This window comes from Alphaproteobacteria bacterium GM7ARS4 (genome assembly GCA_014332745.1).
GTDB lineage: Bacteria > Pseudomonadota > Alphaproteobacteria > GM7ARS4 > GM7ARS4 > GM7ARS4.
In genome coordinates this window covers 1-40,784 of the sequence record JACONL010000004.1, presented here as the reverse complement: position 1 = coordinate 40,784, position 40,784 = coordinate 1, and the positions used below count along the sequence as shown (strand labels likewise).

Genomic DNA, 40,784 nt, shown 5'->3' with positions numbered 1-40,784 from the left:
GGGATAAAGAGCGGGGAACGTGTCACATATTCCCGTCGTCATTTCCTCAAATGGGGCGTCACAACAAGCCTCGCCTTAGGGGCCTGTCCCTTCATCCATGGCTGTCACCGCCCATCTTCCTCCCCTCATATCGCCATTGTTGGCGCTGGCTTTGGCGGCGCCACCGTGGCGCGCTATGTCAAAACCTACCACCCCGACATACGTATCACCCTCATCGAGCAATCTCCTGTTCTTCACACATGCCCTTTCAGCAACTATGTCCTCGCTGGCTTCAAACGCATGGACGACATCACATGGACATGGGACGGATTAAAAAACATTGGCTGTGACACCATCCGTGGGAAGGTCATCGCCCTCGATGCCCATCGCAAGACACTCACCATCGAACATCATGGCACGCTGAGGTGGGATAGGCTTGTTCTCTCTCCCGGTATCGATATGCAATGGGACGCCATCGACGGCTATGGTCCAGAGACAGCCAACCTTATGCCTCATGCGTGGAAAGCAGGCGAACAGACTCTCTTGCTCAAAAAACAGATAGACTCTATGGAGGATGGCGGCACCATGATTATCACCGCGCCAGAGATGCCCTATCGTTGCCCGCCAGCCCCCTATGAACGCGCATCCGTCCTCGCATGGTATCTCAAACGCCATAAGCCACGTAGCAAAATCATCATCCTCGATGGGAAAAAGAGTTTTACGAAAAAAGCTCTCTTCGAAGAGGGATGGAAGGCACTCTATCCCGCCATGATAGAGTGGGTCCCTGCCGACCAAGGAGGGCATGTCGTCGCTGTCTCGCCACAAGATCGCGCTGTCATCACCGCCGACGGACGCCTATGGCATGGCGATGTCATCAATGTCATACCACCGCAAACAGCAGGAACACTCGCCCTCGAGGCGGGACTCGCCCCCCATGATGAATGGTGTCAAATCCACCCCGTCACCTTCGAATCACAAGAAGCGAAAAACATTCACATCATAGGTGATAGCACGGTGGCCGGCGCTATGCCAAAATCCGCCTTCGCCGCCAATAGTCAAGGAAAAGCTGTCGCCCTCGCCCTGTCCGCCCTCCTTGACGACAACACGCCATCTTACCCGTTACTCATGAACACATGCTATAGCCTCCTTGCGCCAGACTATGGCATATCTGTCGCCGCCAGCTATCGGCCAAGCGCCACATCCATTGTCGCCATTCATGGAGGAAGCGGCACAAGCCCCCTACAGGCATCACAAGCGTTTAGAAAAAAAGAGGCAGACTATGCCCATGCTTGGTATCAACAGATGCTCTCGGAGATTTATGGGTAACACAAGACAGACCACGCCTCTCATCGCTGAACGTCACCCATGTCATGGGGTAAAACACAACGGACGCGCCCCGATACGTCATGGAATGTCCCATGCAGGCTCTGTCCAGCTGTCAGTAATGACGTAAGACGCGCCATAACGGCATGAGGCTCAACGGCACAACGCATGCTTGCACCACACCTCGTGCGGTTTTGGGTGCGCATCGCGCCCGGGTCAAAGACGTTGATGTTTAACCCGTCACGCATATGCTCCAATGCCCAACCATACGCCATACGCTCTAAAGCGGCTTTACTCAGAGCCAGAAGCCCCCAATAAGGAAGGGACATCGCCTCACGGCATGTCATGAAGAGGGCATGGGCATCCTTCGATGCCACAAGCAAAGGGGTCAGTGCCTTGATAAAGTGCCAATAGGCTGTCACATTGATGGCGATGGTCTCCTGCCAATCCGACGGCGATGCTTGGTCCAAAGGCATCAAGGGCGGGTGATAGGCGGCATTGGCAATGAACAGGTGAAGACGCCCAAAACGCTTCGCCATCGTCTCGACCATCATCGCCATGCCGCCAGCATCACGTATGTCGAGAACGACAATGCTACTGCGACCATCAGTGGCGCAAATGGTATCATGGACCTCTTCCAACGCCTTTTTGTCACGGCCCAACAACAGGACATGCATGGCATGGGAGGCAAGATAGAGCGCAATTTCTCTTCCTAAACCGCGCGATGCGCCCACAACAAGAGCAATCCTTCCCTCACCAGTGTCATGTGGACGTACCGCACCCATAAGCCTCAAGGCGTGGAAGGCGTATCCATAAGGGGAAGAACACTCTTCGCATGGCCTACATCAACAAGGGGAATGGGATAATGTCCCGTGAAGCATGCGTCACAAAATCCCTTGCCTTTTGGGGATGACGAAGACGCAGCACAAGCCGTCTCTTTCCCCTCATGGATGGCGCGATAGAGACGCTCAAGGGACAAAAAGGCGATACTATCCACACCCACCTCTCGAGCAATAGCCTCATCATCCAGCTCTGATGCGAGCAGCTCTTCTGAGGACGGGGTATCGATGCCATAAAAACATGGATGGCGCACATGGGGACTGGCAATCCGTAGATGGACTTCACGCGCGCCAGCTCGCCGCACCATCGCAACAATTTTCCTCGATGTCGTCCCGCGCACCAAACTATCATCGATTAAAACGACAACCTTGTCCTTGAGAACAGCACTATGGGCATTGTGCTTGAGACGAACACCAAAATGACGGATATTCTCCATAGGCTCAATAAAGGTGCGGCCAACATAGTGGTTACGGATAATACCCATATCAAATGGCACACCCGATTCTTGTGCATAGCCAATGGCACATGCCAGCCCTGAGTCGGGAATGGGAACGACAACATCCGCCGCCGTCACTTTGTTCTCGCGTGCCATCTCACAACCAACACGCTTACGTATGGCATAGATACTCCTCCCCTCAACGACAGAGTCAGGACGAGAAAAATAAATATACTCAAAGAGGCAAAAGCGCTTCGCCACCGAAGGAAAGGGACGATATGAACGCACACCCTCCTTATCGATGATAACCATTTCGCCAGCCTCAACATCACGCCATAAATCACCCCCCAGAATATCGAACGCACAACTCTCAGACGCCAACATCCATGATGACTCTAATGTGCCTATGGAGAGGGGACGCACACCAAAAGGATCACGCACCCCTATCAACATAGAAGGCGTCATGACAACAAGAGCATACGCCCCATGCACTTGCGACAAACTCTCCACAAGCTTATCCTGCACAGAGGACGCCCCGCTCATCGCCATCAAATGCAAGATGATTTCCGTATCCGATGTTGTTTGAAAGGTCGCACCCTTTTTAGCAAGGGAACGCCTCAGAGAATGGGCATCGGTCAAATTACCATTATGGGCCACCACCACGCCACCCGATGCTAATTGCGCATAGAGAGGCTGGATATTCTGCATATCGGATGCGCCCGCCGTCGAATAGCGGTTGTGGCCTACCGCCATCGTCCCCTTTAGACGGTCGATAACATGTTGACTGCTAAAAATATCGCCAACATAACCAAGCGCCTTATGGGTGTGGAAACTGTCGACGCCATACAGACAGCTGACGATACCGCTCGCCTCTTGTCCTCGATGCTGAAGGGCATGCAACCCCAAAGCCGTGACGGCAGACGCCTCCTTATGGTCGAAAACGCCAAAAACCCCACATTTCTCCTTCATCTCCTGTGGTGATGTGCGCGCCATGCTCTATACCTCTCCTATCATCGCAAAAAAAACGCGACCCCATCCCCTCGCACCCCCATCCTGTCATCGATTATCTGGGTTCCTCTTCCCCCGCACGCAACACCTTACTCGCCCCCTCCTCTATGTCTTTCATATCGAGCCCCTGACGCAATAATGTGAGCTTGATCATATTTGCCCCATACATAATGAGGGGACGCGTCTTTGCCGACAAAATAATCTCTGGCTCGTTCCTCCCCGGAATGCCAGGGACAATCGTCAACAATAGATAGGCAACACAGACAACACCAAAACCACGCGCCAAACCAAAGACAAAACCCATCATCCTATTGGTAAAGCCCAACGTATCACCACTGAGCACATGCTCGACAACACGACTCAGTAAGCGCACAATGACAAGGATGAAAATAAACACAACAGGAACAAGGACAAAATATCCCACAAGCACAGGCTCTATCCCGACAATAGGCACCAAAGCAGGGACCGCAAAATACGTGGCAATAAACGCCATGACCCAAGATAATAATTTAGAGATCTCTCGCAAAAAACCATACAAGTAGCCCCAAATCGCCGAAATGAGGACAAACATGATGATTAAAAAATCAACAAAATAGGAGGATAGCATGTGCATCGTTCTGTCTCGTTCTCTCTCTCACATCGCTTCAAGCCACGTATCCGTTCATCACCACACGATACCTTATCAAAGAACCCCTCACCGATACCCTCTTCCCAGCGCATACCTGCCAACACCACCCCTCCCATGAGCAACCTCCCCTCACCCCCCTTAAGACCCTCCCCTTAAAACTCATGGGTGTTGCTCACCTTGACACCCCCTCTCACGTTTGTCAGCCCCTCCTTGTGTCGCAAGGTAGTCCGTTCCCCAGAAAACACAGAGGGACTCTAGCACATTTCTCACATGAGATAAAGAATAAATCGTGAGGCTTTGTCCTGTCACGCTTTCACGCTCTTGACGACTCTCTCGATGGGGACTTTGCGCCGTATAGACTTCCCGAAAGCCAAGATGTTGCGCCTCCTTCACACAGGAATCCAAGTGAGGGACAAAACGTATCTCACCAGATAAACCGATTTCACCACAAAAAACAGCATGGACGGGAAGAACGTCATCCATAAGGGCAGAAAAGAGTGATACAGCAACCGCCAAATCAGCGCCAGCATCACGCACTTTCATTCCACCCACCACATTCACATAGACATCATAAGAAGCAAAAGAGACGCCACAACGGGCCTCTAACACAGCCAACACCATAGACAGACGAGCGCTGTCATACCCCAAGGCGCTGCGACGAGGCAAACCAAAGGATGTCTTAGACACCAACGCCTGCATCTCCAACAGAAAACAGCGACGCCCTTCTTGTGTCGCAAAGACAGCGCTTCCACTATGTGCTTCGCGGTGGTCTGATAGAAAAAATGATGACGGATTGGGTAATTCTTGTAAACCTTTCTCGTCCATCTCGAAGAGGCCGACTTCGTTTGTCGCGCCATAACGATTTTTTATGGCGCGCAAGAGACGAAGACGCTCCCCCATGTCATGCTCGAAGTAAAGCACCGTATCCACCATATGCTCCAACAATTTAGGCCCTGCTAATGTCCCTTCCTTCGTGATATGCCCCACAAGAAGCAAAATGATGTTCGTGCGACGGGCAAATTCTATCAATGTCGCTGTGCTGGCCCGTATTTGCGCAACACTCCCCGCCACTGACTCCAGAGCGCCAACAGCAACGGCTTGAATGGAATCGATGATGACGACACGAACGCCTTCATAGGCGTAGAGACTCTGCACAATGTCCTCAACTTCGTGATGATAGGCAAAACGCACATGCTCTGATGGCGTCAAGCCCATACGCCGAGCCCTCTGTGCCACTTGCTCTTCCGTCTCTTCGCCAGAGATATAGGCAACATGGTGCTCTTGTTGCGACAAGGCGTACGCCAGCTGCAACATGAGCGTCGACTTGCCGATACCGGGCGCACCGCCCAATAAGAGAGCGCTCCCCACAACCAAGCCACCTCCACACACCCTATCGAATTCTTTTATCAACGTTTCATAGCGAAAGACGCGACGCCCATCCACAGGGGAGGCGACAGACGCACTCTTTACGTTGGACCCGCCATCAAGGACAGAAAGCACATCGCTGGCTGACGTCTTTGCCTTTTTTGCTAAGGCATGCATATCGACCCCGAAGGGATTGACACCCCTCTGCCCGCCCTCAGTGTCCTTCTCGATCGTATTCCAGCGACCGCAATGGCGACATTGCCCCTGCCACGATAGATGTAACGTACCACATGACGAGCAACGATAGGATGCCTCCTTGCGTGTCAAAGCGACATCCTCACATCACGATGTCAAGGCATCGGCCTGAGTCTGAATGGGGCCATCAGCAAGACCATTGACGAATTGATGGATATAGTCGCTTCCAGAATTGTCAATGTCGCTGATCTTGCCAAACCATTCTATCTTCCCGTTATAGAGCATGGCGACAGTGTCGGCTATGGCGCGCACACTGGACATATCGTGGGTGATCGTCAGTGTCGTGGCCCCGATCTTCTTCGTGCATTCTCGAATCAAATTATTGATGACGGCACTGGAAATAGGGTCTAATCCCGTTGTTGGTTCATCAAAGTAGAGAATCTCAGGACGATTAAAGATCGCGCGCGCCAAGGCCACACGTTTCTGCATCCCTCCCGATATTTCCGATGGCGTAAGATTGGCAACCCGTTCATCGCCTTGGCTGGCCAATCCCACAAGATTGAGATTCTCCAATGCCTTTTCATAAATCTCCCGTCTGGACAATGTCCTCTGTTGCAGAGCTTGAAACCCCACATTTTCCCACACCTTAAAACTATCAAACAATGCGCCGCCCTGAAAGAGCATACCGACCTTGCTATAGTCACGAGTGATGCCCGATGCAAGACCCAACGTCTCTCGCCCATTGATACGAATAGAGCCACTCTCAGGACGAACGATACCCAGCAAGCATTTAAGCAAGACCGACTTTCCCACCCCTGACGGCCCTATGACGACCAACGATTGCTTCTCCTGAATCGATAGGGATACGCCATCAAGCACTTTCTTCATGCCAAAGGCTTTCTTAAGATTGGTGATTTTTATCTTTTCCATATCGACATCCTCGCTCTAACGGGAGAAGAAGAGCCCTGTCAGCACGTAATTGGAAAACAAAATGAGGATGGACGAGCTGACCACAGACAAGGTTGTCGCCCGTCCCACACCCTGCGCGCCACCTCCCGAGTAATAGCCATTATAACACCCCATGACCGTGATGATGAAGCCAAAGGCAGACGCCTTCACCAAACCGAGCGTCACATCGGACGGCTCGAGGAATTGCCATGTATGCACCAAATAGAGGGAGGGATTGAAATCCAGAGAGATGGTGCTGACGATATACCCCCCCAACACACCAATGGTATCCGCCAGCAACACCATGATAGGCATCGAAATGACACCAGCAATGATACGCGGGGCGACCAGATATTTGAAAGGATTGACCGACAACGTGATGAGAGCATCAATCTGTTCTGTGACCTTCATCGTGCCAATCTCGGCAGCAATAGATGCCCCCACACGACCCGCCACCATCAAACCCGCTAACACAGGCCCTAACTCACGCGTCACAGCAAGCACAACGATATTGGGCGTCGCGCTCTCAGCGGAAAAACGCGAAAAACCAGAGTAACTTTGCAACGCTAACACCATGCCCGTGAAAATAGCCGTCAAGCCAACAACAGGAAGAGAATAATACCCAATGATAAGAATTTGGCGAAAGAGCATCTTCACGTAAAAGGGAGGCGTCACACAGTGCCACAGAGAGACCGCCACAAACGCCGCCAAACGCCCTATTGCCGCTAAGGCATCAAAGAAAACACGACCAACAATGGGAAAAAATGTATGCATACAATAAAAATGCTTTTGATACGTCTGACAAGAACATCAAGATAATGGACGAGGTGTAGCACATGGCACGCCCTCATGTCAAACATGAAGTGAGGAACTCTCCACTATTCTCGATAGAGGTTGTAAAAACGCGTGGTGCTTTCGTCAAAGACCATATCGATATTGCCAACACTTCCGTTCCGTTGCTTGGCGACAATGAGGCGCGCCATATTATGGATGTTTTCCATTTTCTTCTGCCAGTCACTATGTTCGGGCGTCCCCGCCTTTGGTTCATTTCTTCGTTCATAATAGGCTTCCCGATAAATGAAGATGACAACATCGGCATCTTGCTCGATAGAGCCAGATTCCCTTAAGTCAGACAATTGGGGGATTTTATCATCGCGTCCTTCTACCTTGCGAGAAAGTTGAGAGACGGCAATGACGGGCACATCCAATTCCTTCGCCAACGCCTTCAAATCACGGCTGACTTCCGAGATTTCTTGCACACGATTTTCATGCTGTCTTTTGCTACTGCCTTGCACAAGCTGCATATAGTCAACGACAATGAGCGCTAAGCCTTTAAGGCGTTTCAAACGCCTTGCACGGCGTCTGAGCACGGCAACGGAGAGTCCGGGCGTATCATCGATATAGAGGGGAACATTGTCGATATACTGCGCTGCTTCGCGAATGCTGAGGTATTTCTCTTCATCAATAAGCCCATTGCGCATGGCACTGGCGGGAACACCGCTTTTCTCAGAGAGAACACGTAACGCCATCTGGTCAGAAGACATCTCTAGAGAGAAAAATGCCACAGGATAATGCTCTTTGCCCTTCGTCGCATCGCCAGAGGCAATAGCCCATGCGATATTCATCGCTAAAGCGCTCTTCCCCATAGACGGCCTCCCTGCCACGACAATAAGGTCGGATTTTTGCAACCCTCCTAACATCTTATCCACGCCAACAAAGCCAGTGGCAAGACCGCTGACACCATCCTTATGACGATAGGCATCCTTTGTGTCTTTTAAGGCGCGCGCCAGCACGCTACTGAAAGGCTGAAACAGACGCTTTTCCTCCACCTCCGACAAGGTGTAGAGGCGCTGTTCGGCATCCTCAGCGATGGAGGGCGCCGGACGCTCAAGAATCGACGCCTGAGCATCACTCGCCATATCTTGGGCAAGGGCTATCAGAACACGACGCTGATACAAGTCGAGAATCACATCCCCATAATGACTCACATTGGCCGTCAAGACAGCAGACTCCACCAAATCCACAAGATAGGCATCGCCACGCCCATCAGCAAACAACCTCTCCATAGGAAGATGGTGCTGTAATAATGTCACATCAACCGCACGCTGTTCCTCACCGATAAGACGAGCAAGGACATCATAGACCGACCCGTGAAGACCCGTCTCGCCATCAGCAAAATGAAAACCTCTGAGGTCATCGCCAACACGCTCATAAGCAGCATTATTCACCAGCAACGTCCCTAAGAGCGCGCGCTCTATATCATAATTGTGCGGCCATGTGAATTGCTCACCGCCAACGGACGCTGTCTCTAAAATCTTAGCCGATGTTTTATCCATCCCCATCCTCCTTGCTATACCTTATCACGTCTCCCCCCCTTCCTTATAGACTATGTAGCATGAAGACACGCCTTTGCCTAAGGCGAAAACGCACACCATCCCTTGCAATCTGTGGATAACCCCCTCAAGAAGAACGTGGACAAGGACACAACGTCCACACAATATCAAGGCATAAAGGGAAAAAAAGAAGAGGATAGATCTGTGGATAAAAAACTTCTCATCGCAAGCCACAGGCCATAACAGCACAGCAATGTCACACCAAACGGGCGGTGCATCATGCCCCCCCTCATGACCCGCCAGAGCCATAGCGCCATGATCATCGTCAACATCACGCTATCAAAGGACATACGTGGTTCGGGTGGAAAGGACGACAGCATGGAAGCAATCCCTAAAATGCCTAAGAGATTAAAAAAACAACTCCCCATAACGTTGCCGATAATCATGGCATGCGCGTCATGGGGAGCGTCACCAGCCTTGTGCTTGAGCGCGGCGATGGTGGCAAAGAGTTCAGGAAGCGATGTCCCTAAGGCGAGGAGCGTGAGTCCGATAAAGGCTTGAGACAAACCGAAGACCAGAGCAATTTCCACCGCCCCATAGACCAGCAATTCCGCACCAAGGGCAAGGCTCACAATACCTACCATGCTCAAGAGACTCGCTCGTACCAGAGAAGGCGCGCCATCGCTAGTGTCAGGCTGGCATGGCCGCGTATCATCAAGGACATGCCCCCCAGAAGAAGTGTGAGACGTGTGAGAAAGATGGGACGCATGGGAAGGGCGCTCAGACATAAGAGACCAGAGATACCATGCCATCGTCGCCAACATCATCGCCCCTGTCACCCACCCTATGCCTAACCATATCACCATCGGCACAAGGAGAAGGGTTGCCACCCCTAGAACAGCGCTCTGCTGAACCAAGGCGTGATGACGCAAAGAAAAGGCGGATGTCGACATGAGAAGCCCACATCCCAAAATAAGACCCACGTTGGCGATATTACTTCCCACCACATTGCCTAAAGCGAGGGCGGAGGCATCATGCATATGCGCATGGAGCGTGGCAAAAAATTCAGGAGCAGATGTGCCAAAACTAATGACAAACACGCCCATGACAAAAGTCGACCATCCCAATATACGTCCCAAGAGGACGCCGCCGCGCACTAGCCACTCCCCACCCCATAACAGCAACGCCCAGCCCACTACCAAAGCGACACCGATCAACACGATGTCCTCTTATCCATGGTCGCGTTCGGTGGGAGCGTCCTTTTCCTTGTCTTCTTGTGGGATGTCTGTAGCGCCATGCAGGGACGCCCGCCCTTGTGGGGCTGTCGAAGCAGAACGCCTCTCCTTGCCTTGCTCGCCTGTCTTTGACGATGAAACAGGCGTCGCGTCTCTCGTCTTTGCCGTTTTTTTATGCCCCTTTTGCGCTGTGGAGTCTCGCGCCTTCTTCTCTTGTAACGTCGCCGCATCCATCGAACGCGCCACATTGAGCGTTATGTCAACCCACACATCAGGATGTAACATCAGGCGACATGGGTGCATGCCAAGATCCTTTATCTTCGAACGCAACAGGACATGTGAGCCCGTCAAGGACACATTCTTTTGCTCTTTTAAAGCTGTGAGAACATCACGCACAGAGACAGAGCCATACAGGTGACCGCTCTCACTGGCCTTACAGATTATGGGAAGTGTCACGTTGCCAATATGCTCGGCCAGCTGTCGCGCCTCATCTTTAACCTTGTCGTTGCGTTTGCGCATCTCCTCCTTGCGCGCCTCGAAATAGGCGATCGTCTCCTTATTGGCGCGCAGTGCCTTCTTTTGTGGGAGAAGAAAATTGAGCGCATACCCGCGTTTCACCTCGACATGCTCGCCTATCGCCCCCAAGCGCGCCATAGGTTCTAATAAAATCACCTTCATGTCTCGACTCACTCCGCCACATAAGGCAGAAGACCCAGAAAACGCGCCCTCTTCACCGCCTTGACAAGCGCGCGCTGATTCTTGCGCGATAACGACGTCACAGACGCCGGCATAATCCTTCCCCTCTCCGACAAAAAGAGCTTCAACATCCTCACATCAACGGCCGCCGTCTCGTGACAAGCAAAAGACATCGACGCCACCTTCTTACTATGGGGTGATACCGCCATTATGATGCCTCCCTCTCACGCTCTCTCTCCCGATGTGATTGCGCATCGAGAAACGCCTTCATAGGTGAAGGAAGCGTAATGTGCTTTTTGACAGACAATGTCAGGCAACGTATAATGTCCTCATCGAGACGCATCGCCTTCTCCATCTCTTGCACGGCACGAGGCTCACCCTCAATATGAAAGAGGTGGAAATGCCCGCTCTTGTTCTTACGCATAGGATAGGCAAGGGGAACAAGCCCCCACGACTCCTGATTCTTGATTTTTGCCCCCTTCTTCGTCAGCACCTTCACATATTTTTTCACCACATCCTCCACAGCCCGCGTCGTCAAATCTTGACGAAGAATAAAAATGCTCTCATACAACATCAATGACCATCCTCTCTCACAACCATAGACACGCCTACCGCCCCATCACACGTCATACCCCCAAACACTCTATAGCATAGTCCAGACATGTTCACAAAATCCTTTTTCCCCTATTCCTTATCCCCCTCTCCTCTCACTCATGTGCTATAGAACACGACATCCATAGAACCCTCCTTCAGTCACATCCGTCCTTTGTTCCCTTTTTGTCGCCCATGCCCTTTTACGTCCAGCGTCGCTTTCTGCCTCTCTTCATATGCCAATTTTTCGGCGCGTTCAATGATAATCTCCTCAAAAGTGGCTTGTCTTTTCTCGTTGTCTATCAATGGCACAACAACGACCCATGGCTTTCTCCCGCCCATACCATCCAACTCGCCACAGCGTTCCTCGTTCTTCCCTTCCTTCTCTTCTCCCACAAGGCGGGAAGTCTTGCCGATACGTACGATAAAGCGCGCATGGCACGCGCCATCAAAGGGCTAGAGATTGTCATCGTCTCCATCACGAGTCTCGCCTTTTATTGGCAGAATACAGCCCTTCTCCTCTTCTGTGTCTTTCTCATGGGAAGCCAATCGACATTCTTTGGCCCCATAAAATATGCTCTTCTTCCCCTTCACCTGAAGGGACGGGAATTGCTCCTTGGCAATGCCTGTATCGAATCATCCACCTTTATCGCTATCCTCATAGGCAGTGTCGGGGGAGGCGTCCTGTCCCTCTTTCCCCATAGCACTTTTCTTATCAGTAGCACCGTCATCTCTTGCGCTCTCATAGGCTGGCTGGCGTCCATGTTTATTCCCCTACAAACACACGCCATACAGCATGGCATGCCTCATGCCTCACCTTATAGGCAAGACCTGTCTTGGCGAGAGACATATCGACTCATTGCCCGCCATCCTCCTCTCCTCTCACTCATTATGGCGATCTCATGGTTTTGGTTCTTCGGCGCCATGTTGCTCTCACAGCTGCCTCTCTTCACAAAACATCATCTCGCTGGCGATGAAAGCCTCGCCACCATGTTCCTCGCTGTCCTGACGGCAGGCATTACGTGTGGGGCGTTCTCAGCGCCTCCTCTCCTCAAACGTTTCCGCCTACCCCATGTGCTTATCGCCTCATGCGCCATCATGGGGGGGGCGTCCCTTGTCTTCTCGTCCCTTGCCTCTTCCATGCCCACCGCCATCCACACGGCTGTCCTTGTCAGCGCCCTGTTCACATCAGCATGGGCTGGCGGCCTTTACTCCGTCCCACTCTATACCGCCCTACAGAAAACGAGTCCTCCCGCCATCCTCTCGCGCTGTATTGCCACCAATAATATCGTCAACGCATGCCTCATTATCGGTTCAGCACTCTGCGCCCTCACCCTTCTTCACCTCAGCGCCACGATCCAAACAATCTTAATCCTCAATAGTATTGTTCCCCTCACACTCGCCCTTTATTATGGACTCCACAGGATAGGAAAGACATCCCACCCCCTCACATCCCTTGACGAACGCCATAACATATGAGAGTCATGAAGCCACCCCTACGGACAACATCATCAGCCATGTTCAAGCACGTTATTCTCCTCTTGTCCTGCATGGTCCTCGCCCACGCATGCACACAAGGCCTCCTCGACCGCACGCCACCCGGCGATACCCTCGCCACTGGCTCGCTCTTACGCCATGCGATTCTCACGGCTGGCGGTGGCGCCATCAATTTCGCTGAAAAGCACATGCAACAGAAAAACAAAAGGAGACGCCAAAAATGCCACGAGTATCAAGTCTTGCAAACTGTTATCAGCGACGAGCCCCTGGTCGCCGAAGAGGCATCACCTTTCTTACGCTTTTTTGGCTTTGGCGGTGATGAAGAAGACACATCAACAGAACAAACAGAAGACGACACAGACAATCATGATAACAACACACAAACGCCCTCTCAAGAGGAACAAGCACAGCAAGGCGATGACGACACGCAGGCAGGCGTGCTTGACGCACAAGAACAACAGGACACAGACATTGTCATAGAGGAAACGGTGAGCGAAGCCGTCTCAAGGCAAGTGGAAACCTATTTGGAAGCCGAACAGGCCATCATTGAGGAGTCCGTTAACTCGTGGAAAGAACTATGGGTCATCAGGGCATGCGGTGTCGTCACGCAAGTCGAGCTACGCTTCATTGCCGATGGGAAAGGGGAGACCCTTGTCCATATTCCCTTCGAAGCGATCGCTCTCTACACACCACCCTAAGCCTGCCACAGGAATATCTGCACATCAGCCACGTTTGTCCCCGTCGCATGCCACGCTAAAGCATCATGGTGTGCCGTCAGGAGGGTATATGTATCATTGTTATCCAAGAAACATCGTGGGTTATCGCCAGCCTGTTGCCACCTGTCATAGCTCGTCTCGTCAATGAGAGCACCCGCCACATCAGTCGGCCCATCACGTCCATCCGTCCCCCCCGATAAAAATGCCCACCGCCCCCTCACGCCATGACGCGCACACGCCTCAGCAAAGGCAACCCCCAATTCTTGATTACGACCGCCAAGCCCCGACCCACGAACACGCACCGTCGTCTCGCCGCCAAAAACCCACGCCCGCTTTTTCTCCCACCCCTTCTGCTGACCGTCACGCATCAGCGCATCAACACATTGTTGCGCCACAAGACGCGCCTCACCAGACACATCAACACGCCACAAGGTTGCGTCAAAACCCAACGACGACGCATGGGCAAGAGCCGCATGGACACTCATGCGATTCGAGCCTATCAATGTGGCTGTGCTGTGGCGCGCTATCACGTCATCGTCCTTCAATGTCTCTGGACGCTTTCCCAAGACGCCTTGCTGAAGGTGATACGTGACACTGGCGGGAATGTCTGCCGTGAGGGCATATTTTTCTAGTATCTGAAGGCTCTCTCGAAAAGAACTAGGGTCTGGCACAGTCATACCGCTGGCAATAGAGGATACATCATCACCAACCACATCAGATAAAATAAGCGCATGGCTACGGGCGGGATAGATGTGACGCGCCAACCATCCTCCCTTAAGGCGAGAGAGATGTTTACGCACGACATTCACCTCATGGATTGTCGCACCACTCTTGAGGAGCGCATTCGTTGTCGCCATCTTATCCTCAAGGGACACCCCTTCCACAGGAAGAGGCACAAGGGCTGACCCGCCGCCACTCACTAAGAACAGCACGACCTCTCCCTCTTGTCCCTGTTGCGCATCTTCATAGAGGGCTTGCGCCGCCGCCATGCCCTCCTGAGTAGGCACGGGATGTCCACCCACATAGACAGACACGCCATAGTCGTCAGCCCAACGGGGATGATGAACGGAAAAGAGCGCCATATTCTCCTGAGTCGTGATCGCGATGGCACGTCCCACACGTAGCGCCGTGGGAATGACATCCAACGCCGCCTTCATCATCAAGAGAGACGCCTTGCCAACGGCATAGATACGCAATTTGTGGATGTCATGCCCTTTCTCACCCTTCTTCGCACCGATGACAAGGCCACCATCCTCACCGATGTGGACATGAGAGGCAACACACCGATACGGGTCTGCCGCCGCCACCGCCGCATGAAAGCATTCCTTTGCCTGTTCTCTGAGGGGCGTCCGCTCCATCCCGCGCGCTTCCCGCACAATCCTGCTATGCCACCCTGTCCGCTGGCTCTTGTCCCTTAAAAAAGGCATCGACATTGGCAAGGACACGCATGCCCATGGCTTGGCGTGTCTCGGTCGAGGCGCTCCCTAAGTGAGGAAGTAAAACGACATTCTCCATCTTCATAAGGTCGCTATGAACTTTCGGTTCACGTTCATACACATCCAATCCCGCCCCAAAAATAATCTGTTCACGTAACGCTTGTACCAAAGCCGCCTCATCGACAATGTCGCCACGCGCTGTATTAATCAAAAATGCCGTAGGTTTCATCTTCGCAAAAGATGACGCATTGATAAGGTGACGCGTCTCAGCTGTCGAAGGACAATGAAGAGAGACATAGTCGGCTTGACGTAACACATCATCGAGCTTGTCACACGATGTCGCATGGACATCCGCCGCCAATGTGTCCTTTCGCACATAGGGGTCATAATAGAGGATCGGCATGCCAAAGCCTAAATGCGCCCGCCGCGCCACAGCTTGAGCGATACGCCCATATCCAATTAAACCCAATGTCTTACCGCTCACCCTCTTCCCCATCATATGGGTCGGACGCCACCCCGTCCATGCCCCCGTCCTGAGATGACGCTCTCCCTCACCGATACGCCGTGCCACCGCTAACAGCAAAATCATCGCAATATCGGCCGTGCAATCCGTTAGCACCTCTGGTGTGTTCGTCACGACAATCTTGGCAGATTTTGCCGCCTCAATATCGATATTGTTAAAGCCAACGCCAAAATTACCAATAATGCGCACACGCCTATGAGGCACACCGATAACATCTTTGTCGATGCTATCCGTCACCGTGGGTAGAAGCGCATCGGCTTCACCCATCGCCTTCATCAACGCCTCCTTCGTCATAGGCACATCGTCATGGTTGAAAGTCGCGTCAAAGGCGTCTCTCAGCTTCTCCTCCACCAACGCCGGCCAACGACGGGTCACAATGACTACAGGCTTTGTCGCCATCCCTTTAACCTCTGCCAGATGTCACGAATTCTCTCACATCCTCACCCATCAAGGCTCTTACGCCAGTATTCACCAGCAACAGCCAACGCACTGCCGGGCTTGACATCGATACCGCTGTCGCGCAACGCCATTTCACATCCCGCCAAAGCTGCTGCGGCTTGCAACTCGTTCAAGTCGCCTAAATGCCCGATACGGAAGACTTTTCCCGCCACCTCGTGCAAGCCCGCCCCTAAAGACATATGGTATTTTCGATAGGCCGCATCGATGACCTTGCGCGCATCCTTGCCATCAGGAACACAGATAGCACTCACCGTGTCGGACTCCCACGTCTCGTCCTGAGCGCAAAGACGCAAACCCCACCCTTCCTTGACAGCGCGCCTCACGCCCTCGGCAATACGCCTATGACGCGCAAAGACATTCTCTAGACCCTCGTCCAACAGCATATCCACAGCAACGCCTAAGGCGCGCAACATGGGAATCTGAGGCGTATAAGGATAATAGCCATCCTTGTTTGTCTTGAGCATATCCTCCCAAGAGAAATAGCAACGCTTCAATGTGGCGTGTTTGTGCGCCTCTAAAGCCTTCGGGCTCACCGCCATGATCGCCATGCCAGCCGGCAACATAAAACCTTTCTGCGAGCCAGAAATGGCACAATCGACACCCCATTCATCCATGCGAAAATCAATGCTCGCAATGGAACTGACGCCATCCACAAAAAGCAACGCAGGGTGTCGCGCCCTCTCCATCGCCTGACGCACAGACGCCACATCACTCGTCACACCCGTCGCCGTCTCATTGTGCGTCACACACACGACCTTATAGGCATGCGCCTTGTCAGCAGAGAGCTCTTCATAGACATCATCTGGCGGCGTCCCCGTCCCCCACGTCCTATCCTTGACATGAACATCCAAGCCCAAACGAGACAACATATCCGCCCACAACATGGAAAATGTGCCAAAACGATAAATCAACACCTTATCACCCTCAGACAACGTGTTCGTGATACATGACTCCCACGCCCCTGTCCCTGAACCAGGGTAGATAAACACATTGCCTTCCTTCATCTTAAAAATCTTCTTGACCTTCTCGTAAAGAGGAATCGTCAACGCAGGGAGGTCAGGACTCCGCTGGTCTTCTGTGGCAATATGCACAGCATTGAGCACATCATCGGGAATATGCGTCGGACCGGGAATAAACATGTGGCGACGTCCATAACTTTTACGTGGCATCAGTCTTCTCCTCTCTTAAGATTCTGTATCAAAACATGGCATAACACGGCATGCCCCCCATCCTCCCCCACCATCCATGTCTTAAAGATTTATGCGAGAAAAAGCAAATAGTATCTTACCGCCCACAAGAGGCTTATGACACGAGGCGCCGCCCACCATAAAAATAGTAAAGACGCATCCCTATCAACCCCAAGAACAAGAGAGAATAGAGGAGAGCAGAGAAAATATCACTACGAGAAAGCCACAGATAATGCACACACGCAAACACGACAACGGCAAACACGATTTTATGGAGGCGACGCCAATTTTTTGCGCCCATCCAACGTATCAAACGCGGCAAGCTGGTGACCGCCATGATACTCAACCCCACCCATCCCATAAAACCCACAAGAATATAAGGACGTTCCGCCAGTTCCTTGCCAAGATTGGCGATGTTAAATTCGATGAGAAGACTCACAAACACCAACACATGCAAACAGACGTAAAAGTAGCACCATAAGCCCAATTGGCGTCGATAGCTCACAAGACGCGGCATACGCAAGTATTTCGAAAAAGGACTCATACAGAGGCATAATAAGAGAAAATTTAATGCCCAAATCCCTGTCTCTAACGACAATGTCTTTGCCGGGTCAGCCCCTAGATTCCCCGTGAAGATATTCATCAACAGAATCACCGCTGGCATGCTACAGCCCCAAAAAACGCCATGCCATAAAAAGCCCTTTGCTCGTGCCGCCATCGTCTTTTCCTCCTCTGAGATTAATCGTTCTGAGATTAATAGTAACGGCCTATGAGGTCCATGCCTGTGTAGAGACTGGCAACCTCCTCGCCATAGCCGTTGAACATCAATGTCTCGATACGCTTCGTATTGAACAAGCCACTGGCGTCAGTAAAACGACGTTCAGAACTCTGAGACCACCGCGGATGGCTACGTTGCGGATTGACATTGCTGTAAAAGCCATATTCCCGAGCCGATTGCTTATTCCACGTCGTCGCAGGCTGGTCTTCCGTGAATGTGATACGAACAATCGATTTTGGGCTCTTAAAACCATATTTCCATGGCACGACAACCTTGATGGGCGCACCATTCTGTGGATAAAGCCGCCGCCCATACATGCCAACGGTGACAAAGGTGAGGGGATGCATGGCTTCATCCAAACGCAACCCTTCCACATAGGGATACTCGATGACACTAAACAGACTCCTCTGCTGAGGCATTTCCTCAGGACGATAGAGCGTTTGCATGGCCACATAGCGCGCCGACGCCATTGGCTCTACCCGTTTAATGAGCTGGTTCATCTCGAAACCAATCCATGGAATCACCATAGACCAGGCCTCCACACATCTGAGACGATAAATACGCTCCTCTAAGGCATGGGGACGGACAATATCATCAAGACTATAGGTGCCTGGGTGATGACACAGCCCATCGATCTGCACAGCCCATGGCTCGAGTGTCATCTGATGGGCATGGCGCGCAGGATCTGTCTTGTCCGTCCCAAATTCATAAAAGTTGTTGTAATTGATGGCGATGTCCAAAGGCGTTACCTTGTCGCGCGCGCTCTCGATGTAGCGCGCGCTCTTCTTATGGCGTTGCAGGTTCTCCCGTAAGGCTGACCCATGACCATGCCCCGTCTCATGACGAACCTCTCCTGTCCCCTGTTGTCCTTGTCCCTTGTCTACGTCTACATCTACAGAATACGCTTGTTGTCCAGCCCCTCCATCCATCATACCCTCGCCCCCGTCTCCTTGTTGTGGTGCGGGTGTCACCCCATAACGTCCCGCAAGGAACAACCCGCCCGATACGACTGCCGATGCGGCAATAAAACGCCGACGCGCCTTATAGACTGATTCTGACGTAACGTTATGCTCTTTTTCCTTTGCCATCTCACAATCCTCCTTATGCGTTGAGATTCAACTTTGTGCTTTGCTTGTCCAAGACATCGATAATCTTACTGGCGGCGTCTGCAACATTGGTGCCCGGTCCAAAAATTTCTGCTACACCGACATCATAAAGGAACGCATAATCCTGAGGGGGAATAATGCCTCCACAGACAACAATAATATCATCCGCCTTGTGTTTCTTCAACTCCTCTATGAGCATGGGCACTAATGTTTTGTGTCCTGCGGCCAAGCTAGAGACACCAATAATTTGAGAATCATTATCGATGGCTTGGCGACAGACTTCTTGAGGCGTCTGAAAGAGAGCGCCTATATCCACATCGAATCCCATATCGGCAAAGGCGGTCGCAATGAGATGCGCTCCCCTATCATGGCCGTCCTGCCCCATTTTGACGACAAAGAGACGAGGCGGACGCCCTTGCTTATGGGCAAAATGTTGCAATTTCTCGCGCAAGGCATCGAATTCCTTGTCGCCATGACGAGAAGACGCATACACACCCTGTATCGTGCGGTGATGTGGCTGATAGCGTTGATAGACGCCCTCGAGGACGTGTGTCACCTCACCCACCGTCGCCCGACAACGCATCGCCTCGATGGTGAGAGCAAGCAAATTCGTGGCAAAAGTCGTCTCCTGAGACGACGCCGCCAGACGCAACGCGTCCAGCGCTCGTTGCACTTGTGACGCATCGCGGGTTTTACGTAAATTGTCTAGCTGCGCCTTTTGTAGCGCTAAGACTTTATGATTATCGATATCCCGTATATCGATAACGCCTTCATCATCACACTGATATTTATTGACACCGACAATAACCTCTTTGCCTTGGTCGACTCGCGCTTGTCGGCGCGCTGAGGATTCCTCGATACGTCTTTTAGGAAGTCCCTGCTCGACAGCCTTCGTCATGCCTCCTATGTCCTCTACCTCCTCGATGAGAAGACGCGCCTTCTGCACAAGAGTATGGGTCGTGCTCTCCATGAAATATGAACCCCCAAAGGGGTCGATGACACGCGCCATGCCTGCCTCCTCCTGCATAATCAATTGGGTGTTGCGAGCAATACGAGACGAGAAGGCCGTGGGAAGAGAGAGCGCCTCATCAAAAGAATTCGTGTGCAATGATTGCGTCCCTCCTAACACAGCCGCCATAGCCTCGATGGTCGTGCGCACCACATTATTGTAGGGGTCTTGCTCTGTTAAAGACACGCCTGACGTCTGGCAATGGGTGCGTAATGTGAGACTACGCTCGTCCTTTGGCGCAAATTGCCCCATGAGTTCCGCCCACAACACACGAGCCGCACGCAACTTAGCCACCTCCATGAAAAAATTCATGCCAATGGCAAAGAAAAAAGAAAGACGCGGGGCGAATGAATCAACATCTAAACCACGCTTCACCGCACAGCGCACATATTCCAAACCATCAGCAAGGGTATAGGCGAGCTCCTGCAAGGGAGTCGCCCCTGCCTCTTGCATATGGTAACCCGATATAGAGATGGAATTAAAACGCGGCATGCGTTTTGCCGTATAGTCGATGACATCGGCAACAATACGCATGCTCGGCGCTGGAGGAAAAATAAACGTATTACGCACCATGAATTCTTTCAAAATATCATTTTGAATGGTCCCTGAGAGAGCCTCTTGTTTCACACCTTGCTCCTCAGCGGCAACGACAAAAGAGGCTAAAACAGGCAAAACAGCGCCATTCATCGTCATAGAGACGCTCATTTTGTCTAAGGGAATGCCGTCAAAAAGACGCTTCATATCTTCCACAGAGTCAATGGCAACACCCGCTTTACCCACATCAGCCACAACCCGCGCATGGTCGGAATCATAGCCACGATGGGTCGCTAAATCAAAAGCAACAGACAGACCAGTGACGCCTTGTTTCAAGTTATGGCGATAAAAGGCGTTCGACTCCTCTGCCGTAGAAAAGCCCGCATATTGGCGAATCGTCCATGGCTTGTTGGGATACATCGTTGCCCGAGGGCCGCGCAAAAAAGGCGGGAAACCCGGAAAACTGCCAAGATAGGGAATATCACGCACATCATCCTTGTCGTAAAGAGGCTTGAGCGTGAAACCATCTGCCGTGTGCCACGCCATATCATCGATGGAACGACCACGTAGCTCTTTCTCTGCCTTGTCATGCCAACGTTGCCTATCGCCTTGTTGCCAACCATCTATGGCGCGCTTGTCATGATGTTTCTGTTTCTTTGCCACGTCTCGATGTCCCTTGAATGTCTATGCCGCCCCTTCTCCCCCCACGGTGATGTTGGCGATTCGTAAGGACGGCTGTCCGACGCCTACAGGCACCCTCTGCCCTTCCTTGCCACATGTGCCTATCCCCTTATCGAGGGCCAAATCATCACCCACCATCGTAATACGTGTTAAGGCATCAGGCCCATTGCCGATGAGCGTCGCGCCTTTCACGGGTGAGGTGATCTTACCCTTCTCGATATGATAGGCCTCTGACGTGGAAAAGACAAACTTACCCGATGTAATATCCACTTGTCCGCCACTGAAATTCACCGCATAAATCCCATGCGCCACCGACTCGATCATCTCAGCCTGAGGATAATGGCCGTTGAGCATATAGGTGTTCGTCATGCGCGGCATCACGTTGTGGGCGTAACTTTCGCGCCGTCCATTCCCTGTGGATGATGTGCCCATCAAACGACCATTGAGCCTGTCATGCATGTAATTGACAAGAATGCCATCCTCTATGAGAGTCGTACACTGACTGGGCGTGCCTTCATCATCATAGCGTAAAGAGCCACGTCTATGGGGACATGTGCCATCATCGACCACAGTCACCCCTCGAGACGCAATGGGCTGTCCCATCAACTCAGAGAATGCGGCTGTCTTTTTTCGGTTAAAATCCCCCTCTAGCCCATGGCCTATGGCCTCATGGAGGAGGATACCAGGCCAGCCAGACGCTAGCACGACATCCATCTCGCCAACGGGCGCTGGCTTGGCATCGAACAGAACGTGGGCATGGCGTATGGCCTCGTCGGCAGCCACATGCCACGACGCTTCTTTGAAAAAATCGTCATACCCCATGCGTCCGCCCATCCCATAGACGCCCGTCTCCACATGACGCCCTTGACGCAAACCGACTTGCACATTCATACGCACCAAAGGACGCACATCGCAACAACGCCCCTCTGACAGACGCACAATCTCTACCGCTTGGAAAGAGCCCGTGAGCATGACAAGGACATGGACGGCATGAGGCGCGCGCTCTCGCACATATGCCTCTACCTTCTGCAAGAGCGCCAACTTCTCCTCGAAGGAATACCCATCAAGAGGATTAATAGAAGCATACAAAGGCGACATAAGAGCCCCCTCCATGCCTCGTGAGGAAGACTCTGACGACACCGCACCAGCAACACGCTGAGAACGCCCTAAGGCTGACGCCACAGAAGAAGACGCCTGTTGAAAAGACGCATCGTCAATGACACTACTATAGGCAAGGGCTGATGCCTCACCTATCAAACCGCGCATGCCAAAACCACGCTTCGTATCATACGAACCATCCTTGAGACGCCCATTCTCCCACACGAAACGTTCAGAGATGTGATGCTCTAAAAAAATATCGCCATCATCCGCACGACACAATCCCTCTTGGGCATATCCCTGCAAGGCATCACGCGTCACGTCCCCAGACGCAAAAAAAATCCTGTCACAAAGAGAGTCACTCACCCCCGAAGAACAATGTCCCGATTTTCCCATCATGGCCTCCAAACGCATGGTCGTCATCCCCTCTCACGACTCTATACCACAATAACGCATAAAGGTGAACACATGGTCGCCACATGCATGCCGCCGCACCACATGGTACGCGGAAGGGACAGAGACATCATCCTCCTGACGCGCCGTCTCGACCATGCCTAACGCATGGCGGTGAAGCCATCGCCCCGTATCAAGACAGCATAAAGCATCATACGCCATGTCCCCATGCCACGGAGGCGTGAGAAAAAACACATGGTGGGATGGATAGGCACGCCAACGACGAGGTAAAGACGTCATATCATGACAGAGACACCGCGCACGGGAGTCGAGACGTAAAGACGCAATGTTGTTGCGTGTCGTCATCAGCGCCACAGAATCAAGGTCGATAAAAGACACAGAAAGACATCCCATAGAGAGAGACTCAATCCCCAACGCCCCACTGCCACAAAAACCATCGAGGACAACACACTCATGCCAGCATGACGCATGGGAACGTCCCACAGCGCTATGAAACAGCAGGTCCAACAAGGTCTTGCGTCCACGCATGGTCATCGAGCGTGTCACCTTCTGGGATAAACTATCGATGACACGCCCCCGATACGTCCCTCTGAGCAGCCGTTGCTTCATGCCTCACTGACTCCCACAGACGTCCACGGGCGATGTCATGTGGTGCCAGACAGCTTGGGGAATTTCCCACAAGACAGGCATCTTCTTCTTAGGCAGAGACACACCACCAAACGCCACGCGAATCAAACGCACAACAGGCATATGCCAATGGGCAAGGACGTTACGTAGTTCTCGATTTTTCCCCTCACTGAGGCGCGCCGAGAGCCATTGCGTCCCTTCACGTTGGCGTCCCATCACGACATAAGGCGGAAGAAGGGACGAGACAGAACGACAAGGCTCAACGAAGATAGGACGATAATGAAAGCCTTGCACCATAGCCCCTTTCCTCATCGCACGGGACGCCCGCTCTAACAGACGACCACGTACGCACACAAGATAGTGACGCACAAGCCCATGGGTTGGGTGTTCCAAGAAACGCGCCAAGCGCCCATCATTCGTCAGCAATAAGAGTCCCTCAGACATATAATCCAAACGTCCCACCGCCATCAGGCGCCGCACGCCCAGACGCCCATAATGGGGAGCGAGCATGTCAAAAAGGCAACGCCTCCCTTGTGGGTCACGGGTCGTTGTGAGGACACGCTGTGGCTTGTAACAGGCAAAAAGACGCATGGGCATAGGCTCTGGCAGAGGCATGCCATTGACGATAATATCCGCATCGGATGGCGGTTGGAAGGCGACGTCGGTGATAGGCTTACCACGAAAGAGAACGCGTCCCTCTATAATCCATTGCTCCGCCAATCTACGGGAACATAACCCTCTTTGGGCAATCATGTGAGCAAGACGCATGGGCTTGTCCCCCTCAACGCCGTGGGGTATATGGGGCATATGGGGCATAGGATGATACATGCGCGACAAATTCCTTAAACAAGAGCATGTCCTTATCATCCACCCGATATTCGGGATGCCACTGCACAGCAAAACAAAAACCTCGCTTCTGCCTATCCTCGTCCTCGATAGCTTCGATGATGCCGTCATCCGCTCTGGCACTGATACACATGCCGGGGGCGACATGCTCTACCGCCTGATGATGTGCCGAATTCACGTCCATCCTGTCCTTGCCAACCCACGTGCGTAAAACACTCTGTGACTCGAGAAAAACCCGATGTCCTACTTCGTCCCGAGGATTGGGTTGCTCATGGGCAATCGCTGTCTCCACAGCATCGGGAATATGCTGTATAAGTGTGCCACCACCGACAACATTGAGCAATTGCATGCCGCCACAGATACCAAAAACAGACTTCGAACGTTCTCTCATGGCACGAACAAGGGCATATTCGAATCGTGTGCGTAGGGGATGGGTCTGCACGCTAGGATGGCGACAAGATGTCGTATAAAGTGTGGGCTCAATGTCAAAATCGCCACCCGTCACCAAAAGGCCATCCAACAGGGACGCATACGCCTGTACATGCGCCATCCCATAAGGCATCATGACAGGAACAGCGCCACATTCCGCAAGACATGCGCAATAATTATGGCGCACCATGTAAAATGGCTTGGTGGGCGGTGATGGTGTCGTCTCACCATCCATCGTGACGCCAATGAGCGGTTGCTTTGTCCTTTTTTCTTTCATCGCCAGCAAAACCACAAAACGATAGAGAATGCCCCACCATCATATCCCTTTTATCACGTCATGGATAGTCGCCCTATGACGAACGAGAAACCTCTCTCAATCTATGCCGCCATGGATCTTGCCTTGACGCAAGCCGCCATCGCCAACCAACAAGGGGAAGTCCCCATAGGATGTGTCATCCTTGATAAGAACGGGACGCCCATCGCCCAATGTCATAACCGCAACCGCCAATGCCATGACCCCACAGCCCATTGTGAAATGCTCGCCATTCAGCATGCATGTCGCACCCGACAAAGCCGATACCTCTATCAATGCTCTATGTTCGTCACCTTAGCGCCATGCCCTATGTGCTTTACCGCCATATGCTTTGCCCGTCTGCAACGTCTCTATTTTGGCGCTTATGATACGCGCCATCCCGAACGCGCCAACGCCTATCTCTCCTATCCAAACAACAGGCTAGAAATATACGGCGGTATCGAAGAGAGACGCTGTCAAACCATGCTGGACATGTTTTTTGCCCAAAAAAGGTAAAGATGGAAAAGATAAAGATTATGGTGGCGGCAAAGATGTTGATGCCAAGCTCTCTGCCAACATGGCACATTCTCGGTCCAAAAGACCGTCCACGCATTGAGCGCGAAAATGCCGTTGAAAGGCCGTCACCACAGACGACATGTCATAGAGATCGACAGCATAACCAACATGTCGTAGGACATTTTCTGTCCTCTGACGTTGTGCCATGTCGAGAGGGATACCACGTCCCTCTCGCGCATGGCGTTCCTCCCGTTGTGACGGGACAACGCCGATGCCTCTCTCCGCAAGAAAACGCCATGGGAAACGATGCCCCGGGTCATCTTTGCGCATGGGCGCCACATCACTATGCCCCACACAATGGCATGGCATGATACGCCAACGCTTCATAATACCTTGTGAGAGACGACAGAGCGTCTCTATCTGCCTTGAGGGATAAGAAGGATAGCCATCACGATAGCCCATATTCACCAACTCAATGCCGATAGAGACATCGTTGATGGCGCGCTCCCCATGCCAGCAACTCTCACCAGCATGATAGGCACAAGCATCCTCCGCCACAAGAGACGTCACATGCCCATCCCTATCCACCAGATAGTGACTGCTCACGCATGCCTCCTCATCGCACAGACGAGACAAGGCTTCCTCATAGGATGGAAGTGCCGTATAGTGAAAAATAAGAAGCCAAGGCTTGCCAGTCCCCGCCCGACGACGCTGATTAGGAGAATGGTATATGTCCATATATGTCCATAGGGCTTAAAATTGACGTTCTCCTCTGTTTAACCTCTCTCCATCCCCATGCGATGACTCTTGACCAACGACAGACGCTCTTTGCCCGTATGGATGCTCTGGAACAACGTCTCGAAGAGACGCGCGCCATCCTACAGCAACGAAAAACAAAAGACCATCACACCGACACAAGACAGCAAACGCCCGACAACACCGCACAGACACAAGAAGAAGACGACGCCCACACGACATGGAAGAGACGTTACCAGACATTATGCAAGCGCCACACACAAGCATCCCTCCACTTGACCCACGCCATCAACGCCATCAAACAACTGCTCACACGCCTCGATGGGTAAGATTATCCTCACAATCAACAAAGCCGATTATACCATCGCATGTACCGACGGCGAAGAAGACCATGTCCGCCAATTAGGCGCTCTTCTCAATGACAAGGTCGCCATCTTCGCCCGCCAATTTCCCCATGCTGAGGATAGTCTGCTCCTTATCATGGCGGGCTTGATGATTCTTGATGAAAAAAAGGCGCTCATGGAGACATCATCTCTCACACCACAGGATATTGAACAGCTCACCAGACGTCTCGAGAAAGCAACCCATACCATCGAGGCACTACAGCATGTGGTTAAAAATTCTCCCTGAGGGGGCGCACAGGCGGCCTGTCGAGGGGAATCGTCCTCCCTATGGCCATATCCACCACAGCTTGTCCTAGCTCGTCAGCGGCTTTGAAGAAATTGTCTTCAGGTTGGGTGAGTGTCTCCTGTCCCAGACGTATCGTCCCCCAATGTTGGCCAACAAGAGCGTTGCACCCTAATTCTTGTCCCATCTGCACAGCTGTGCGCGGCGTCATGTGAGAGCCACGCATCACGGCACGAGGAAGATAAGCCCCTATCGCCATAATGCCAATGTCGCAAGAGCCCATACGTTGAGCAATCTGGCGAAACAATGTGGGATGTTTATCACTATCGCCACTATGATACACCACATGAGTCTTTCCCGCTAAAGCAAAAGACGCCCATAACATCTCGTTGCCATCGAACAGCCCACGCCTCGACCAATGCACAGCCGGCAACATGGTGACGGTGATACCATCCACCTCCACGTCATCCCACCAATCAAGTTCGATGACATCCTTATACCCTCTCTCCCGAAAAAAATCCCCCATCTCTAGGGGAACAACAACGGTGATAGACTCCTTGTTCGCCATATGCGTGATACTCCAGTCGCATAAATGGTCGTAGTGATTGTGGGACACAACCATGATATCGATGGGCGGCAATCCATGAAGGGCAATGGCTGGCGGAATGAGGCGTCTGGGACCCGCCCATGAAACAGGCGAGGCGCGCTCAGCAAAGAAAGGATCTGTGAGAATGCGCTTGCCATCCAACTGCACAAGAAATGTCGCATGCCCTATCCATGTCAGGCTGTCCTTTCCTTCCACAGCCTTCAATTGTTCCTTGACGTCCACTGCCGACAGCACATGGGACGAAGGGACATGGGCAAGAGTCCATGTGTCCTTTGGTGTCGTCGATGTGAGGGACGCTAAAAGGCGCGGCACGATAAAGGAGACCCGCTGCCAAAAGGTTGACCCCCGTTGCGGCGAGTCGGGAAGATTGCGAAAGCCACCCTCCACATGGTGCCATGGCTTGCCTTCGATATGCTCTGGCGCAAAAAGACGCAAAGAACAAGACATTAACACAAGCCCCAATAATGGTACGACCATATAACGCATCGTTCATCCTCTATCCTGATAGGTTATGCCCCCGCTAGCCTTATGACACATTGTTCGCAAGAATTTATCCCTTGCATGCCTCTGACCTCTGTGCTACTCTAACGGGCGATGGGATGGGGAGCAAGGAAAACAACGTGGGAAACAACGCGCATACGTAGCGTGCTCGCGCGATAGGCAACCAAACGGGGAGACACGCATGGCTTGGGGCGATCACTTCATCAAAAAGCGGGGGCTTTTCGTTGTCTTAGCCGTCATCGCTGCCGTCTATTCGGTCTTCCAACGGCAAGATGCGCCTCTCCCTCTCCCGTCCCATGCCTATGAATCGCTCCCTCCGCGCGCGTCCCTTGTCCATAGCCACCATGAGGCGGGACAGCTGTTCAACGCCCGCCATGCGGCGTATGAAGGCGAGGAGGATGGACGTTTCTCCACCATTAAACGCTCTAACGCTCGCATGCGCATTATCACAACCCGCTATGGCGACAACCTCTATGGGATTCTCCATCATAACGATGTCGACAGCGCCACAGCCGACCTCATCATCAAGCGTCTACGTCCCGTCTTCCACATACAGAAACTCAAGGCGGGAAGCAGCATCAATATCGTCTTTGCCATTAATGCCGCTGGGGACATCGTCTATCCTCACCGAGTCGAACTTACCATCGAGGGAAAACAAAGAGTAGGCGTGGCAAGGCTCAACAATGGCGACTACCGAGCCTATAAACGCACCGCCCATACAACCCGCACGCGCTATCGCGCCGAAGGCTCTATCTATCGTAGCTTCGTCCGTAGCCTACGCCAAGAACATGTTCCCGCTTCTGTCACCGAAGAAGCGATTGCCGCCCTCAGCTACGATATCGATTTCCAACGGGAAATACAAAGAGGAAACAACTTTCAACTGACATACGACATCATACGAGACCGCGACACCAACAGCATCATCGAAACACAATTGATGACGGCAAAACTACAAACAGAAGAAAAAAATATCGCCATCTACCGATTCGACTCGTCTCGAGAGTTTCTCCCCTTTTACAAAACGTCAGGAGAGAGTGTCGTGAAATCTCTCTCACGCACACCGCTCAACGGCGCCTATATCTCATCGTCCTTCGGAATCCGTAAAGATCCCATCGTCGGCTATACGCGTCTTCACAAAGGTGTCGATTTCGCAGCGCCTGTCGGCACGCCCGTCTTCGCCGCTGGAGATGGCGTCGTCGTCGAGGCAACATCAAAGGAATATCCGGGCAACTACATTAAGATAAAACATAACGCTGCCTACAGCACACTCTATGCCCATCTCAGCGGCTTTGCCATCGATATCGAACCCGGAATAAACGTCAAGCAAGGGCAAGTCATTGGCTATGTGGGAAATACAGGCTACTCCACAGGGCCCCATCTTCATTATGAAGTCCAACGCTACCATGGCAATATCAACCCCCTCCTCTTGTCTCTCCCCAGCACAGACAGACTGCAAGGAGATGAACTACGTCGATTCCAAAACCTTATCACCGCCTATAACCAAGAATATGACACCCTCGATACTATCGCCTCTCTCGCCCTCGGCGGGAGCGAGTGAGAGTCATATCAGGCAACCTTATCGACGTTCCTTGCCTCACCCACAATCTCGTCGGCCCCTTGTGTGATGGAGACCGTCAAGCCTTGTTGCCCTTGATGACGCTCTTCTCCCCCCTTCTTTCCCGATACCTTGACGGTTGCACCAACAGGGGGACGTTCCTCGCGTAACAGCAATGACGCCAGCGGGCTTTTGATATGCTTTTCGATAAGGCGATTAAGAGGCCTTGCTCCATAGGCTTCATCATACCCATGGTGGGCAAGCCATGTCGCTGCCGACTCATCAACGTCCAGCATTAATTCACGCTCACGCAACAACGCCGCTAACGCCTCAAGGCGCACAGACACGATAGTCTCCATGACATCAGGCTTGAGGGCATGGAACAAAATAATATCATCAAGACGATTCAAAAATTCTGGCTTAAAGTGCGCGCGGACGCGCGCCATGACGTCATCCCTCTCATCATGCGTCAACGCGCTCCGCTCAGAAGAGCGCGCATAGACATCACTGCCCAGATTAGACGTCATAATAATCAAGGTGTGGCGGAAATCGACGGTGCGTCCCTGTCCATCAGTCATACGCCCGTCATCCAACAGCTGGAGGAGAATATCGAAGACATCACTATGGGCTTTCTCTATCTCATCGAAGAGAATCACTTGATAAGGACGCCGACGCACAGCCTCACTCAAGGCGCCGCCTTGTTCATAGCCAACATAGCCGGGAGGCGCGCCCACCATACGCGAGACGTTATGCTTCTCCATATATTCTGACATATCGAGACGCAAGAGAGCATGCTCATCATCGAACAGAAAAGAGGCTAATGCCTTCGACAGCTCCGTTTTCCCCACACCGCTCGGTCCCAAAAACATGAAAGAACCCGTCGGACGTGTCCCGTCTTGCAGGCCCGCCCGACTACGACGCACCGCTTCGCTCACGGCTAACACCGCATGGTCTTGTCCCACGACACGCGCTGAGAGCTCCTTCTCCATCCCCAAAAGACGCTGATGGTCGCTACTTTGTATCATTTTATCCACAGGAATGCCCGTCCAACGAGACACGACAGTGGCAATGTCGGCTTCTGTGATGCTCTCATGGAGCATGCCTTGGGCGGATGCGCGTTTTTTCTCCTCTTCTTCCAAGTCTTTTTGATAGGCGGGAATCGTCGCATAGCGCAACTTGCCCGCCCTATCATAGTCGCCTTGCCGTTCTGCCACCTCTAGGTCGCCTTTTGCGCGTTCGATCTTCGCTTTCACATCTTGGACGAAAGAAAGGGCGCGCTTTTCTTCACGCCACGTCTCTTGGAGCGATGCCGCCTCAGCCTCGAGGGACGTCAATTCTTGGGTAATCTTGCTCAGACGTTCCTGTGTCTCATGGCCCGTTTCTTTCTTCAATGCTGCTTCCTCTATCTTCAGAGTCATGATGGCGCGTTCAACCTTGTCGAGAGGCTCTGGTTTCGAATCGAGGGACATGCGCATACGCGCCGCCGCCTCATCTACAAGGTCTATCGCCTTGTCTGGAAGAAAACGCCCGCTGATATAACGCTTCGCCATTTTAGCGGCCGCCACCAACGCCCCATCGGTGATATGCACCGCATGGTGTAGTTCATACTTCTCTTTCAAACCGCGTAAAATAGAAATACTCTCTTCCACAGATGGCTCCTCCACATAGACCGGCTGGAAGCGCCGTGCTAGTGCGGGATCCTTCTCCATGTGCTGACGGTATTCATCGAGGGTGGTCGCGCCAATACAACGCAACGTCCCACGCGCCAAAGCAGGTTTGAGCATATCGGCAGCACCCACAGAACCAGATGTCTTGCCCGCCACCGCCAATGTATGAATCTCATCAATAAACAACAAGACCTCCCCCTTTGCTTCATCTACTTCCCGTAGGACAGCCTTGAGACGCTCCTCAAAATCCCCTTGATAACGCGCGCCCGCCATGAGAAGCGCTAAGTCTAAGGCCATCACACGACGCCCCTTCAAACCATCAGGCACATCCTCTGAGACGACACGTTGGGCGATGCCTTCGACAACAGCCGTCTTGCCAACACCCGGCGCCCCTATCAACACGGGATTGTTCTTGGTGCGGCGCAAAAGAACCTGAATGGTGCGACGAATCTCCTCCTCTCTGCCAATGACGGGGTCAAGCTTCTGCTCTCGCGCCTTTTGCGTCATATCCACAGCATATTTCTCTAGGGCTTGATACATGTCCTCGCCATGAGAGGACTGCACAGAGGCATTTTTACGTAGATTTTTCACGCCTTGTTCCAGCTGCGACAAGGAAACGCCTTGCTGTTCTCGCAACATGACACCAAGGGGCGTCTTATCCTCCAAAACAAGAGACAAAAAAAGCGTATCGACGCTGATGAATGCATCCCCCCAATGGCGCGCTCGTGTCCTCGCCCCTTCGAAAAGACGCCCCACATCGTCATCCGCACGCAATGGCGACGCCTCTTGCACTTGAGGCATATCCGCCAAACGCTTTCTCACCTCTTCCTGTAGGGAAGCACCATCACCGCCCGCCTGACGCCACAGAGGAATGATCGTCTCATGGGCAGACTCCAACATGCCATGGAGCACATGGGTCGGCGTTATGACAGCATGGGCGCCATGACGCGCCATCTTCTCAGCAGACTGAATGCTGGCAAGTGCCTTCTCCGTAAAGTTATAACGCTCCATTATTAATGTCTCTCCGTCCTAAGGTGGATATGTCGTCGCCCCCCGCGCAACCATCATCGCGCCATGCCCCTCTATGACACGCTCTATGGCAACACGCCCTCTATGCATATAATACAGAGAGGAAAGAAAAAAAGAGTTGTTATGCCGATACTTCCCTATCTGGTGGCGCAACAGCGACACGCTGTGACGTCTGGGGAAATTTGCGACGATAATGCCCTTTATCCGTCTCAGCACGGCGCGCAAGGCGCAAATAATGCTCGGCATGCTGGTAGTAGTTTTCTGCCTTCACCCTGTCTGTATTGGCGGTCTCACGCGCCAATGACAAATAGCGTTCGGCGATCTGCGCTATCGTGCCACGCACCTTGACGTCAGGCCCATGGCTCTCCACCGTTGTGCCAGCGTTCCACTTTCTCTGCCCATTGGAACGAGAATAGCGACTACGTTTCTGCGTGTTCGACGCATATGAAGATGAATAAGGTCTCATAATGCCCTTCACAATTTTAAAGAATTAACCCATAACGGCTCATGCGCGACAATGGACGAAGCCCCTGTTGCCCTCTAACCCACACCCCTAGCCTTGCTCCCTTCCCCGCCATACACCCAACCTCCCTCAACCCATGTATGCTATGCCTGCCGCTTCTGCCCCCCTCTACTCTGCCCCCTTGCTCCCCCCTTGCCCTATGCCCTCTTATGGTGTCACTATGGCATGGCTTTGTTTCCTTTTCAACATGTATTTTCTGTGGTTCCTCATCACCAAGCCTCGTATCTTTCCACTGAGGTCATAGGCGTAAGCCACGACACATAGCCCAACAGGCCTTATCAAGGAAGCAACAAGAGGAGCATAGCCATCACCAATTTCGAGAATAAGCACGCCTCGCACCGATAACACATCAACAAGGGAAGGAAGAAGAGAACGATAGGCATCCAAGCCGTCCTCACCGCCATCGAGGGCGCAACGTGGTTCGAAACGCGCAAAATCCGCACGCCTATAGGCATGGTGTGTCACATAGGGGGGGTTACAGAATATAACATCGCATTGCCTTGTCCCCCACCCATGTCCCCAATGACCACAGAGGGCAGTCGCTCGATGTGCCAATCCCAATCTGTGCCAATTCGCCCGCGCCATAAGACACGCACCAAAGGATATATCGACGCCATAGCCATATGTTTGCGCTCTCTCATGTAAAAAAGCCGCTAACAGACAACCACTCCCCGTGCCTATATCAAGGACAAGGCGCGTCTCTGGATGGGCATGACGCAATGCCGCCTCAACCAAACTTTCACTATCGGGACGAGGCTCTAACGTGTGGGCGTTGATGGCAAATGTGAGACTCCAAAATTCTTTCTCACCCTTGAGGCGCGCATACGATTCCCCCGCACAACGTCTCTGCGCTAAAACCTCTAACGCACCCCACATAGAGGAAGGTAAAGGCATATCTCCCATACAAAAAACACGCTCCATCGGCATATCCAAACACAAACCCATCAGCAAGCGCGCCTCCCTGAAGGGCTGTTCGATATGCGCCTCTTTGAGCCATGCCGCCACCATCGAGAGACCATCATCAACACTCACCTCTGTGGCGTCGTCTAGCGCTCTGTGTGACGTGTTAGTCGTCATAAGCCTTGTTCCACTGCTGTTCCTCATCCCATGCCTGCAACGCCTCTATAAGGGTGGCTATGCCCGTCCCCGCCATAATGCTGTCAATATGGTGCACACTCAAGCCGATACGATGGTCTGTCACGCGCCCTTGCGGGAAATTATAGGTGCGTATGCGCTGAGAGCGGTCGCCGCTCCCTATCTGTTGCTGTCTCTCCTTATTTTGCTGGGCATGATGTTGCTGACGCTGAAAATCATAGAGACGAGCGCGCAACACAGCCATCGCCCGCGCTCGATTCCTATGTTGCGACTTCTCGTCTTGACACTGCACAACAATGCCAGACGGCTTATGCGTTATCCGCACGGCACTATCAGTCGTGTTCACCGATTGCCCGCCGGGCCCCGAAGAGCGATAGCGATCGATACGCACATCTTGCGGGTCAAGAGCAATATCAACCTCGCCCATCTCAGGAAGAACAGCAACCGTCGCCGCTGACGTGTGAATGCGCCCCGATGATTCTGTCTGAGGAATACGCTGAACACGATGAGTCCCCGATTCATATTTCAGCTGACGATAAACATCACGCCCCTCTATCTTCATACATGCTTCCTTAATCCCGCCTATATTGCCCTCGTCCATCGAGTAGACGCGCCACGACCATCCCACCATGTCAGCATAACGCTGATACATACGCAATAAATCGCCAGCAAAAAGAGAGGCTTCGTCGCCTCCCGTTCCCGCCCTCACCTCGAGCAGAACATCCCGTCCGTCATTTTTGTCGCCTGAGAGCATAAGGCGACGCAAACGCTGACGCTGTTCCTTATGAAGACGAGTAAGACGCTCCACATCCTCATGGGCTAAGGCGCGCAACGCCTCATCATCGGCATGCTCTTCTAGCACCATGCGCGCCGACTCCAGTTGCTTCTGCGTCTTCTCCATCGCCTCTATGCATGACACAGCCTCCTTCGTGGACGCATAGTCACGGGATAACGCCTGATAACGTTCTTGGTCATGGACAGAGCGCGCCATGTCTTCTTGAAGTTGCTGGTGACGCGCCACAACCTCCTTCACATGGCGCTGCCACTTCTCCTCTTGTGCCGTCATGACATAGTCCTCGTCCTCGCACCACGCCAAACACTGGAGGGATATGTCGCCCTGAGATATGTCACCAACTGGTCTCGCGCCACACGCTCTTGCGCGCCATCACGTAAATTCCGCACAATGACATCACGCCCCTTCATTTCCTCCTCGCCCAATAAACATGCCGCACAACAAGACATTTTATCAGCGCGCTGTAACCCCTTGCGTAATTGTGGTTTAAAACCATAATCCACCTTAACCCCATGCCCGCGTAGGAAACACGCAAGAGCCAACGCCTCCCGCCCATAATCCTCATGGCTCGCTATCACCGCCACCGACGGCGCCTTCTTGTACATCGTCTTCGAGAGCAAAGCGAGACGTTCGATACCGCATGCCCATCCTATCCCCGGCGTCTTCTTACCGCCCAACGTTTCAGCCAGCCCATCATAACGCCCGCCCGCCAAAAGAGCATTGTGACTCCCCACATGGTCGGTAACAATCTCGAAAGCCGTGTGCCGATAATAATCCAAACCCCGCACCAAAGACTCGTGATGACGATAGGGAATGCCAAGATGGGTGAGCCCTTCACAGACATGGTGAAAGAAACGCTGTGACTCTGGACTAAGGTAAGCGCGCACGAGAGGCGCTTCGGCCTTGAACTTCTCATCCTGCTTTTCCTTAGAGTCAAGGATACGCAAAGGATTACGCCTGAGGCGTTGCTGTGATAAAGGCGACAGTTCTTTCTCGTAACGAGAAAAATAGGCATAGAGCGCATCCCGCCAACGTTGCTTGCTCTCGTCATCACCAAGCGTATTCACTTCGAGAGTCACACCCACATCACCCACATCCAACGCCCTCAGCACATCCCAAGCACACGCCATCACCTCCACATCCATGTCTGGCGACGCACTCCCCAATGCCTCGACGCCCGCCTGATGAAATTGCCGCCACCGCCCTTTCTGAGGACGCTCATAGCGAAACATAGCACCACGATAAAACCACTTCACAGGAAGAGATAAATGCTGTCCATGATTGATAAAGGCGCGCATCACAGCAGCTGTCCCTTCGGGACGCAACGCCAACATGTCGCGATGCTCGTCCTCCTGAGAGGCGCTTCCCCCCACCACATGATACATTTCCTTCATGACGACATCAGAGCCATCACCAAGCGTGCGGACAAAAACAGAACGCTGTTCAATGAAAGGCGTCGCCATCGGTTCATAACCATAATTGTCGGCGACTCGCTGAATCACCTCCATCATGTGAAGATGCTGTCGATACGTATGCGGTAAAAGGTCTTGGGTGCCACGCACCGCTTGTTGTGCCATCATCACAGCACGAAATACTTACGACACGACATTATCCGCAACGGATTGGGCACGCGCAGCTTTCTCCTTTCGTTCTTGTGCCTGTAGCTCTTCCGCCTTGCGTTCCACAAGCTCCACAAGATGGTCGATGATGTTACCCTCACGCAAAATATGGTGTTTTTCCCCATTCAAATAGACTTGGTGACCGCTCCCGCCACCTGTGAAGCCAATGTCTGTCTCTCGCGCCTCGCCCGGCCCATTGACAACACAACCAATCACCGACAATGTCATAGGCGTGCTGATATGACTCAAACGTTGCTCTAACTCTTGGACGGTGGGAATCACATCGAATTGCTGTCTGGCACATGACGGGCAAGAAATAACATTGACACCACGATGACGCAGATTGAGGCTCTTGAGGATGTCGAATCCCACTTTTATCTCCTCGACTGGGTCAGCAGAGAGAGAAACACGAATGGTGTCGCCAATGCCCGCCCATAACAAAGAGCCTAAACCGATAGATGATTTGACCGTGCCACTCATCAAGCCGCCAGCCTCCGTAATCCCCAAATGCAGAGGATAAGCGCATGCGTCGGCCACAGCATAGTACGCCGCCACCGCCAAAAACACATCAGAGGCTTTACAGCTAATCTTGAAGTCAAAGAAGTCGTTATCTTCCAATATGCGGATATGACGCAATGCCGACTCCACCATCGCATCGGGACATGGCTCGCCATATTTCTCTAGCAAGTCGCGCTCGAGACTGCCCGCATTGACACCAATACGCATAGAACAGCCATGGTCTTTTGCCGCCTTGACAACCTCGCGCACCCGTTCGGCACTTCCAATGTTGCCCGGATTGATTCGCAAACAAGAAGCACCAGAGGAGGCAGCCTCGATGGCGCGCTTGTAGTGAAAGTGAATATCGGCAATGATAGGCACCGTCACTTCAGGCACAATCTCTTTCAACGCAAGGCTCGACTCTTCATCGGGACATGACACACGCACCATATCAGCGCCCGCCACCTCCAATTGACGAATTTGACGAATGGTCGCCTTGATGTCAGTCGTCAAACTGTTCGTCATGGACTGGACAGTGATCGGCGCATCACCACCAACGGCAACAGTGCCCACGTGAATCTTCTTGCTCTTGCGTCTCTCAATATCACGCCATGGTCGTATACTGCTCATGATGATGTTCCTCAGAATGCTCCAGATTTATCACAGACAAATGCCCCCCTCTTCGCTATAAAGGGACGACTCACCTTGTCCCCACCATATGTCTTTTATTTAAGGTTTGCAACCGCCTATGTCGACTTCGAATTCTACGTCCCCTCCCTCGCACATTCATGGCATCAGCTGTCTGGTGAATGACTATGATGCCCTGTTCTGCGACCTATGGGGTGTCGCACACAATGGGGTTGCCCTCTTCCCCCATGTTCTCCATGCGTTACGCCAGTGGCAAGACCATAAAAAAAGGCTCGTCTTTATCTCGAATGCCCCCCGCCGCGCCTATGCCATCGCCGCCCAACTCCGCCATATGGGCATGGCAGACGCACTCCATGATGGCGTCATCTCGTCCGGCGAAGAAGCATGGCATGCCTTGACACGAAACGATAAGGACGCCCCCTATGGCCAGTGGGGAAAGAACTTTTACCATATAGGCCCTGAAAGAGACCATAATATGTTCGAAGGACTCCCGCAAAAACCCGTCCGCTCTATCGATGCATGCAGCTTTATCCTCAATAGCGGTCCATGGGGCGACCTTCAGGGGAGCGACCTTCAGGGAGGCGACCATCATGACCTCCATGCCTATCACGCTATTTTAGAACAAGGCTTGCGTCAGAAGAAACCCATGATATGCCTCAACCCCGATATCGATGTCATCAGAGGCACAAAGCGGGTGCTCTGTGCTGGCGCCCTCGCCCGCTCTTACCGCCAAAGAGGAGGTGTCGTGTCCTATCACGGCAAGCCATACCCATCCATCTACGCCATGGCCCACAAACGGATCAATGAACGCCACCACGAACCCATCCCAAAACAACGTATCCTCGCCTTAGGCGACTCCCTCACCACCGATATTGCTGGCGCTGACTCTTACGCCATCCATAGTGTCCTTGTGCTCAGTGGACTCCACAAAGCGCCCATAGGCAACAGCATCGATGACGCCTATCTTGCCCAACTCGCCCAGACACCACCCACCCCGCATTACGTCATGACGCAACTGGCATGGTGAGCCAATCCGAAAGAGCCTAGTCCCCAAAAGAGCCTAGTCCCCAAAAGAGAATGTCTGCATGCGGACAACAGCCACCGAACGCACCCCTGGCTTGACTTCGAAAGAAGCATGGGCAAAGGGAGGCGCTGATAAAAAAGGCTTCACATTGCGACTAAAGCCAAAATTCTCTAAGGGCAAACCAATAAAGGACGTGTCAAACTCGTCATTGCCGTTCTCGTCATGATAGAGCGCAATGGCATACCACCCGTTTACCAAATTCTTAAAGACAATCCCCCCCTTTGGAATGTCCTTCACCGCCACTCTGTGCTCACGCAACGTCTCCCCTTCAGGGAATTCATCGGCATTATTGTACAGCGCCAGACTCACCGCCCCTTTTTGACTGCGTAAATCCTCCACAACCAAACGAATTTGCCCCGCCCAGCCACAGGTCGCCCATAAAAGACCTGCCAACACCATCGTCCCCCCAACCATCACATTGTTGCTTGCTCTCATCATCGTCCTCCTGCGTCCCCCTTGCTCTATGACCATCATACACCCTCCTCTCACCTTCTTATCTTATATGGCATGTCTTTGCATGCTCTTTGTTGACAATTTAGAAAGGTTGCATATCGATGACAAGACGTAAATTTTGCCCCGCCCTCAAGCGAAAAGCCGCCTCCTTAAAGGAAGGAGAAGAAAAAAGAGGTTCGGCATTGCGACTAAAGCCATAGGACTCCTCAGGAATTCCGAAGATGTTCGTATCTAATTCGCCGTTATCGTTCTTATCATGGTAAAGGGCAATGGCGTAATAGCCAGCGGGAAGTTCCTTGAAACGCGCCCCATCGCTCTTGACAGACGGAATATCCAAGGTAAGAGAGCCCCCTTCATCGCGTATGCCTTTGACAAGGACATGCAGTTGCGCCGACTCGCCATCCACAGGGTATGGCGAGGAAGAAGGCACAGAGTCTGTGGCATACGCCTCACCCACAAGAACAATCAAGGCAACATAATGACATAGCAGAAAACGTAGATTCATGACACGCACCCTAGATGGTTGATATGGCCTGTTATGACGTCTTGTCACTGACAGATGCATCGTGAAAAGAGTCCATGCCATTATGGCACATAACAGCGGCACGGACAATGCCTAAAGCAAGGACAGCGCCACTCGCCTCTCCTAAACGCATATCGAGAGATAATAAGGGCGATAAGCCCAGTAGGTCTAAGAGACGCTTATGTCCTTTCTCATAAGAGAGATGTCCCGCCCAACAATGACTCAAAAGGTCATGGTCATAGGCAAACAAGCATGACGCAGCAGCACAACAGACAAAACCATCCAATATGACAGGAATGCGTCGCCGACGCGCCGCTATTAACGCGCCCACCATCGCCGCCACTTCATACCCACCCACAGCACAGAGGCAATGCCATACATTCTTGCGCGCATTCTTGCGCGCAAGGGCGCTGTGATGATAGGCAAGCGCTGTCTCGATGATATGGACTTTGTGCTTCCTCTCTTTCCCCTCAAGACCAGTGCCAGCCCCAACCCAATCGGCCACATCACCCCCAAATAAGGCACAGCACAAGGCGGAGGCGCATGTCGTATTGCCTATCCCCATTTCACCAATGGCAAGAATGTCCTCCTCACCCGTCACAGAGTCGAACCCGTAACGTAACGCCGCAAGACAGGACTCTTCGTCCATCGCCTGCCCGCATGTGATGTCTTGGGTTGGCGTGTCGAGAGACATCTCATGGATGGTGAGGGACACGCCATGGAGCGCGCTCAATTGACTGACAGCACCACCCCCCTTTTTAAAATGGGCCACCATTTCTTTTGTGACAGCACTGGGATAAGCTGACACAGAGTGTACGGTCACCCCATGGTTTCCCGCATACACACGGGCAAAAAGGGTTGCCGCCTTGGGATACGTCCTCTGTTGCCAGCCAGCAAGCCAACAGGCAAGCGTCTCTAAGCGCCCAAGAGCGCCTTGAGGCTTGGTGAGGGAGTCATTATGACGACGCGCCGCTGAGGCATAAGACGTATCAAAAGAAGGCACATCCCGTAACAATGCCTCAATATCGAGGAAAGAGTCCCACTCTGCTATCGCCGTCACGGCACGCGCCTCTTATGTCTG

At 52.6% G+C, this 40,784-nt stretch carries 41 protein-coding genes; 8 read left to right on the top strand and 33 right to left on the bottom strand.

Annotated elements, in window-relative coordinates:
- Positions 1–93 precede the first annotated feature (93 nt).
- Positions 94–1,305, top strand: coding sequence for an FAD-dependent oxidoreductase (locus GDA54_04455; protein MBC6497554.1), 1,212 nt, complete (start codon positions 94–96; stop codon positions 1,303–1,305).
- A 20-nt stretch (positions 1,306–1,325) separates the two neighbouring features.
- Here GDA54_04455 and GDA54_04450 read toward each other — a convergent pair whose 3' ends face one another.
- From GDA54_04450 to rpsF, 12 genes are all read right to left on the bottom strand, one after another.
- Positions 1,326–2,087: an SDR family NAD(P)-dependent oxidoreductase gene (locus GDA54_04450; GenBank protein ID MBC6497553.1), complete on the bottom strand. Its 762-nt coding sequence runs from the start codon at positions 2,085–2,087 to the stop codon at positions 1,326–1,328.
- Positions 2,088–2,092: 5 nt separating this feature from the next.
- Positions 2,093–3,571 carry an amidophosphoribosyltransferase gene (locus GDA54_04445; GenBank protein ID MBC6497552.1) on the bottom strand — a complete coding sequence of 493 codons (1,479 nt, stop codon included), beginning with the start codon at positions 3,569–3,571 and terminating at the stop codon, positions 2,093–2,095.
- Positions 3,572–3,641: 70 nt separating this feature from the next.
- Positions 3,642–4,193, bottom strand: coding sequence for a CvpA family protein (locus tag GDA54_04440; protein MBC6497551.1), 552 nt, complete (start codon positions 4,191–4,193; stop codon positions 3,642–3,644).
- Positions 4,163–4,315: a hypothetical protein gene (locus GDA54_04435; protein ID MBC6497550.1), complete on the bottom strand. Its 153-nt coding sequence runs from the start codon at positions 4,313–4,315 to the stop codon at positions 4,163–4,165. The genes GDA54_04440 and GDA54_04435 overlap by 31 nt, the downstream gene beginning before the upstream one ends.
- Before the next feature lie 58 nt (positions 4,316–4,373).
- The gene (radA, locus tag GDA54_04430) at positions 4,374–5,906 is read right to left on the bottom strand and encodes a DNA repair protein RadA (protein ID MBC6497549.1); all 1,533 of its coding nucleotides are present in this window, start codon (positions 5,904–5,906) and stop codon (positions 4,374–4,376) included.
- Positions 5,907–5,921: 15 nt separating this feature from the next.
- Positions 5,922–6,704: an ATP-binding cassette domain-containing protein gene (locus tag GDA54_04425; protein ID MBC6497548.1), complete on the bottom strand. Its 783-nt coding sequence runs from the start codon at positions 6,702–6,704 to the stop codon at positions 5,922–5,924.
- A 15-nt stretch (positions 6,705–6,719) separates the two neighbouring features.
- The gene (locus tag GDA54_04420) at positions 6,720–7,496 is read right to left on the bottom strand and encodes an ABC transporter permease (protein MBC6497547.1); all 777 of its coding nucleotides are present in this window, start codon (positions 7,494–7,496) and stop codon (positions 6,720–6,722) included.
- 104 nt (positions 7,497–7,600) lie between these two features.
- A complete protein-coding gene (locus GDA54_04415) occupies positions 7,601–9,058 on the bottom strand; it encodes a replicative DNA helicase (protein ID MBC6497546.1) in 1,458 nt (485 codons plus the stop codon).
- 164 nt (positions 9,059–9,222) lie between these two features.
- Positions 9,223–10,275 carry a hypothetical protein gene (locus tag GDA54_04410; protein ID MBC6497545.1) on the bottom strand — a complete coding sequence of 351 codons (1,053 nt, stop codon included), beginning with the start codon at positions 10,273–10,275 and terminating at the stop codon, positions 9,223–9,225.
- A gap of 9 nt (positions 10,276–10,284) precedes the next feature.
- Positions 10,285–10,968 (bottom strand): 50S ribosomal protein L9, encoded by a 684-nt coding sequence (gene rplI, locus GDA54_04405; GenBank protein ID MBC6497544.1) that lies wholly within the window; start codon positions 10,966–10,968, stop codon positions 10,285–10,287.
- Between the two features lie 8 nt (positions 10,969–10,976).
- Positions 10,977–11,195, bottom strand: a complete 219-nt coding sequence (gene rpsR, locus GDA54_04400) for a 30S ribosomal protein S18 (protein ID MBC6497543.1) — start codon at positions 11,193–11,195, stop codon at positions 10,977–10,979.
- Positions 11,195–11,560 (bottom strand): 30S ribosomal protein S6, encoded by a 366-nt coding sequence (gene rpsF, locus GDA54_04395; protein MBC6497542.1) that lies wholly within the window; start codon positions 11,558–11,560, stop codon positions 11,195–11,197. Before rpsF ends, rpsR begins: the two co-directional genes overlap by 1 nt.
- 212 nt (positions 11,561–11,772) lie before the next feature.
- Between rpsF and GDA54_04390 the strand changes: the two genes are divergently transcribed.
- Positions 11,773–13,056, top strand: a complete 1,284-nt coding sequence (locus GDA54_04390; protein MBC6497541.1) for an MFS transporter — start codon at positions 11,773–11,775, stop codon at positions 13,054–13,056.
- Positions 13,053–13,772 carry a hypothetical protein gene (locus tag GDA54_04385; protein MBC6497540.1) on the top strand — a complete coding sequence of 240 codons (720 nt, stop codon included), beginning with the start codon at positions 13,053–13,055 and terminating at the stop codon, positions 13,770–13,772. The genes GDA54_04390 and GDA54_04385 overlap by 4 nt, the downstream gene beginning before the upstream one ends.
- Here the strand turns inward: GDA54_04385 and GDA54_04380 are convergent.
- The 10 genes from GDA54_04380 to GDA54_04335 form a co-directional block, all read right to left on the bottom strand.
- A complete protein-coding gene (locus tag GDA54_04380; protein MBC6497539.1) occupies positions 13,769–15,148 on the bottom strand; it encodes a DUF4147 domain-containing protein in 1,380 nt (459 codons plus the stop codon). The two genes, GDA54_04385 and GDA54_04380, sit on opposite strands and share 4 nt — an antisense overlap.
- A 25-nt stretch (positions 15,149–15,173) precedes the next feature.
- A complete protein-coding gene (locus tag GDA54_04375) occupies positions 15,174–16,148 on the bottom strand; it encodes a D-glycerate dehydrogenase (GenBank protein MBC6497538.1) in 975 nt (324 codons plus the stop codon).
- A gap of 41 nt (positions 16,149–16,189) precedes the next feature.
- Complete coding sequence (locus GDA54_04370; GenBank protein ID MBC6497537.1) at positions 16,190–17,377, bottom strand: aminotransferase class V-fold PLP-dependent enzyme; 1,188 nt, start codon at positions 17,375–17,377, stop codon at positions 16,190–16,192.
- A gap of 133 nt (positions 17,378–17,510) precedes the next feature.
- Positions 17,511–18,113 (bottom strand): sulfoxide reductase heme-binding subunit YedZ, encoded by a 603-nt coding sequence (locus GDA54_04365; protein ID MBC6497536.1) that lies wholly within the window; start codon positions 18,111–18,113, stop codon positions 17,511–17,513.
- Positions 18,114–18,148: 35 nt separating this feature from the next.
- Positions 18,149–19,261 carry a protein-methionine-sulfoxide reductase catalytic subunit MsrP gene (gene msrP, locus GDA54_04360; GenBank protein ID MBC6497535.1) on the bottom strand — a complete coding sequence of 371 codons (1,113 nt, stop codon included), beginning with the start codon at positions 19,259–19,261 and terminating at the stop codon, positions 18,149–18,151.
- Between the two features lie 13 nt (positions 19,262–19,274).
- Complete coding sequence (gene scpA / locus GDA54_04355) at positions 19,275–21,449, bottom strand: methylmalonyl-CoA mutase (GenBank protein MBC6497534.1); 2,175 nt, start codon at positions 21,447–21,449, stop codon at positions 19,275–19,277.
- A 57-nt stretch (positions 21,450–21,506) separates the two neighbouring features.
- Positions 21,507–22,967 (bottom strand): metalloprotease TldD, encoded by a 1,461-nt coding sequence (gene tldD, locus GDA54_04350; GenBank protein ID MBC6497533.1) that lies wholly within the window; start codon positions 22,965–22,967, stop codon positions 21,507–21,509.
- 63 nt (positions 22,968–23,030) lie between these two features.
- Positions 23,031–23,624: an RsmD family RNA methyltransferase gene (locus GDA54_04345; protein MBC6497532.1), complete on the bottom strand. Its 594-nt coding sequence runs from the start codon at positions 23,622–23,624 to the stop codon at positions 23,031–23,033.
- A 3-nt stretch (positions 23,625–23,627) separates the two neighbouring features.
- Positions 23,628–24,449 (bottom strand): rRNA pseudouridine synthase, encoded by an 822-nt coding sequence (locus tag GDA54_04340; protein MBC6497531.1) that lies wholly within the window; start codon positions 24,447–24,449, stop codon positions 23,628–23,630.
- The gene (locus GDA54_04335; protein ID MBC6497530.1) at positions 24,424–25,194 is read right to left on the bottom strand and encodes a gamma-glutamyl-gamma-aminobutyrate hydrolase family protein; all 771 of its coding nucleotides are present in this window, start codon (positions 25,192–25,194) and stop codon (positions 24,424–24,426) included. The genes GDA54_04340 and GDA54_04335 overlap by 26 nt, the downstream gene beginning before the upstream one ends.
- 75 nt (positions 25,195–25,269) lie before the next feature.
- Here GDA54_04335 and GDA54_04330 point away from each other — a divergent pair, with 75 nt between their 5' ends.
- On the top strand, positions 25,270–25,725 hold the full coding sequence (locus tag GDA54_04330; protein ID MBC6497529.1) for a nucleoside deaminase: 456 nt from the start codon (positions 25,270–25,272) through the stop codon (positions 25,723–25,725).
- Between the two features lie 18 nt (positions 25,726–25,743).
- On the opposite strand, the gene GDA54_04325 is transcribed toward GDA54_04330, so the two are convergent.
- Positions 25,744–26,463: an N-acetylmuramoyl-L-alanine amidase gene (locus tag GDA54_04325; protein ID MBC6497528.1), complete on the bottom strand. Its 720-nt coding sequence runs from the start codon at positions 26,461–26,463 to the stop codon at positions 25,744–25,746.
- Between the two features lie 2 nt (positions 26,464–26,465).
- Here GDA54_04325 and GDA54_04320 point away from each other — a divergent pair, with 2 nt between their 5' ends.
- Positions 26,466–26,810: a hypothetical protein gene (locus tag GDA54_04320; GenBank protein MBC6497527.1), complete on the top strand. Its 345-nt coding sequence runs from the start codon at positions 26,466–26,468 to the stop codon at positions 26,808–26,810.
- On the top strand, positions 26,803–27,111 hold the full coding sequence (locus GDA54_04315) for a cell division protein ZapA (GenBank protein ID MBC6497526.1): 309 nt from the start codon (positions 26,803–26,805) through the stop codon (positions 27,109–27,111). The genes GDA54_04320 and GDA54_04315 overlap by 8 nt, the downstream gene beginning before the upstream one ends.
- Here the strand turns inward: GDA54_04315 and GDA54_04310 are convergent.
- A complete protein-coding gene (locus GDA54_04310; protein MBC6497525.1) occupies positions 27,095–28,201 on the bottom strand; it encodes an MBL fold metallo-hydrolase in 1,107 nt (368 codons plus the stop codon). The genes GDA54_04315 and GDA54_04310 overlap by 17 nt on opposite strands.
- A gap of 196 nt (positions 28,202–28,397) precedes the next feature.
- On the opposite strand from GDA54_04310, the gene GDA54_04305 reads away from it, so the two are divergent.
- Complete coding sequence (locus GDA54_04305) at positions 28,398–29,774, top strand: peptidoglycan DD-metalloendopeptidase family protein (GenBank protein MBC6497524.1); 1,377 nt, start codon at positions 28,398–28,400, stop codon at positions 29,772–29,774.
- 8 nt (positions 29,775–29,782) lie between these two features.
- Here GDA54_04305 and GDA54_04300 read toward each other — a convergent pair whose 3' ends face one another.
- From GDA54_04300 to ispG, 6 genes are all read right to left on the bottom strand, one after another.
- Complete coding sequence (locus GDA54_04300; protein ID MBC6497523.1) at positions 29,783–32,449, bottom strand: AAA family ATPase; 2,667 nt, start codon at positions 32,447–32,449, stop codon at positions 29,783–29,785.
- Between the two features lie 139 nt (positions 32,450–32,588).
- A complete protein-coding gene (locus tag GDA54_04295; GenBank protein MBC6497522.1) occupies positions 32,589–32,933 on the bottom strand; it encodes a DUF4167 domain-containing protein in 345 nt (114 codons plus the stop codon).
- Positions 32,934–33,137: 204 nt separating this feature from the next.
- Positions 33,138–34,067 carry a peptide chain release factor N(5)-glutamine methyltransferase gene (locus tag GDA54_04290; protein ID MBC6497521.1) on the bottom strand — a complete coding sequence of 310 codons (930 nt, stop codon included), beginning with the start codon at positions 34,065–34,067 and terminating at the stop codon, positions 33,138–33,140.
- Positions 34,057–35,151 carry a peptide chain release factor 1 gene (gene prfA, locus GDA54_04285; GenBank protein ID MBC6497520.1) on the bottom strand — a complete coding sequence of 365 codons (1,095 nt, stop codon included), beginning with the start codon at positions 35,149–35,151 and terminating at the stop codon, positions 34,057–34,059. Before prfA ends, GDA54_04290 begins: the two co-directional genes overlap by 11 nt.
- Positions 35,148–36,458 carry a histidine--tRNA ligase gene (locus tag GDA54_04280; GenBank protein MBC6497519.1) on the bottom strand — a complete coding sequence of 437 codons (1,311 nt, stop codon included), beginning with the start codon at positions 36,456–36,458 and terminating at the stop codon, positions 35,148–35,150. Before GDA54_04280 ends, prfA begins: the two co-directional genes overlap by 4 nt.
- Positions 36,459–36,473: 15 nt before the next feature.
- Positions 36,474–37,625, bottom strand: coding sequence for a flavodoxin-dependent (E)-4-hydroxy-3-methylbut-2-enyl-diphosphate synthase (gene ispG / locus GDA54_04275; GenBank protein ID MBC6497518.1), 1,152 nt, complete (start codon positions 37,623–37,625; stop codon positions 36,474–36,476).
- A 118-nt stretch (positions 37,626–37,743) separates the two neighbouring features.
- Between ispG and GDA54_04270 the strand changes: the two genes are divergently transcribed.
- Entirely contained in the window at positions 37,744–38,670 is a 927-nt protein-coding gene (locus GDA54_04270; GenBank protein MBC6497517.1) for a TIGR01459 family HAD-type hydrolase, read from the top strand.
- Positions 38,671–38,703: 33 nt separating this feature from the next.
- On the opposite strand, the gene GDA54_04265 is transcribed toward GDA54_04270, so the two are convergent.
- The 3 genes from GDA54_04265 to cobT all read right to left on the bottom strand — a co-directional run bounded on the left by GDA54_04265 (position 38,704) and on the right by cobT (position 40,754).
- On the bottom strand, positions 38,704–39,201 hold the full coding sequence (locus tag GDA54_04265) for a DUF2141 domain-containing protein (protein ID MBC6497516.1): 498 nt from the start codon (positions 39,199–39,201) through the stop codon (positions 38,704–38,706).
- Between the two features lie 61 nt (positions 39,202–39,262).
- A complete protein-coding gene (locus tag GDA54_04260; GenBank protein ID MBC6497515.1) occupies positions 39,263–39,685 on the bottom strand; it encodes a DUF2141 domain-containing protein in 423 nt (140 codons plus the stop codon).
- 31 nt (positions 39,686–39,716) lie between these two features.
- Positions 39,717–40,754, bottom strand: a complete 1,038-nt coding sequence (gene cobT / locus GDA54_04255) for a nicotinate-nucleotide--dimethylbenzimidazole phosphoribosyltransferase (GenBank protein MBC6497514.1) — start codon at positions 40,752–40,754, stop codon at positions 39,717–39,719.
- Positions 40,755–40,784 lie beyond the last annotated feature (30 nt).

Bases quoted from the DNA above. Each gene is read 5' to 3' on its own strand.
- GDA54_04450 (MBC6497553.1), bottom strand. From the start codon at position 2,087: ATGGGTGCGGTACGTCCACATGACACTGGTGAGGGAAGGATTGCTCTT.
- GDA54_04445 (MBC6497552.1), bottom strand. From the start codon at position 3,571: ATGGCGCGCACATCACCACAGGAGATGAAGGAGAAATGTGGGGTTTTT.
- GDA54_04440 (MBC6497551.1), bottom strand. From the start codon at position 4,193: ATGCTATCCTCCTATTTTGTTGATTTTTTAATCATCATGTTTGTCCTC.
- GDA54_04425 (MBC6497548.1), bottom strand. From the start codon at position 6,704: ATGGAAAAGATAAAAATCACCAATCTTAAGAAAGCCTTTGGCATGAAG.
- GDA54_04420 (MBC6497547.1), bottom strand. From the start codon at position 7,496: ATGCATACATTTTTTCCCATTGTTGGTCGTGTTTTCTTTGATGCCTTA.
- GDA54_04415 (MBC6497546.1), bottom strand. From the start codon at position 9,058: ATGGATAAAACATCGGCTAAGATTTTAGAGACAGCGTCCGTTGGCGGT.
- rplI (MBC6497544.1), bottom strand. From the start codon at position 10,968: ATGAAGGTGATTTTATTAGAACCTATGGCGCGCTTGGGGGCGATAGGC.
- rpsR (MBC6497543.1), bottom strand. From the start codon at position 11,195: ATGGCGGTATCACCCCATAGTAAGAAGGTGGCGTCGATGTCTTTTGCT.
- rpsF (MBC6497542.1), bottom strand. From the start codon at position 11,560: ATGTTGTATGAGAGCATTTTTATTCTTCGTCAAGATTTGACGACGCGG.
- GDA54_04390 (MBC6497541.1), top strand. From the start codon at position 11,773: ATGCCCTTTTACGTCCAGCGTCGCTTTCTGCCTCTCTTCATATGCCAA.
- GDA54_04385 (MBC6497540.1), top strand. From the start codon at position 13,053: ATGAGAGTCATGAAGCCACCCCTACGGACAACATCATCAGCCATGTTC.
- GDA54_04380 (MBC6497539.1), bottom strand. From the start codon at position 15,148: ATGGAGCGGACGCCCCTCAGAGAACAGGCAAAGGAATGCTTTCATGCG.
- GDA54_04375 (MBC6497538.1), bottom strand. From the start codon at position 16,148: ATGGCGACAAAGCCTGTAGTCATTGTGACCCGTCGTTGGCCGGCGTTG.
- GDA54_04370 (MBC6497537.1), bottom strand. From the start codon at position 17,377: ATGCCACGTAAAAGTTATGGACGTCGCCACATGTTTATTCCCGGTCCG.
- GDA54_04365 (MBC6497536.1), bottom strand. From the start codon at position 18,113: ATGGCGGCACGAGCAAAGGGCTTTTTATGGCATGGCGTTTTTTGGGGC.
- msrP (MBC6497535.1), bottom strand. From the start codon at position 19,261: ATGGCAAAGGAAAAAGAGCATAACGTTACGTCAGAATCAGTCTATAAG.
- GDA54_04345 (MBC6497532.1), bottom strand. From the start codon at position 23,624: ATGAAGCAACGGCTGCTCAGAGGGACGTATCGGGGGCGTGTCATCGAT.
- GDA54_04340 (MBC6497531.1), bottom strand. From the start codon at position 24,449: ATGCCCCATATACCCCACGGCGTTGAGGGGGACAAGCCCATGCGTCTT.
- GDA54_04335 (MBC6497530.1), bottom strand. From the start codon at position 25,194: ATGAAAGAAAAAAGGACAAAGCAACCGCTCATTGGCGTCACGATGGAT.
- GDA54_04330 (MBC6497529.1), top strand. From the start codon at position 25,270: ATGACGAACGAGAAACCTCTCTCAATCTATGCCGCCATGGATCTTGCC.
- GDA54_04325 (MBC6497528.1), bottom strand. From the start codon at position 26,463: ATGGACATATACCATTCTCCTAATCAGCGTCGTCGGGCGGGGACTGGC.
- GDA54_04320 (MBC6497527.1), top strand. From the start codon at position 26,466: ATGTCCATAGGGCTTAAAATTGACGTTCTCCTCTGTTTAACCTCTCTC.
- GDA54_04315 (MBC6497526.1), top strand. From the start codon at position 26,803: ATGGGTAAGATTATCCTCACAATCAACAAAGCCGATTATACCATCGCA.
- GDA54_04310 (MBC6497525.1), bottom strand. From the start codon at position 28,201: ATGCGTTATATGGTCGTACCATTATTGGGGCTTGTGTTAATGTCTTGT.
- GDA54_04305 (MBC6497524.1), top strand. From the start codon at position 28,398: ATGGCTTGGGGCGATCACTTCATCAAAAAGCGGGGGCTTTTCGTTGTC.
- GDA54_04300 (MBC6497523.1), bottom strand. From the start codon at position 32,449: ATGGAGCGTTATAACTTTACGGAGAAGGCACTTGCCAGCATTCAGTCT.
- GDA54_04295 (MBC6497522.1), bottom strand. From the start codon at position 32,933: ATGAGACCTTATTCATCTTCATATGCGTCGAACACGCAGAAACGTAGT.
- GDA54_04290 (MBC6497521.1), bottom strand. From the start codon at position 34,067: ATGACGACTAACACGTCACACAGAGCGCTAGACGACGCCACAGAGGTG.
- prfA (MBC6497520.1), bottom strand. From the start codon at position 35,151: ATGACGGCACAAGAGGAGAAGTGGCAGCGCCATGTGAAGGAGGTTGTG.
- GDA54_04280 (MBC6497519.1), bottom strand. From the start codon at position 36,458: ATGATGGCACAACAAGCGGTGCGTGGCACCCAAGACCTTTTACCGCAT.
- ispG (MBC6497518.1), bottom strand. From the start codon at position 37,625: ATGAGCAGTATACGACCATGGCGTGATATTGAGAGACGCAAGAGCAAG.
- GDA54_04270 (MBC6497517.1), top strand. From the start codon at position 37,744: ATGTCGACTTCGAATTCTACGTCCCCTCCCTCGCACATTCATGGCATC.
- GDA54_04265 (MBC6497516.1), bottom strand. From the start codon at position 39,201: ATGATGGTCATAGAGCAAGGGGGACGCAGGAGGACGATGATGAGAGCA.
- GDA54_04260 (MBC6497515.1), bottom strand. From the start codon at position 39,685: ATGAATCTACGTTTTCTGCTATGTCATTATGTTGCCTTGATTGTTCTT.